This window comes from Paractinoplanes atraurantiacus, assembly GCF_900215205.1.
In the GTDB taxonomy this organism is placed as follows: domain Bacteria; phylum Actinomycetota; class Actinomycetes; order Mycobacteriales; family Micromonosporaceae; genus Actinoplanes; species Actinoplanes atraurantiacus.
On sequence record NZ_OBDY01000018.1, the window covers coordinates 113790 to 168647 of the forward strand.

Sequence of the window (54858 nt, forward strand, 5' to 3'; positions counted from 1 at the left end):
GCGCACTTCGTGACGATCGGCTGGTCCGGGGGCGGGCCGCACGCGCTGGCCTGCGCGGCCCGGCTGCCCGGGCGGTGCCTGGGCGCGGCCCTCATCGCGGGCGTGGCGCCCTACCAGGCGCCGGGGCTCGACTGGATGGCCGGCATGGGCGAGGAGAACATCGCCGAGTTCGGTGCGGCCGCTCAGGGCGTACCGGAACTCGATCGGCTTCTGACCCAGATGGCCGAAGGCCTGGCCCGGGTGACCGGGGCCGACGTGGCCGAGGCGTTCGGCGACCTGCTGTCCGGTGTGGACAAGGGAGCGCTGACCGGCGAGTTCGCCGACTATCTGGCCGAGTCGTCGCGCTATTCGGTGTCGGCCGGCATCGCCGGCTGGCGCGAGGACGACCTGGCGTTCCTGTCCGACTGGGGCTTCCGCGTCGAGGACATCAAGGTGCCGGTGGCCGTCTGGCAGGGCGGCGAGGACCGCATGGTGCCGCCCGCGCACGGGCAGTGGCTGGCCACCCACGTGCCCGGGGCCGAGGCCCACCTGCTGCCCGGTGAGGGACATCTGTCGCTGCTGGCCGGCATCGACGCCGTGGTGGAGAGCCTGCTCGCGCACAGCAACTCCTGACCACCGTCATTCGTCGACGCGTTCGGCGACCCGGCCGCCGTAGAGATAGCGGCCGCCGTCGAGGAACGTGAGCATCGAGTACTTGCCGTCGACCGGCCGCGCGGTGATGAAAGTGGTCCCGCTGAGGAAGACGTACTTCTCGGTGGCCGGATTCTCGTCGAACTGCGCGGCGAACCCGAGCGGTGTGGACGTCACGTCGAAGCCGTCACCCGTGGCCACCACGTCGTAGGTGGCGAGCGGAAAACGGTAGCGCCCCGCGAAGGGCGCCGGACCGGGCTGTCCCGGCCCGGACGGCGCCGGCCGGGCCGGGACGGTCACGCCGGTGAGCTCGTGGACGATCCGGTCGAGCAGCTCGTCGAAGACGGGGCGGTAGACGGCGCTGTTGGTGCTGAGCGCGACGACGAGATCATGATCGGGCACGACCCGCCACTGGGTGGCCTGCCCCATGGTGTCGCCGTCGTGGCCGATCGCGGTCGTGCCGTCCCAGTCGTAGAGGACCGGCCCGAGCCCGCGCCGCCGGGCGCCCCGCTCCGGGACGCCGGGCAGGTCGAGCTGCGGCGTGGTCATCGCCGCGAACTTCCCGTCGAGGAACAGCCGCCCGAACCGGACCAGCTCGCGCGGCGCCGCGCAGGGCGAGGCGCCGGCCGGCCCGATCGACCGGGGCAGCTGCCACGGCCGGATCAGCTCGCCCTTCCAGTGGCCGGCCGAAGCCCGGAAGAGGATCGCCTCCTCGGCCAGCAGCGCGACATGGCGCATGCCCGAGGGCTCGAGGAGACGCTCCCGCAGCACGGACTCCCAGGTCGAGCCGCGCAGCCGGGCGACGAGTGCCCCGAGCACGCTGTAGCCGGCGTTGGAGTACGAGTACAGGGTGCCCGGCGCGGCGAACTGACCGGCGTGACCGCCGAGATGGGCCAGATAGCGGCCGACGGCGTCGTCGCCGCGGCCGGTGTCCTCGAACAGGTCACCGTCGAAGCCGCCGGTGTGCAGCAGCAGCTGCCGCACGGTGACCGTCTCGGTGGCCTCGGGGTCGACGAGCGCGAACTCGGGAAGGTAGCGCCGCACGGGCTGGTCGAGATCGACGAGGCCCTCGTCGACCAGCTGCATGACGAGCACGGCCGTCCACACCTTGGTGACCGAGCCGATCTGGAAGACGGTGTCCGTCGTGGTGGCCACTCCGGTCTCCACATTGACCACTCCGGCCGCCGCCTCGGCCAGCTCACCCCGATGACCGACGGCCACCGCGAGGCCGGGAACTTGATGCCGCTCGGCGACCTCGCCGATCCATTCGTCCAGCTCCGATGACCTCACCACAGGGCTTGCTGTCCTTCCGCTTCGTCGACGACCCGCTCGGGAAGCTCCCACAGCCGAAGGACGCCGTCCCGCCCGTTCGTCATCCACCGCCCACGCCCGTCGGTGGCGGCGATCGAGTTGCGGAGCGTCCCGTAATCGACGTCGGCCTGCCGGCTCAGGCTCCGGGTGGTGAGTAGGTGATGTCCTTCATGGTTGTGCGCCACGAGAACGAAGTCGTCGCTCACCAGCGCGGCCTCCAGTTCTTCCCCGGCGTGACAGGCGACGGTCACCGCTCCGGTGGTCACGTCGCGGAGGGCGATCTCCCTTATGTCGTGCGGCAGCGAGAGATAGCGGTCGCCCCCGGAGGAGAAGCCGTTGAGGAACTCGCCGGGCAGATCACGTCCCACTATCCGCCCGTCGACGAGCTCGGCCAGGTGGCTCAGCGGCGTGTCCTGGCCCATGGCCACGGACAGGCCCAGCCGCTTGCCGTCGGGATGGGGCCAGAAACCGGCCGCGCCCACCGAGGAGGCGAGCCGTTCGCGGGCGATCACCTCACCGGTCACCGCGTCGTGGGCCACCAATTCGTCGCCGGTCGGCAGATAGACCCAGAGAACCCCGTGGCGGTCGAGGTGGCAGTTCGGCTCACAGGGCGCCGCCGCCACGGGAACGTCGACGTGGGCCGGATCGCCCAGGCCGGGGTCGAGGACCGTCACCGACCTCTGCTCGCGGTGGGTGACCAGCCAGCCGGTGCCGGAGATGAAGGTCACGCGCCGAGAAGGCGGGACGGCGACCGTGGCGACGGCGAGAGGGCGCACCGCGGCACAGTAGCGCGGGCGCCCTCCGGCGTGGGAGCCGTCAGACTTCGACGGGGGAGAGCTCGGGCAGGACCTCCGGCTCGTGCTTCTCCTCGGTGGTCGCGGGGCGGGCCGTGGGGACCAGCAGGGCGACCAGGAAGGCGGCCGTGGCCACGGCGGCGAGGATCAGGAACGACGTGGTGTAGCCGGACTCGGCCGGGAGGCCGGCCGGGCCGGGGTGGCTGGTGACGATGGAGCTGACCACCGCGGTGCCGATGGAGGCACCGATGGTGCGGATGTTGGTGTTCATGCCGCTGGCGGCGCCGGTCTGGTGGCGGGGGACGGCCTGGACGATCAGGTTGATCATCGAGGAGTAGACGAGGCCGAGGGCCACGCCGAAGACGGCGCCGGCGATCGACAGGCTCCAGCGGTCGCCGTGCTCCAGGGCGAAGGACAGGGCGGCCAGCGCGCCCAGGGCCGAGCCGATCAACAGCTGGACCTTGCCGCTGAGCCAGCGGGTCAGGGGGCCGCTGAGCGAACCGAAGACGGCCATCATGACCAGCATCGGCAGCATGATCAGGCCGGCTTCGGTGACCGAGGCGCCGAAGCCGTAGCCGGAGGCCTTCGGCACCTGGACGAGCTGGGGCAGGAAGGCGAAGACGCCGAACATGGCCGCGCCGAACAGCAGGGCGACCAGGTTGGTGGTCCAGACCGCGGGCAGGCGCATCATCCGCATGTCGATCAGCGGGTTGGCCGAGCGGACCTCGGCCAGCAGCCAGGCCGCGAACAGCACCACCGCGGCGGCGAACAGGCCCAGGGTCTTTCCGGAGGTCCAGCCCCAGCTGGTGGCCTTGCTCAGCGGGAGCAGCAGGGCGACGAGCCAGGCCGAGAGCAGGGCCGCGCCGACCCAGTTGACCTTGCCGGGGGTGCGTACCGGTGACGGTGGCACGAAGCGCCAGGCGGCGACGCCGACCACGGTGACGACGGCCATCGGGATCCAGAACAGCCAGCGCCAGTCGAGGGCGCCGACGATCGGGCCGGCCAGGACGATGCCGAGGCCGCTGCCGGTGGCGATCACGGCGGCCAGGACGCCGACGGCCGAGGAGACGCGCTCGGCCGGGAACTCGTCGCGGATGATGCCGAACGAGACGGGGAAGACGGCGCCGCCGAGGCCCTGCAGGACGCGGGCGACGATCAGGACCGTGATGTTCGGGGCGATCGCGGCGACCAGGCAGCCGACGGCGATCGCGGCCAGCGCGACCAGCAGCGTGCGGTCCTTGCCGAGCATGTCGGCGATGCGGCCCATCAGGGGAGTGGCGACCGACGCGGACAGCAGCCAGGCGGTGAGCACCCAGGTGACCGTGCCGGCGGACGTGTGCAGGTCCTGCTGGATCGTCGGCAGAACCGGCGTCACCAGCGACTGCATGAGCGAGAAGGCCGCCGCGGCGGCGGCCAGCACCGCGAAGGTCGTTCGCGGCTTGCTCTGATAAAGTCGAGGCATGCCTCCAGATTAGTGGAGGGTTGCCTCCGGTTTGCAACCGCCGGACGGTGTGAGGAGGGTCTCGATGACTGACGTGCCTGTCGCGGTGCGCCGGCCGCAGCGTGCCGACGCGCGGCGCAACTTCGACGCGCTGCTCGCCGCCGCGCGTGGCGCGTTCGCCGAGAACGGCACCGACGCGTCCCTGGAAGACATCGCCCGCCGGGCCGGGGTGGGCATCGGCACGCTCTACCGCAACTTCCCGGCACGGCAGGATCTGTTCGAGGCGGTCTACGTCGACGAGATCGACCAGCTGCGCCAGGTGGCCGAGAAGGTCGCGGCGCTGCCGCCATGGCAGGCGCTGAGCGCCTGGCTGGAGCAATTCGTCCGGTACGCGGTGACGAAGCGCGCGGTCATCGAGGCGCTCAACCGCGAGTCGGAGATGTTCCGCTCCTGCCGCGCCACGATGTACGAGGCCGGGGAGCCGCTGTTCACCCGCGCCCAGGAGGCCGGCGAGGTCCGCGCCGACGCCAGCTTCGACGACGTCCTGCGCATGATCTCCGGCCTGACCGGCGGCGCCTTCGTCGACGACGCCCAGCGCGACCGGGTGTTCGGCTTCGCGCTGAGCGGCATCCGAGCCTAGAGGCTTGTCTAAAGGCGCACGGCTTCGCCGCTGCGGGCGCTGCGCCGGGCCGCGTCGAGGACGGTCATCGTCCGTACGGCGTCCTCGGGGTCGACCGGAACCTGACCCTCGCCCCGGACCGCGGCCGCGAAGGCCGGGTAGAACGTGTCCCAGCGACCACGCTCGGTCGGCACCGCGGTGCCCTCGTCGCCGCGGAAGATCTTGCCCTGGAGCGGCTCGACGCCCCACTGGTCGCCCAGCTCGGCCGGGGATCGGCCGCCCTTGAGCAGCTCCTCCTGGATGTCGATGCTGCCGTCGAAGCCGGTGATGAAGGCGCCGGTGGTGCCGACGACCCGGAAGCGCGGGCCCGGCGCGGGCTGGCGCCAGCTGCCCCACAGGTGCGACTCGACGCCGCCGACGTGGTGCAGCGCCATGAACATGTCGTCGTCGAGCTCACCGGAGCCGCGCATCTCGGCGTACACCCGAACCGCCGGACCATGCAGCAGCAGGGCCTGATCGACAAGGTGGGACCCGAAGTCCATGAGGGTGCCGCCGCCGGCCGCGCCGACCTTGCGCTCCGGCTGCCAGCGCTCGAAACGCGACTCGAAACGCCGGATCTGACCGAGCTGCCCGTCCGCGATGAGCCGCCGCAGCGTCAGCAGATCGGAATCCCAGCGCCGGTTCTGGTAGACGCTGAGCTTGACGCCTTTCGCGGCGGCGGCCGCGACGACCTCACGGGCGGCGCCGGCGTCGACCGCGAACGGCTTGTCCACGACCACGCTGAGCCCATGCGAGATCGCCTCGAGCGCGAGCGGGGCGTGGGTGCCGACCGGCGTCGAGATGGTGACCGCCTCGGCCCCCGCCGCCGCGATGGCCGCGATCGAGTCGAAAGCCGCCGCCTCGGGGTGCTGCTTGACCAGCTCGGCCCGGCGCTCCTCGTTGGTGGTGACCACGCCGAGGAACTCGATGTTCGCCGCCGACGCGATCAGAGGGGCGTGAAAGATCCGCCCACCCGAGCCGTACCCGACAAGCCCGAACCGCACCGCGTCACTCATGCCGGAAAGCCTGCCACATCCTCTGCCGCCCCCGATCCGCGGTCCGCCCGGCCAGCTGGTAATCGTCGCATCGGCGGGGGTGGGCATGGGACGCTTGCGGCAGCATCCGCCGAGAGGTGAGGCGATCCCGATGAGCGTGGCCGTGCTGGACCATCCCGAGCCGTGGAGCGAGGACGAATACTTCGCGCTCGGCGAGACCGCGAACCGGGTCGAGCTCATCGATGGGAGCCTGTGGGTGAGCCCCGCGCCGAGCAAGCGCCATCAGCGCATCTCATTCCTGCTCGCGGCGGGCCTCAATGCCGCGGCCGAACGCGCCGGCCTCCTGGCCCTGCAGTACGTCAATCTGCGACTCGCCAGTGGGCGCATTCTTCAGCCGGATTTCGTCGTGGCCGACACGGACGACGTGGGGAACACCGTCGAGGCCGCCGAGGAGCCGTTCCCCTTCGAGCTGGAGATGGCTTCCTTGCTGGATCGCCGCCGGCGCGGGTAGATCACGCGGCGACCGCGTGGGTCGCGGGTGAGTAGGTTTCGATGCGGTTCTTGCCCAAGATCTTGGCGGCGTACATGGCCAGGCCGGCTCGGCGGGTCAGGCCCTTGACCGTTATTCCTGGTTCGCTCAGGGCCACGCCGATGCTGGCGCCCACCGTCACCGTGGCCGCGGTCAGGGGCACCGGGGTCGCGAGCAGGGTGCAGAGGCCGGCGGCGATCTCGGTGGCCTTGGTGGCGTCGGTCACGACAGTGGAGGCCAGGGCCGGCGCGAGGGCGCCGATCGGGTCCTTGAGGCCGGAACCGGGGGGTCCTCGCCGCGGAAGCATCGACCGGCGCTGCGACGACATGCGTACGTTGCGTGATCCTTCCTGTCGGATGAGTGACCGGGACCCGGCTCCGAAGCCTTTCATGCGTCAACATTTGCCGCATGAAGCAGATGGAGCGCACCCCCTGGGCCGACCTCGACGGCCAGCCTCGCGAGCTGACCGCGATGCTGCTGGCCGCGCTCGAGGCGATGGGCCGCCACCCGGAGATCCGGCGGGTCCGTCGTACGGCCCAGGAGGCGCTGCGCCCCGAGGCGGGCTGGCGGATGCTCGACGCCGGCTGCGGCGCCGGTGACGTGGCCCGCCGGCTGGCCGGCGAGACCGGCGGCGAGGTCATCGCCCTGGACGCGTCGGCCGCGACCATCGCGGCCGCCGTCGAGCGCCACGACGGCGGCGACGTGCGCTACACCGTCGGTGACCTCGCCTCGATCGACCTGCCCGCCGACAGCGTCGACGGGGTCTGGTGCGAGCGGGTGCTCCAGCACGTCGACGACGCCGACGTGGCCATCGCCGAGCTGATCCGGGTGACCCGGCCCGGCGGGCGGCTCTGCCTGATCGACACCGACTGGACCTCGCTGGCCTTCGACGGGGTGCCGCCGGCGCTGGCCCGCACGGTCATCGACGACATGCACGGCCGGCTCACGCCGCGCCGGGCCGACATGGGCCGCACGCTGCGGCGCCGTCTGGTCGGCAAGGGTTTGCGCGACGTCGGCGCGACCCCGGTGACGTGCCTGTTCCCCGATCCGGAGTCGGCCGCGGTGGTGCTGCCGATGCTCAACCCCGGTGTGCCCGAGGATGCCTGGATGACGGCTGCGGGCGTACGGGAGAAGTGGTTCTCGCATGTCGAAGCAGCCGGCGCCCGGGGTGATTTCCTCGCGGTGCTGACGATCTGGGTGGTAACCGGAACCGTCTAGGAGGCGTGGCGCCAGAACTGTTTCTTCTTGACGTCGCGCACCACGATGCCGAGCCGCCCCAGCTCCTCGCGCAGGTCGCGCAGCTCGTCCTCGTCGCCCGACTTCAGGGCCTTCTGCCGCTCGGCCAGGATCGCGTTGGCCGCGGGCGAGATGTCCGGCAGATCAGGCACCCAGCGGCGGTAAGCGGCCAGATAGGGGTCCTCGTCCGCCCACGGCACGCCGTGCTCGGTGAAGGCGGCTCGTACGCGCCGTGACATCACGAGGGTGGGCTCGCGGGCCAGCTCCTGGCCGGTACGCCCGAGCAGCACGAGCCTGTCGCGGTCGGGGAAGACCACCGCGATGTCGGCCCGCGGCACGGCCCGCCGATGACCGGGCCGGGTCAGCACCACCTCGGCCGTCGACACCTGCACCTTCAGTGACTCGGCATCGATCAGCGCGGCCAGGACCAGACCCAGGACAACACCCAAGGCCGGGGTGACGTACGTCGTCACGACCTCCGGCAATTCCTCGATCAACCCGAACGGCCCGGGGAGCCACTCGACGCCGCTGAGCAGGTTGAGCAGCGCGGCCAGGCCGTAGCCGAGCGCGGGCGCCACGATCCACACCAGGGTGCGGAGCCACCACGGGGTGGGCACAGTCGTCGTCACGCCACTGAGTCTCCGGTGAGAACAGGCCGGCGGATACCGACCGAGGGCGACGCGACGTAGACCAAAGTCGACTGCCGGCGGCCGCGCGCCGCCGGTAGCGTCGGTGACGTGATGCGCCGCTGGCTCGTGGAGCTGACCCTGGCCGCCGTCGCGGTCGCGCTCGGCGTCTTCTTCACCGTCAACTCGCTCGGCGAGGGCGACGGCTGGCCGGTGCGGGCCGAGGCCGTGGCCGGCGCGATCGCGGTGGCCGGCCTGATCCTGTTCCGCCGCAGCCGCCCGGCCGCGCTGACGCTCGCCCTGATCCCGTTCGGCATCTTCTTCGCCATGCCGATGGGTGCCCTGCCGATCGCCCTGTTCAGCGTCGCCCTGCACCGCCGCGGTCCGATCGCGATCGCCCTGGCCGCGCTGCACGCCGTGGCGCTCGCCGTCGTCTACGGGTTCGCACTCGGCCTCACCCGCGTCTTCTACGAGAGCGTCACCTTCATCGTGCTGCTCAACGTCAGCCTGGTCGCGATCGGCATGCTGATCAGGTCGCACCGGCAGCTGGTGGCCTCGTGGGCCGAGCGGGCCCGGCAGGCCGAGGAGGGTCAGCGGCTGCGCGTCGAGCAGGCCCGACTGGCCGAGCGCGAGCGCATCGCCCGCGAGATGCACGACGTCCTGGCCCATCGCATCTCTCTTCTCGCGGTTCATGCCGGAGCTTTGGAGGTACGCCGGGACGCCTCACCCGAGGAGCAGAAGGCGGCCGGGACGATCCGCCAGTCGGCCCACGACGCCCTGGAGGACCTGCGCACCGTGATCGGCATGCTGCGCACGCCGGGCGAGGACCGGCCGCAGCCGACCCTGGGCGACGTGCCGGCGCTGGTCGAGCAGTCCCGCGAGGCCGGGGCCGAGGTCGGCCTGATCTTCGACGGCGCCGACGGGGTGCCCGAGCAGGTGGGCCGCAGCGCCTACCGGATCGTGCAGGAGGCCCTGACCAACGCCCGCAAGCACGCGCCCGGCGCGCCCATCGAGGTCACGATCAGCCGGACCGCCGATCCGGGGCTCACCGTGGAGGTGGGCAACGCGCTCGCCGCGGGCGGCAGCCGCCTGCCCGGCGCCGGGGCCGGGCTCACCGGTCTGCGGGAGCGGGTGCACCTGATCGGCGGCCGGCTCGAGCACGGGCCGACCCCGGGCGGTGAGTTCCAGCTGAAGGCCTGGCTACCGTGGCCGACGTGATCCGTGTGCTGCTGGTCGACGACGACGCCCTCGTGCGGGCCGGGCTGACCATGATGCTGGCCGCCTTCGACGACATCGAGGTGGTGGGCGAGGCGGTCGACGGCACCGAGGTGGCGGCCTCGGTCAACACGCACAAGCCGGACGTCGTGCTGATGGACATCCGCATGCCGGGCATGGACGGCCTGACCGCCACCGAGTCGCTGCGGCAGCGGCGCGACGCCCCCGAGGTGATCGTGCTGACCACCTTCGACACCGACGATCACGTGCTCCGGGCCCTGCGCGCCGGTGCCGGGGGCTTCCTGCTCAAACACACCCCACCGCTGCACATCGCCGAGGCCGTACGCAAAGTGGCCGCCGGCGAGCCGATGATGTCGCCCGAGGTGCTGCGGAAGATGATCGGCCTGGTCGCGGGCGCGCCGGCCGACCCGCGGCGGGCCCGGGCGCGGGCCGCCCTGCAGCGCCTGAGCCCGGGCGAGAGCGACGTGGCCCGCCTGGTCGCCGAGGGCCGCACCAATCAGGAGATCGCCACGGAGCTCCTGATGAGCACGGCCACCGTCAAGGCGTACGTCTCACGCATCTTCACGAAGTTGTCGTGCACGAACCGGGTGCAGATCGCCCTGGTAGTGCACGACGCGGCGGATCAGTAACCGGTCGGCACCATGCGGGAGAGCAGCTGCTCGACCGGGACGCTGGCGAAGCCGATGCGGACGTCGCTCGCGCCGTACGGCAGCCAGAAGTTGCCGTCGTGGACCAGGCCGCCGCACGAGTAGACGACGTTCGGCACGTAGCCCTCGCGCTCGATCTCGTCCGGGTCGAGCAGGCCCTCGGGCAGGTCGGCGATGACCCGGGCCGGATTTTCCAGGTCGAGCAGCATGGCCCCGATCGCGTAGCGGCGCATCGGGCCGACGCCGTGGGTCAGCACCAGCCAGCCCTCGCTCGTCTCGATCGGCGAGCCGCAGTTGCCGACCTGGATCAGGTCCCAGCCGCGGTGCGGCACCAACAGCGGCTCGGCCGCCTGCCAGCGGTGCTGGTCGTCGCGCACGCTCAGGCCCAGCGTCTCGCCGTCCGAGCGGCACAGCGCCATCTTGCGGCCGCCGATGTAGCGCGGGAACAGGGCCATGCCCTTGTTGCGGGCGGCCGGGCCGTGCAGCCGGGTCACCTCGAAGTGCCGCAGGTCGCGGGAGAAGATCACCCGGCCCGAGATGTGCCGTCCGTCGTACGCGGTGTAGGTGCCCTGGTAGACGTGCCGGCCGTCCGGGTCGAGGACGCGCACGAAGCGGGCGTCCTCCATGCCGTTGCTCTCGGCCGGTGTGGCCGGCCACAGCACCCGCTGGTGCAGGGGCACGGCCGGCGGGAACTGCACCGCGTACTCGTCGGTGACGATGTGCCGGATCCGGTCGATCGTCTCCTGCGAGGTCGGCCGGGCCAGCAGCTCGCCCGGCACGTGGCCGATGACGTCCTCGAAGTCCTGGTCGGTGTAGCGCTCGGGCAGCGAGCAGACCACGTACGCGGCCGCCTCGTGGTCGATGCCGGCGTCGATGAGCGCGGCCTCGAGCTGGTTCTTCCAGTGCTGCGCGCCGACCCGCTGGCCGATCATCAGGGGACCGTCGCGGTCCTCCATCCGGATGCGGTCGCCGGGGCCGAGCACGGCCGAGCAGAAGCCGATCGAGGAGATGTGCCCCTCGCCGATCTGCCGCAGGCTGATCGCGACCCGCAGCTCGCCGGCGTCGAGCCCGGTCTGGTCGGGGTGCGGCACCATCGACGGGTTGCACAGCGCCGCCGCCTCGACCGCGAACTCGTGGCTGAAGTAGGCGCCGATCAGCGTCCGGGCCGTGGGGGAGAGGTCGAGCCCGTTCGGCACGCGGTGCTGGACCAGCTCGTAGTGGTGCTGGAAGACGCCGAGCAGGTCGTGGTGCCGGCCGGCGAAGCGGGTCAGCACGTCGTCGAGCAGGCGGGCGATCTCGGTCTCGTCGAGCTGAAGGATGCGCTCGATGAGGCTCTGGGTGCGGTTCTTCACGCCCTGGGCGTCCTCGCCGGGCACGAACAGCTTGATCACCACGCGCCGGCCGTCCGGCTCCATGACGATGTCGTGGCGCGTGATCAGCGATTGGGCATTCATGACTGCGGTCATGCTAGGCCGCCTGACGGTCGGGTCGCGCTCCTGCTCACCAGATTGCGGGCATGCTGCAGCGTGGAGACGAGCGCGAGGGTTGATTCGGCTCCTTGGTTCACATTAGGACCTTCTACCGTCAATCCGTCATAACATCCGCCGGTTAGGGGGTCGTACATGACGGTTTGTGAGTCGTTGTCCCCGAGAAACCAGGCCACCGCCCGGAAGAGCTGCTCGTCCCAGCGGTCGTCGCCGGTGACCGCGGCCGCCGTGGCGCAGGCGTCGGCGGTGGCCGCGGCCTCGATCGGCTGCTGGTCGAAGCGGTGCTTGGGCACCCCCGGCCGCCACCCGCCGACCGGCACCGTTGACAGGTGGCCGTCGTTGTCCTGCTGCCGGCAGAGCCAGGCCAGCATCTTCAGGCCGGCCCGCAGCAGCGGCTCGTCGCCGAGCAGGTCGCCGGCCGCGATCAGCACCTCGGGCAGGGCCGGGTTGGCGTAGGTCAGCTCGGGCTCGGGCCACAGCCAGTCCGGATCCGCGGAGGGCAGGCCGATCACTGTGGCCGCGTCGGCCAGCAGCTGGGCCGCCTCGGTGTCGCGGGGGTCGGCCCGCAGCACCTCGGCCGCGCCCAGGGCCGCGTACGCCATGGCCCGCGACCAGGGTGAGCGCTGCCGCAGGCCCAGCCGGAAGGAGGTCATCGCCTCCCGGCGGATCCACGGCACGGTCGAGCGCGCGGCCGCGGTGCCCAGGCCCCACATCGCCCGGCCCCACCAGTCGCCGGTCGACGGCTCGTCGGTCCAGCGGCGGTCGTACGACATGCGGTTGCGGAACGCGCCGTCCGTGCCCTGCGCGTGCGTCAGGAAGGCCAGGTAGCGCTCGGCCAGGCCGACCAGCTGGGCGGTCGGCCGGGGTTCCCGGCTGATCAGCAGGAGCCCCCGGGAGACGTCGTCGACGCAGTAGCCGTGCTCACGCCGCACGATCGCGTGGCGGGCGTGCTCGAGCAGGCCGGTGTCGTCGGAGAGGCGGGCGACGTGACTCCAGTCGGGCGGTGGCGCGTCGGCGAGCTGAATCGGCGGCGGTACCAGCCGGAGCCCGATCGTCATGCCGGAACCGGCGTGGCGAGGGCGGGCAGCAGACGGCCGGCCAGGGCCTGATATCGGGCCGCGACCGCGGGCCAGCGCAGGGTCGGTCCGCCGGCCAGGCCGGTGAGCCGGCCCGGCATGCGGGGCTCGGCCAGCGCGCGCCGGATCGCCACCGCCATCGCCTCCGGGTCCTGGTGGGGCACGAGCAGGCCCGGCCCGTCGGCGAGCAGCTCCACCGCGTGCGGGAACTCGGTCGCCACGACCGGGATCTCGGCGCCGACCGCCTCGATCAGCACGCCCGAGGTGACCTGCTCGGTCGAGTCGTACGGCAGGACCACGACATCGGCCGAGCGGATCAGCCGGGTCAGCTCGGCCTCCTCGAGATAGGCGTCGGCCCACACGATCTGGCCGGCCACGCCGAGCGAGGCGGCGAGCTCCTTGAGCGAGTCGCGGTAGACGTCGCCGAACTGCTCCAGCACCTTGGGGTGGGTGCGCCCGGCCACGGTGTAGACCGGTTTCGGCTCGAGGTCGCCCAGCTGGGCCAGGGCGCGGATGGCCCACTCGATGCCCTTGCCCGGCCCGAGCAGGCCCCAGGTCAGCAGGTGCGGGCGGTCGTGGTCCGCGCGCGGGGTGCCGGCCCGGCTGCCGGCGCCGTGCGGGATCACCGAGATCTTGCGCGGGTCGACGTCGTAGCCGCCGGACAGCCGCTGCCGCGCGGTGTCGGTCATGGTGACCAGCGCGTCGGCCGAGGCGCCGATCCTCTCCAGCACCCGGCGCTGCAACGGGTCGGGGTTGCTCAGCACGGTGTGCAGCACGACGATCGACGGGATCCGCAGGGCGTGCAGTAGCGGCAGCACCTCGTCCCCGGCGTCGCCGGGGTAGATCCCGTACTCGTGCTGGAGGATCGCCACGTCGAAGCGGTTGAGCGCGTTCGCGGCGGCCTGCCAGCCGCCCGGGGTGTCCGTGTGCCAGGTGTGCACGACGCGGGGCGCGGCGCGGTCGAGCTCGATGCCGCCGCTGACGCTGTCGCCGGCCAGCAGCCGGACCACGCCGGAGGCGCCACCGGCGTTCAGATGCGTTCCCAGTGCGGCATTGAAGGTCGCCAAACCGCATTGGGTGGGCGGGTACGTGCTCAGAAAGCCAAACTTCGCGGACATTGGTCGGCCTTTCGGAAATACACCCCTTAGTGCGCAATTCGCATTCTGACGTTAACCTTTAGAGCTGACGATTTTGCGGTAAATGGTCAGATAGTCCTCGACCATCCGGTCGGCCGAGAACCGCTCCCGCGCCCGTTTCGCGCAGGCGGCGCGGTCCAGGCGGCCGATTTGCCCGATTGCCGCGACCGCTTCGTCCACGTTGCTGACCAGGTGTCCGGTCACTCCCTCATCGATGACCTCGGGCATCGACCCTTTGCGGTACGCGATGACGGGCGTCCCGCACGCCATCGACTCGACCACCGAGAGCCCGAACGGCTCGGCGAAGCGAATCGGATGAAGAAGCGCCAGCCCGGACCCGAGGATCGTGCCCCGCTCGTCCGGACCGACCGAGCCCAGATAGACGACCCGGTCCCCGTCGATCCGCGGTTCCACCCGCTCTGCGAAAAAGCGCCGGTCCTGCACGATCCCGCACATGATCAGCCGCCGGCCCGCCCGCTCGGCGATGTCGATGGCCAGATCGGTGCCCTTGTCCGGGTGGATGCGCCCGAACAGGATCAGGTCCTCGCCGCCCGGCGTGTGCCCGGGCAGACCGTCCAGGTCGATGCCGTGGTGCACGGTGGCCAGATAGTCGAGGTCGGGGGAGCGGTCGCTGTCCGAGATCGAGACGAAGTGCGACCGGGCCCGGCGGTACGCCGGGAGGATGTTCGCGCCGGAGAAGCCGTGGATCGTGGTCACCATCGGGGCCGCGCAGTGCTGCGAGAAGGCCAGCGGCAGCCAGTCCAGGTGGTTGTGCACCAGGTCGAACTCGCCCGAGCGGGCCAGCGCGTGCCCCACGTGCAGCGCCTCCCAGACGCGGCCGTCGATCTCGTCGTTCTCCTCGTAGCCGGTCGGCGCGACGCCGTCGAGGGTGGCCTTGGTGATCGAGTCGAGGCTGGCGAACAGCGTGACGTCGACCCCGCGGGCCACCAGCCCCTCGGTGATCAGACTGGTGATCAGCTCCCACGGCCCGTAGTGCAGCGGCGGCGTACGCCAGGCGATCGGCCCCAGCACGGCGACCTTCACGACAAACGCCACTTTTTAGTAGTTAACACGTGGATAGTATGCCCAGCGGTTTGCGGCCGCGTTCTCGTGTTAGACAACACGCATGACGGATCTCTGGTGGAAGAGCGCGGTCGTTTACCAGATCTACCCGCGCAGCTTCGCCGACGCCGACGGCGACGGCATGGGTGACCTGCGCGGCATCATCGAACACCTGGACCACTTGGCCGGTCTCGGCGTCGACGTGCTCTGGCTCTCGCCGATCTATCCGTCCCCGCAGGACGACAACGGCTACGACATCAGCGACTACCAGAACATCGAGCCGATCTTCGGCACCCTGGAGATCTTCGACGAGCTGCTGGCCGGCGCACACGCCCGCGGCATGAAGCTGATCATGGACTTGGTGGTGAACCACAGCTCCGACGAGCACCCGTGGTTCGCCGACTCCCGCTCGTCGGCGTCCAGCGACAAACGCGACTGGTACTGGTGGCGGCCCGCCCGCGAGGGCATGGAGCCCGGCACGCCCGGCGCCGAGCCGACCAACTGGGGATCGGCGTTCGGCGGCTCGGCCTGGGAGTACGACGAGAAGACCGGCGAGTACTACCTGCACCTGTTCTCGAAGAAGCAGCCCGACCTCAACTGGGAGAACGACGAGGTCCGGTCGGCCGTCTACGAGATGATGAACTGGTGGCTCGACCGGGGCGTCGACGGCTTCCGGATGGACGTCATCAACATGATCTCCAAGGACACGTCGCTTCCCGACGGCCGTCTCACGGCCGGATCGTCGTACGGGGACGGCTCACCGGCGTACATCAATGGGCCCCGCATTCATGAATTCCTCCAGGAGATGCACGCGAAGGTCTTCGCGGGCCGCGACGCCATGCTGACCGTCGGCGAGATGCCCGGCGTGACGGTCGACGAGGCCAAGCTGTTCACCGACCCGGCCCGCGGCGAGGTCGACATGGTCTTCCAGTTCGACCACGTGTGGGCCGACCGCGGCGACGACCCGTGGCTGCTCGTCCCGCTGCAGCTGACAAAGCTCAAGGCCATCTTCAACCGCTGGCAGACGGGCCTGGCCGAGGTGGGCTGGAACAGCCTTTACTGGAACAACCACGACCAGCCGCGCGCGGTCTCCCGGTACGGCGACGACAGCCCGCAACATCGCGTCGCGTCGGCCAAGATGATCGGCACGGTGCTGCACCTGCACCGCGGAACGCCCTACATCTACCAGGGCGAAGAGCTGGGAATGACCAACTTCCCGTTCCGTACGATCGCCGACTTCCGCGACATCGAGGCGCTCGGCCACTACGCGCAGGCGGTCGACCGGGAGGGCCGGACCCCGGAAGAGGTGCTGACCGTCTTGAGGGCGAGGGGCCGCGACAACGCCCGAACCCCCATGCAGTGGGACGCCTCGGCGAACGCCGGCTTCACGACAGGCACACCATGGCTGGCCGCGAACCCGAACTACCCGGAGATCAACGCAGCCGCCCAGCACGACGACCCGGACTCGGTCTACCACTACTACCGTCAGCTGATCGAGCTGCGCCACAACGAGCCCGCAGTGGTGGAGGGCGACTTCACGATGCTGCTGCCGAACGACGAGCAGTTGTACGCCTTCACCCGCCGCCTGAACGCCACCGAGCTCCTGGTGATCGGCAACTTCTCCGGCCACGAGGTGACCGCCGAGATCGACGGCTGGTCCGACGCCGAACTGCTCCTGTCCAACCTGCCGGCCCCGTCCGGCCTCACCCTGGCTCCATGGCAGGCAGTGGTCTACCGCCGAACGGTGTAGGACCGACGTGCGGGTCGGCGGCGCTGACGGCCGCCGACCTGGGGTGGGGTCAGCCGGTGATGGTGTCCCAGGAGTAGGCGAGCAGGGCGAAAGCGGCGCCCAGCAAAGCCAAGCTCACCCCGCGGGTGGTGATGGGGAGGGCGGCCAGCACGAGCAGGATGACCGCGATGAGATAGAAGACGCCCTGGATGGACATGAATGCTCCTCGATCCGTGGGGATGGCGGCGCCGAGATACCCCGCGGCCGAGGAGCGCTAAACCAAGGTCAAATTCAGTTCTGCCGTACGGATCGTCGTGTCGGTCGCGATCATGCGGGTGGCCGGGCCGGGCGGCTCTCCTGTGCCGTAGTTGCGCAGGTAGCGCGGATGCGCTCCACCCGCCACCAGCAGGCGCAGGCGATGTCCCGGGCGGAAGACGTGTGCCGCCGGGCCCATGTCGATCAGCGTGGGCCCGGAGGCGGGGATGCGGGTCAGGCCGTCGCAGATGTTGAGGGAGCGGCCGGACGGGTCGACGTCGCAGAGGCGGACGAACAGGTCGCCGCTCGGGGCCGTGGTCGTCGCGTCCACCGAGGCCGACACCGGGCCCATCACCGTCAGCGCCTCCTCCAGCGGGGCGCCGGTGAAGAGCAGAACGTCGGCGCGTTTCTCCAGGTCCGCGTTGTCGACCTGGCCCTGCGTGGGTGACTGGAGCGGGCCCCCGATCGACGGGGTCGGGTCGGCCGGGTCGTAGTGGAAGGTCGCGGGCTCGGTGACCATCGGGACCGCTGACGGGAATGTGCCCGGTGGCGGCCAGGAGGGAAGGTCGCGCCATTCGCCGGTGCCGCCCACGTGAACCCGTACGGCATAAGGGGATTGCTCGCCGCGTAGCCGGCGCAGAGCCTGCGGGAAGATCTCCGACCAGCCTTTCTCCAGGCTGGACGTGTGGGTCCACGGGCCGATCAGCAGGTCGACGTCGCGGCCGGCGGCGCGCAGGCGGGCGTACTGGTCGAGGGTCTGGTCGATCGAGAGGTCCCACCAGCCGGTGCAGAGGCTGACCGGCACCTCCATGGCGCCGGCCACCTCGGTCATGTCGGCGTCGCGCCAGAACTCGGGCTCGGGATGCGCGAGCCACTCCTCGAACGCCGGCCGGCGGCCCCCGAGCACCCGCGGATAGGCGTCGAGCAGTGGCAGGTCGTGGGTGGCCTGGCGCAGCCGGAATTTCAGGCGCAGCGCCGCCCGCAGCAGGCCGCCGCTGGTCAGGGCCGACGACTGGAACAGGGCCAGCCCGCCGACGAGCGCGCGTTCCAGACCGAACGCCCCGCCTCGCCAGAAGAAGTCGTGCGGGTCGTTGTGCCCGACCTGCTGGACCGCGCCCCGCCACTCCGGCGGTGGATCAAGGGCCAGGGCCGATTGGGTGTACGCCATGTAGCTGGCCCCGAGCGTGTAGAGCTCACCGGTGAACCAGTCCTGCTTGCGGAGCCATTCGACGGTGGCGCGCCCGTCTTCGGTCTCGTGACCCCAGGCGTGGAACGTGCCGCCCGAGCCGCCGGCGCCGCGGGTGCTCTGCAACAGCACGTGGAAGCCCTGCTCGGCGAAGAGCACACCGTAGAGGTAGTTCCAGGGGAAACCGCTTCGCACGTACGGGGCGCGGATCATCACGGTCGGGCAGGGCTCGCCGGTGACGGGTGCGTAGTGGTCGGTCAGCATCGGGCTCCGGTCGGCGGCGGGTACGGCCAGGTCCATCTCGCGGCGAACGTCGTAGCGGGCGGGCGGCCCGTTGCGGGTCCGCCGTCGCAGCAGTCGGAGGAACAGTGGCAGTCTTTCCATCGGGCGATCCTCATTTCCGTACGTTGTACTAGAAATAATAGGAGGCATCGATGGCTCGCGGAAGACCGCCGTCGCACACGCGTGACCAGGTGGTGGACGCGGCGGTCGCTCTGGCCGACGCGGAAGGGCTGGCCGCGGTCACCATGCGACGGGTCGCCACGGAGATCGGGGCGGGGGCGATGTCGCTCTACACGTACGTCCCCACCCGGGATTTCCTCATCGACCTGATGGTGGATCGCGTCGGCGGCACGGCCACGCGCGTGGAGCTGACGGGGGATTGGCGGGCCGATCTGCTGGCCATCGCCGGATCGCAGCGGGCGCTGATGTTGGCACATCCGTGGCTGCCGTCGGCCCTGCCGAACCGCAGCCTCACGGGCCGCAACACCCTCGAATATCTGGAGCAGGGGCTGGCGGCGCTCGCCCCGACCGGTCTCGACGGGGCCACCCGGATGGAGCTGATCGCTCTCGTGACCGGCTTCGTGGCGTCCTTCGTGACGTCCGAGTTGTCGGCTCAGGCCCCGGCCGAGGATCAGGTGGCGGCCATCGGCGAGGCGGTGGCGAGCGGCGACTTCCCGCATCTGGCGGCGGCGCTGGCCGCACCGGCCGGACCACGGGAGACGACCTTCGAGCGGATCGCCGACTGGATGATCACGGGCCTGGTCACCCAGGCCCGTGATCACGCGAACTAGCTCTTGATACAGATGTCGAACGGCTGACCGGACGGGTCGAGCAGCACCCGCCAGCGGTCCGGTTGCGGCTGCTCGGCCGGCTTGGTGGCGCCCAGCGCGAGCGCCTGCTCCTCGGCCTTGTCCAGGTCCTCGACGTAGAAGTCGAGGTGGTAGCGCTTGGGCGCGCTCTCCTGGGGCCAGCCCGGTCCGGAGTAGCCCGGCACCTGGCCGAAGCCGATGCTGGACGAGCCGTCGCCGATCATCGCGTACTCGTCCTGGCTGTGCAGCACCTTCCAGCCCAGCACCTCGGAGTAGAACCTGGCCTGCCCGGCCGGGTCGGCCGCGTCCAGGTTGATCATTGCCAACGTCGCGAATCCACTCATGGCACCGATCCTTCCCCCAGAGGCTGACACCTTCTGTCAGTTATCACTTGAGGTAGACCAGCCCGTCGATCGCGACCCCCGGACGTCCGGCGGTGCCCTCGACCTCGACCCGTACGGTGTGCTCGTCGCTGCCGCCGAACCAGCGCGACCAGACGGCCTGCCGGTTCAGCGGCCCGGTGGCCTTGAGGTCGACCGTGCTCTGCGCCTGCCCGTCCACGAAGATCCGCACCTTGCCGGCCTTCGGCCCCCGGCTGAACGCGAGCGCGACCGAGCTGCCGCTGAAGGTCCAGGTGGCGCTGCTCCCGGCCGTCGAGGCACCGAGCGCGGTGCCGCCGAGATAGGCGGAGTTGTTCAGGAGACGCCAGGTTCCGGTCCGCTGCGACGCGGCCTCGGAGAGGACCACAGGTGTACGGGTGACCGACGCGTTCACGGTGTTGCGGGCCCGGTCGCCGGCCACGATCGCGTAGGTGGCCGGCGCGCCGGCCCGGACCGCGAAGTTCCGGCTGGTCGTGGTGGTGAACAGGTTGGTCCGTGCCGGCTTCGTGAGCCCGACGTAGATCAGGCCGCCCGGGTCGGTGGCCTTCCAGTCGAGGCGTACGGGCACGGTGGCCCCGATGGCGCCGGGCCGCAGCACGAGATCGGGTTCCTTGTCGAAGACGGGCGCGACAGCGTCGGAGTAGACCGTGGTGGTGATCCCGGCGACCCGGCCCGACAGGTGCAGCGCCCGGATCGAGACGGCGTGCTTGCCGGGCGAGACGGTCAGCGAGGTGGTGCGGTGCGTGCCGGGCACGGCCGCGGCCAGCACCCCGTCCACGTAGACCTCGAAGCGGTTGATCAGTGCGCTCGCGGTGCGCGTGTCCCAGCGAGGGGTGATCGTGCCCTTGGTGAACCACATTCCCCCGTACGGCCAAGTGCCTTGCATGCTCAGCAGCCGGAACCCGGCCGGCGCGCCACCGGCGATGGCCCGAATGGCGGGAAGCTGCCGGTAGAGGCTGTCGCCCGGGCAGTCGGTGCGGCCGGCGTCGCGGTGCCCGGAGATCCGCCACATCTCGACCCGCGCACCCTTCGGGTAGCGGTTGCTGCCGCCGGAGGTGAGCACGACCCGCCCGCTGGGCAGGTTCCCGGCCGCGCCGAGCTTGTAGGCGGCGACGGTGGCGATGGCCCGCCGGACGGTGGCCGAGACCCCCGACCCGCCGTACGTCCCGATGGCGGCAATGGCACTGGCATCAGTGTTGAAGCCCATGGTGTGCGCGCCGAGCACGGGCATCTGAACGCCGCCGCCACGCCCTTCGTAGATCGTCCCGCACTTGTCGACGAGGAAGTTGTACCCGATGTCGTCCCACCCACGGCTGCGAACGTGATAGGCCTGAATCCCCCGAATGATCGCCGCCGACTGCGAACACGAGTAGCTGTTCCCGGTAGCCGTGTGGTGCACGAAGAATTCCTGGATGGCCCCCGTGTACTCGGGCGCGCCACGCACGATCCCTTCGTTGGCCCCCCATTGAGCCCGCGTAACAAGCCGAGGCACAGGCCGCACAGGAACCGCCACCGCCGCCCGACCCACCCCCTTCCGCGACGCCACACGGAGCCCTGCTTCCGCGCGCTCTGTTTCCGCGCGTCCCGCTTCCGCGCGTCCCGCTTCCGCGCGTCCCGCTTCCGCGCGTCCCGCTTCCGCGCGTCCCGCTTCCGCGCTTCCCGCTTCCGCGCTTCCCGCTTCCGCGCTTCCCGCTTCCGCGCTTCCCGCTTCCGCGCGTCCCGCTTCCGCGCGTCCCGCTTCCGCGCTTCCCGCTTCCGCGCTTCCCGCGCCCGCGCTTCCTGCGCCCGCGCGTTCACCTTCCCGGCCCGCGCTTCCCAGACCCGCGTCAACCCCCTCCCTTCTGCCCGACTTTTCGGATTTGTCGGGCGAGAGAAGTGAGTCGGTGCGCGTAGAGAGAGTGGGTGCCGTGGAGAGTCCCGGTGCTGTGGTGAGCTCGGGTGCTGTGGTGAGCTCGGGTGCTGTGGTGAGCTCGGGTGCTGTGGTGAGCTCGGGTGCTGTGGTGAGCTCGGGTGGCGCGGTCAGCGCGGGTGATGCCGCCCGTGTGGTGAATGCGGGCGTCGAGGCGCGCGGGGTGTCCGGGTTTACCAGGTCCACCCGGAGGCCGGCGGGTAGCGGGCTGCGGGCGCCGACCACTCGGGCCTCGATGCCGTTCGACGGGCCGACCCACAGGGGGTCGGTCGAGCCTCGGTGGTCGGCGGGGGAGACGCTGTCGGCCTCCAGGGTCTGCCAGTCCGACCAGCGGCCTGAGGAGATCTCCCGGGTTCGCACCCGCAGCGTGCCGCTCAGGGTGGCGGCCGGGTCGGACCAGGTCACGCCCAGCAGGCTGAACGGGCTGGTCTGTGGGCGTGCCACGGCGGAGCCGCTCAAGGCGACGGTCTGCAACTGTGGTGGCGCCGCGGGTGCGGCGGCTGTGGTTCGCGGGATCAGTGTGCCCGCGGCTATCGTGAGCAGCGCTGTCGCCGCTCGGGTCTTCGTCCGATTCCGGTGCACATGTCCCCCTGTGGTGCTGGTTCATCGGCCATGTGACACCTTGCCGGTCGATGCCGCGCTCGTCCGGAAAAGTCGGTCAAATCCCCCGGGATCTGGGGCCAAATGTCCGAACGGCCGGTGCATCACACCCTCTTTACAACCGGGGTTTCCCTGCCGATGAACATGGACATGACCAACGTCCGCGGCCTCGGCCCGTCCGCAGTGCGCCTGCACCTGGCGCTCGGCGCCGTGCTGCTCGCGATCCTGGCGTTCGGGCCCGTCTGGGCCCAGACACCGGCCTTCGTGCTGATCATGGTTTGCGGCGTCGTCGCCCTGCACGTCGGGCCGGACCGGCTCCTTCCGGCCGACCAGCGGAAGCCGTGGCGGCACATCCGCTACGCCGCGTACCTCTTCGTCATCGCCAGCGTCATCCGCGCCGCCGTGCCGAGCACGATGACCACCCCGCCGACCACCATGGCGCTGATCCCGAACGCGTTCGTCGTGCCCGCGTACCTCTTCCTCGGCTCCGCCTTCAGCGGCATGCTGCGCCGCCGGCGCGCGGCCGACGACGACCCGGCCCGCATCGACGCCCTGCTCGTCGGCCTGGCCGGCGCGTTCCTGACCTGGACCTTCGTCATCGCCCCGGCCGTCGACGGCTCCGGCACCACTGTCATCCGGGTGGTCGACGCCTTCTTCCCGATCATCGACGTGGTGCTGCTCGTCCTGGTCGCCCAGCTCATGCTGGCCGGCGGCGCCCGCCAGCCCGCGCTGTGGTTGCTCGTGGTCGCCTCGGCCGACATGTTCGTGGCCGACCTGCTCTTCACGCTGCGCGACGCCGAGATGATCTCGATGCCGCAGCATGTCGTGGACGTGCTCTTCGCCGCCATGTTCGTGGCCATTCCCGCCGCGGCGCTGCACCCGTCCATGCGTACGCTCACCCAGCCCCAGAAGATCGTCATCCGTGATCTGGGCCGCGTGCGGCTGGCCGTGATCGCCACCGTCATGGTCGTGCCGACCGTCGTCGCCACCCTGATGCCGCTCGGCAGCGTCGCCAACAACCTGGTCCGGGCGCTGCTGTGCGCGCTGGTCGTGCTGGCCGTGCTCGTGCGGGTGGTCCGCTCCAACAACTCGCGGGTGCGGGCCGAGCGGGCCAACCGCCGCCGCGCCACCCACGACGCCCTCACCGACCTGCCCAACCGGGAGCTGCTGTCGGACACCGTGGCCTCGTGGGCCGACCGCGTGGCCGACGAGGGGCAGGAGATCAGCCTGCTCTTCATCGACCTCGACCGCTTCAAGATGATCAACGATCACTGGGGGCACGGTGTCGGCGACGAGCTGCTCTGCGAGGTCGCCGGCCGGCTCAGCGCCCAGGTCCGTACGCAGGACATCGTGGCCCGCATCGGCGGCGACGAGTTCGTCGTCGCCCTGGCCAGCCCGTCCCACCTGCGGCTGGCCGACTCGCTGGCCGAGCGCCTGCTGGTCGAGCTGGCCCGCCCGTTCAAGCTGTCGGTGGGCGAGGTGGTCATCTCGGCCTCGATCGGCGTGGCCAAGTCGCACGGCGGCGCGCACGCCCTGGAGCTGATCCGCGACGCCGACACCGCCATGTACAAGGCCAAGGGCTCCGGCCGCAACGCCGTCGCCCTGTTCGACACGTCCCTGCGTGAGCAGGTGCGCGACCGGGTCAAGCTCGAGCAGTCGCTGCGCGGCGCCGGCGAGCGCGGCGAGCTGGCCGTGCACTTCCAGCCCATCGTCGACGTGCGGTCCGGTGACATCGACGGCTTCGAGGCGCTGATGCGCTGGAACTCGGCCGAGCACGGCTTCGTACGCCCCGACGAGTTCATCCCGATCGCCGAGGAGACCGGCATGATCGTCGAGATGGGCGAGTGGCTGCTGCGCGAGTCGGTGCGCCAGTTGCTGGAATGGCAGGCCATGCGCCGCCCCGGCGACTGCCAGCTGCACGTCTCGGTCAACGTGGCGGTCCGCCAGCTGCGCGACGGCTCCCTGGTCAACATCGTCGACGAGCTGCTGCGCGAGACCGGCCTGGCCCCGTCCAGCCTCTGGCTCGAGATCACCGAGTCGGGCGTCATGGAGGACATCGAGACCGCGCTGCTCACCCTGAACGCCCTGCACTCGCTGGGTGTGGTGCTGTGCATCGACGACTTCGGCACGGGCTACTCGTCACTGAGCTACCTGCACCGCCTGCCGGTCGGCGTCGTGAAGATCGACCGAGCCTTCATCAGCCGCATCGGCGTCTCCCAGGACGACGGCGACGAGCCCATCGTCCGCGCCGTCCTGGCCATGACCCACGCCATGGGCCACCGCGTCGTCGCCGAGGGCGTCGAGACCCAGGCCCAACGGGACTGGCTGTACGGCCAGGGCTGCGACCTGATCCAGGGCTGGTTCTACGGCAAGGCCGACCGCCCCGAGAACCTGACCCACTGGATCCGCCCGCAGCCCCAGGAGGCGGCCTACCTCTCGTAGGAGGCCGGTACGTTCCGCGCCCCCGCCGGCTTGGAAGGGGTCACCTCGATGCCGAAGTCGCGGAACGTGACGGTGTCGGTCAGCGTCCCGTTCTTGGTCTTGAGCTCGGTGCGGATCGAGGTGATCCGGCCCTGCCCGTCGGTCGTGGCGGTGAAGTCGACGAAGCCGCGGCCCGTACCGACCAGAACCGGCGCTCCCAGCGGCAGGTAGGCGATCTCGCCGCGACGGAATTCGATGAACCCGTTGCCCTGGAACGCGTGCGGTGAGGTGCGCCGCACGGTGGTGAGGGTGGTCGCGAAACGGCCGAGCCCGATGGGATCCGCCGCGTCGATGTGGCGGTACTCGTTGTTCGCCGGCATTGCGGTGAGGTCGGCGTGCGTCCACACCCCGGACGAGCCGGTCGTGGTGAACTGGTGTTCGTCCATCAGAACGAGCTTGGCGGTCTCCGCGTCCGGGCCGCCGGAGATGACGGTGGTCCGTGACAGCCGGTGGGCCTTCGGGTCGTGCACGCCCGAGGCCCGAAACTTCTGCTTGTCCCAGTAGTCGCCGGCCACCGCGAATTTGTACGTGGTCGTCCCGAGCCGGTTCATCGCCGCCGTTAAGTCCTGCCGCGCCTCGGGCAGCGTCGGCAGTCCGCTGGCGGTGATCGCCGAGGCCGAGGGGCTCGGCGCCACCGGGGCCTGGGTCTTCGGAGCGGGCTTCGAGCAGCCGGCGAGGAGGGTTCCCGTCAGCGCGGCGACGAGCAGGACGGTCCGGCGCGTTCTCATCGTTCCTCCGTGATCGCCCCTCACCGCGGTCGATCATGAGGGTTCGCGCCGACACCATAGACCCACCTGGATCGGGCCGCGTGCTCAGGAGGCCTTTGCCGCATAGTGGGCCAAAACGCCTCCACCTTGGCGGGCTTTCAGATCACGGACGAAGTCAATCGCGGTTTCCTGTACGACTGTGGTCCCGGCCCACTCGAGATCCGGTTCCTTGGCCGTGAAGACGTACTTGGGAACGCCCGACACCGGCCAGTAGGGCGCCCACTCGTCGTAGGTCCGCCGGCCGAGCAGCACGGTGTCCTGCGAGGCGATGACCTCGGCCAAGTTGTCGTCCACGACCTGGTCGAAGTCGCGGAGGAACCGGCCGGGGCGCTCGGCCACGCCGTCGAGGGACAGCAGCGAGCACAGGGCCACCTTGCGCGTCGGTCACAGGATGACGTTCAGCAGGAGGGTCAGCAGGACTGAGGCCAGGATCGAGAAGAGGATCATGCCTAGGCAGCCGAGTGGGCCGCCCAGGACGCGGACCTCCGTGTTTCCGATGCGCATGGGGCAGGGGTACCCCGCGCATCCTCAGCGATGCACGTCGTCTCCGGTCAGCGCGGCCAGCTCGGCCCGGGTGGGCGCGCCCTCGCAGTCGCCGGGGACCGTGACGGCGAAGGCGCCGGCGGCGATGGCCGTGGCCAGGCGGGCGGCCGGGGTCGCGCCGGTCAGGCGGTCGGCCAGGTAGCCCGCGACGAAGGCGTCGCCGGCGCCGACCGGGTCGACGACGGTCACCGGCAGGACGGGGAGCTCGTGCCGCTCGCCGTCGATCTGGGCGCGGCAACCGCGGGCGCCGTCCTTGACGATCACCTCGGACGGTCCCAGCTTGGCCAGGGCGCCCAGCAGGTCGTCGGCGTCGACGAACAGCGCGGCCTCCTCGGGCGAGGCGAAGACCACGTCGGCCCGGGAGACCAGGTCGCGCAGGACCGGGGCGGCGTCGAAGCGGTTCCACAGCTTGGAGCGGTAGTTGACGTCGACCGACACCGGCACGCCGGCCGCGTTGGCCGTCTCGATCGACTGGAAGACGGCGGCGCGGGCCGTCTCGCCCAGCGCCGGCGTGATGCCGGTGACGTGCACGACGCCGGCCGAGGTCAGCTCGGCCGGTGGCACGTCGGCCGGGGAGAGGCGCGAGCCGGCGCTGCCGGCCCGGTGGTAGTCGACCTGGGCGAACTGGGCCGACCGCTTGTGGCGCACCATCAGGCCGGTGAACGACTCGTCGGTGATGGCGAGGGTGCGTACACCCGCCGCCGTCAAACGCTCGGCGATCAGCGCGCCCGTCGCGTCCGGCCCGACCCGGCCCAGCCAGGTGGCCTCGCCGCCGAGGCGGGCGACGCCCACCGCGACGTTGCTCTCCGCGCCGCCGATGCCGAAGGAGAAACCTTTGGCGTACGTCAAGGGGCCGATGCCGTCGGCGGCGACCAGCCCCATGGTTTCACCGAACGTGAAAAGCGTCATGAGCGGGCGAACGCCACCGCGCTGACCGCGTGGCGCGCGCGGGCGGCCAGGGCGTGCATGTTGCCGCCGGACGCGGCGTCGCCGATCAGCGGGGAGCCGATGCCGACGGCCTTGGCCCCGGCGAACAGCCAGTCGGCGATGTCCTCGATCTTGATGCCGCCGGTGGGCATGACCGGGATCTGCGGCAGTGGCCCGCGGACGTCCCGCAGGAAGGACGGGCCCAGGCCGGCGGCGGGGAAGAGCTTCACGAGCTCCGCGCCGGCGCGCCAGGCCGCGTACATCTCCGTGGGTGTGCTCGTGCCCGGATAGAACGGCACCTCGGAGGCGGCCACGAGCTCGGCGTCGACGACCGGCGAGACGAGGAACTCGGCACCGGCGCCGACCGCGGCCTTGGCGTCGTCGGCGGTCAGGACCGTGCCGGCGCCGATCGCCACCGACGACGGCAGCTGGCGGCGGAGCCCGGCGATGGCCTCGATGGCGCCGCGGGAGGTCAGCGTGACCTCCATGGCGGTGATGCCCGAGTCGACCAGCACCTCGGCGACGGCGGAGAAGTAGTCGGCGGAGGGCGCACGCAGAATCGCGACGATCCCGCTGCGGATGACGGCGGCGGTGGTTTCGCTTCTCTCGCTCACGCCTGTAGATCCTGCCGGACATCGGCGGAACCCTCTAGGGGCCGAGCTTGTGGTTGCCGTCGCAGCAGCGATCGCCCGCGCCCGTTGAGCGGCGTCGACTCGGACGGCGGAGTGGCCTCTATCCGCAGCTCCTCGCGGATCGCCGCCTCGAACTGCTGCATCACGAGGGGCACCTGGGTCAGCAATTCGCGAAAATGAATCTGCGGTTGTACGCCGGGGACGGCGGCCGGGTTCATCTCGCCGTGCAGCTGCTGGAGTAGGACGTGGACGGCCAGGGCGGCGCTGCGCACCGGCCCGGAGGCGAGCAGCCGCACCTGCATGAGCGCCGGGCCGACCTCGTCGACGTAGGCCAGCGGTGAGGCCGGCTTGGTCCCGGCGTCGTAGGCGGTGCGCAGGCTGTACGTGTCGCGCTCGAAGACGGCGAGCAGGGCCACGTACGCCGCCTTGCGCTCCTCGTACCACCGGCGGGTGCGCCGGCGGCGACTGCGCAGGTGGTCGTTACGTGCGGTCACGAGCTGGACGGTGGCGGCTCCGGCCAGGGCGAACACGGCGGCGATGAGGGGCAGCCCCCACCACGGGATCTCAGACACGCGCTAACGGTATCGACGCCGCGCCCGGCGGGCTCGGCGCGGCCGGGGATCGTGACCGCCCGGCGACCATTTACCACCTATCCGGCCATCCGGGACAGCGCAGCGTCGATGGCCCGTGACGCTTCGTCGTACACGGTCGTGGTGCGCTGCTTCCTCGCCGCGGCCGCGCGGAGGGGCCCGAGCCGCTCGGCGGCGGCCGCCCGGGCCCGGTCGAGCCGGGCCGCCTCGGCCGGGTAGACGCCGGTGCCCGGCAGGGCGGCGTCGACCAGGAGCGCGGTCTCGTCCTCGCCGACCCGCACGAGCAGGACGACCAGGTTGCGCAGCGCCGCCGCCTGCAGGGTGTCGTTGCCGACGGCCCGCCACAGGCCGAGCACTTCGCGAAAGGAGGCGAGTGCCTGGGCCGGGTCGCCGTGCCGGCTGCGGATGGCCACCGCGGCGGTCTCGGCCGCGCCCCGGAAGAGCCGGTCGTCCACGGTGGCGGCCAGCGCGGCCGCCTCGTCGAGCAGCTTCAGGGCGCGGGCGGGGTCGGTGTCGCCCAGCGCCTCGCCGAGGCCGTAGAGGGCTTCGGCCCGGGCGCCCGGGTTGCCGGTGGCCGTGGCCAGGGTGACCGCCTCGTTCGCCAGATCGGCCGCCTGTGCCGTGTGCCCGGACCAGGCGGCCACGAGGGCCTCGCCGACCAGGCCGGACACCCGGTGGACCGGCTCGCCGTCCATGGCCCGGTAGTGTTCGCGGGCCGCCGCCGGGTCGCACAGGACCAGGGCCACGTCGCCGAGCACCTCGTGGGCCGGCGCTCCCAGTGGCTCCTCCCGGAGTGCCAACTCGCGTGCTTCGGGCAAATCGCCTCGGCCCCAGGCGTGGGTGGCGGCCGCGGCGAGCGCGTCGGAATTTCCGGTGGTGTCCCGGCCCCAGGCCAGCACCTCGTATTGCTGGCACCGGTAGCCGTAGCGGTACATGGCGGCGGCCAGCTCTCGTCTCTCCGGGCCGCCCCGGGCGGCCACGAGGCGCAGATCGGGCAGAAGCTCGTCGATCGCGGCGACCGCCGCCGCCTGATCGGGCCCGCGCAGCTGCCGGTCGAGTTTCTGCGCCGCCGCCACCGTCTCGGCCGCGTGCCGCCGTTCGGTGGACCGCCGGTCGTCGTCGCCGAGCCCTTCCGCGGCAAATGTCCGAACAGTCTCCAGGAGCCGGAACCGGCCGGCCCCGTGCCGCACCACGAGCGACCGGTCGACCAGCGCCGCGATGACGGCCGCCGCCCGCGGCACGTCGACGACCGCCTCGGCCTGGGCCACGGTGAAGGCGCCCGCGAAGACCGACAATCGCCGCATCACGATCCGCCCGGCCTCGTCCAGCAGCCCGAACGACCACTCCACGACCGCACGAAGCGTCCGGTGCCGCGCGTCGGCTGTACGCCGGCCCCGTACGAGAAGATCGAGCCGGTCGTCCAGCCGGGCTCGCAGCTCCGGCACCCCGAGCGCCGCCGCCTGCACCGCCGCCAGCTCGATCGCCAGCGGCAGCCGGTCCAGCCGCCGCACGATCTCCTCCACGTCCCCGTTCGCCGTCTTTCCGCCCGACCGTTCGACGAACAACCGGGCCGCCGCCCTCTCGTTCAGCGGCGCCAGTTCCAGGACCCGCTCCCCGTCCACGCGGAGCCGTTCCTGGCTGGTCACGACCACCCGCGTGTCCCGCATCGCCTCGACCACCACCGCCGCCGATTCCACGACGTGCTCGCAGTTGTCCAGCACCACCACGGAATGCTCGCGGGCCGCCGTCGCGATGACGGCGACCGGATCGTCGGCCGCCCCGATCCGCGCCCCCACACCCACCGCCACGGCCTCGAGGAAGTCCCCTTCAGACACATCGGCGGCATCGATCCACGCCACCCGGGTCGCGGCCCGCACGGTCTCCGCGACCAGCCGCGTCTTGCCCACACCACCAGGCCCGGCGACCGTCACCAGGCCCGGCGCCCGCAACATCTCGGCGAGCTCTTTCTGCTCCGCGTCACGGCCGAGAAAAGACGAGAACCGCAGAGGTACGCGCCGGGCCGAGCCCTCGACCGGCCGGGCGACCGGGGCGTCCGGCCGTGGCCCGCGCGCGGCGTCCGGATCGAGCTCGCCCCGCAGAATCGCCACCTGCAGCTGCCGCACCGACTCGGCCGGGTCGAGCCCGAGCCGATCCACCACGGCATCCGCGTGCCGCCGCAGTGCTTCGACCGCCTCCCCGCGCCGCCCGTCCCGGGCCAGCGCCTCGGCCAGCACCAGAGCGCCCCGCTCCCAGCACGGCTCGGCCGCGGCCTCCTCCGCCAGGCGCTCGACCGCATCCACGGCGCGCCCATAGCCGGCTGTTCCGTTGCGCTCAGGTGCGCGGTCCGGCGCGGTCCGGCCGCCGCTGTCCGCCGGCGCGCTCGCCATCTCCCGGGGCGCCCGCGCCGGTCCCCACGAGCGCGCGACCATCCGCGCCAAAGCCTCGCGCCGCAGCGACACCAGCCGCTCCGCAACCCCGCGAAAGGGCTCGCCCTCGAATTCGGGCAGCGGCGTGCCCCGCCAGAGCTCCAGCGCGGCCCCGAGCGTCGCGTCATCACGGACGAGGTCTTCGAAGACCAGCACATCCACGGCCCGGCGGGGCACCGCCAGCCGATAGCCGGCCGGATCGAGGCAGATCAGCCCGGCCCCGCCGAGGGCCGACCGCAGCCGCGTCACGTGGGACTGCAGGCTGTTGCGAGCCGACGGCGGCGGCCCGTCCGGCCACAGAGCGTCGACCACCGTGGACACCCCGACCGGCCGTCCCGCGTGCAGGGCGAGCAGGGCCAGCACCGTGCGCCGGCTGGCGGCGGTCACGGCGACCGGCCCGTCCGGCCCGCTCACCTCGAACGGACCCAGCATCCGGACGAACACCCGCCGACCGTACGACCACCGCCGTCATGATCGGTTCCCCCGATCGTCCGGCCCGCCTGACAGAATCCCGTCAGCTCAATCGATAGAAGCACCAGAAATCGTTCTCGATGTCCAGCACGCGCGGGTCCTCGTAGCCGGCCTCGCGAGCCCACCCCAGCAGCGTCGGCGCGCGCAGGATCGTGCCGTTGGCCAGCACCGGGTTCTCGGCCCGGGTGGCCGGCAGGCAGTGCAGCACGCTGAACGCGTACTGCAGCCTCTCCATCTCGCCGGCCGGCGCCGTGAACTCGTCGGCCACCCGTTCGTCGCCGATGAAGACGCTGCCGCCCGGAGCCAGCGACGCGCGGGCCCGCCTCAGCACACCGACCGGGTCGCCCATGTCGTGCAGGGCCTCGAAGATGGTCACCAGGTCGTACGAGCCCGCCGCCTCGGCCGCGTCACCGAGCGTGAAGCTCACCCGGTCGGCCACGCCCGCCTTCGCCGCCGCCGACCGGGCCTCCACGACCGACGCCTCGTCCAGGTCCACGCCCCGCACCGACACCGCCGGGTAGGCCAGGGCCAGCGCGATCGACGAATGCCCGGCCCCGCAGCCCAGATCGAGCACTCGGGCGCCCGGCGCCGACCGCAGGCGGGTCTCGATCGACGGGACCGCCGGCAGCCATGCTGTCGTCAGCAGGTGGTCGAACATGGGGCGGTTGAAGGCGGCGATCCCGTGCCGAATGTGGCGCCCGTAATCGGCGTACGGAATCCCCTCTCCGGTCTTGAACGCCTCGGTGACCCGCGGGGTGAGCAGGGCGAGCCCGAGCGCGAACTCGCCGGCCGTGCCCAGATAGTCCGGGCCGCCCTCGTCGAGCAGGACCGCGTCGAGGCCGGGGGCGAGGGCGTACGCGTCGCCCTCGACCGTCAGCAGACCGGCCGCGGACTGCTGTTCGAGCCATTCGCGGGCGTACCGTTCGTCGATGCCGGTCGCCTTGGCCAGCTCCGCCGGCGACAGCGGCCGTTCCCGGATCGCCGCGTACAGGCCCAGCTCCCGGCCCAGTTCGACGGTGAACAGCTCGGCCGCGCCGATCAGGGCGTTGAGAAATCTCTCGCTGAAAGTCATGCGTCACACCGTCACGGATGTGACGTGCGGGGCGCTTGACTTCAACGTGCCTTCAGCTTGCAGAGTCGTCTCATGAGAGCAGCCGTCTTTGATCAGTTCGGTCCGCCGTCGGTTCTCCGCATCGCCGAGCGGCCCGATCCGGTGCCGGGCCCGGGGCAGGTCCGGGTGCGTGTGCGCGCGGCCGGGGTGCAGCCGTTCGACGTCGCGGTCCGCCTCGGGCAGATGCCCTGGGCCAAGGTCGAGTTCCCGCAGACCATCGGGCAGGAGTACGCCGGGGAGATCGATCAGGCGGGGGAGGGCTTCGCGGCGGGGGACGCCGTGCTCGGTTCCACGATGCTCAACGGCGCCGCCGACTACGTGGTCGTGCCCGCCGCCGACGTCGTGCGCAAGCCGGCCGACCTCGACTTCGCCACCGCGGCCGCCCTGGTCGCGGCCTCGCAGACGGCCTACGGCTCCCTGCTGGAGCTGGGCGTCGGTGCCGACGACGTGCTGCTCGTGCACGGCGCCTCGGGCAGTGTCGGCACCATCGCCACCCAGCTCGCCCGCCTGGCCGGCGCCACCGTCATCGGCACCGCGAGCCCGGCCAACCACGACCGCCTGCGCGAGATCGGAGCCATTCCCGTTTCGTACGGGCCGGGCCTGGTCGGCGCCGTACGCGCCCTCGGACGGCAACCGACCGTCGCCCTCGACACCGCCGGCGGGGAGGCGCTCGCCCAGTCGGCTGAGCTGGGCATTCCGCTCGATCGCATCGGGACCATCGCCGACGACAAGGCGGCGGCCGAGGTGGGCGCCCGCGTGGTCCGGGCCGGCCGCGACCCGAAGCGCCTGGCCGAGGTGATCGGCCTGGCGGCCCGGGGTCAAATTCGCATTGGTGTACGCACGTTCGCGCTCGCCGATATCGCGGAGGCGCACGCCGCGGTCGAGTCCCGGCACAGCGGCGGGAAGGTGGTTCTGCTTCTCTAAAGGAGATCGTGCCGGTCGATGAAGCGGCCCGAGCCGTGCCCGGGGCCTTCGGTGGCCAGGGCGACGACCGCGTCCGTACCCTCGGTCACCGTCTGTGGCCCGGAATGGCCGTTGAAGTCGGTGGCCGTGTAGCCCGGATCGGCGGCGTTGACCCGTACGCCGGGAAGGCCTTTGGCGTATTGGTTGGTCAGCATCGTCAGGGCCGCCTTGGACGAGGTGTACGCGGGCGCGATGACGTGCGACTCGGGCCGGGCGGGGTCGTTGGTGAGCTCGAGGGAGCCCATGCCGCTGCTGACGTTGATGATGACCGGGTCGGCCGAGCGGCGCAGCAGCGGCAGGAAGGCGGTGGTGGCCCGGACCACGCCGGCCACGTTGACGTTCAGCACGTCGAGCACCTCGGCGCCGGTGAGCACACTGGGATCGCCGAGCGGCCCGTGCACGCCCGCGTTGTTGATGAGCACGTCGACCACGCCTTCGTGCTGTTCGACGTCCTTGGCCGCGGCGGCCACCGAGGCGTCGTCGGTGATGTACATATCAGCCTTTAGTCCGGTTAAGGGCGGCGGTGGGGTGGTTGGACGGGGAACCGGGCGCCCAGGGCTTGGGCGGCCGCGGCGCCGAGCGCCGGGTTGCGGGCGCCGACGACGACGGTTTGGCCGAGGGCGATGAGGCGGCGGGCGGTCTCGTAGCCGAGGCCCTTGTTGGCCCCGGTGATGAAGGTGATCGTCATGCCGTCGATGGAACGCCCGATCGGGGAGCGCTTCCAGAGAAAGCCAGTACCACCTTCGCGGCCGCCGGGCGCGGAACAATGGTCGTCATGACAGCGCTCGGCACGACGATCCGGAGCTGGCGGGAACGGTTGTCGCCGGCCGCCGTCGGCCTGCCCGCCCGACACGGGCGCCGGGCCGCCGGGTTGCGCCGGGAGGAGCTGGCCGAGCTCGCGGGCGTCTCGGTCGACTACGTGGTGCGGCTCGAGCAGAGCCGGGCCACCACGCCGTCGGCCCAGGTCACGGCCGCGCTGGCCCGGGCCCTTCAGCTCACCCCGGCCGAGCGCGACCACCTGTTCCGGCTGGCCCACCTCACGCCGCCCGCGCACGATCAGATCGCCGACCACATCCCGCCCGGCGTGCAGCGGGTAGTGGCCCGGCTCGGCGACGCGGCGGCCGCCGTCTTCGCGGCCGACTGGCAGCTGCTGTGGTGGAACCGGGGCTGGGCCGGCCTGCTCGGCGACCCGTCGGCGTCGCCGCCGGGGCTGCGCAACTTCGCCCGCGACAGTTTCCCGGTCGGCGACGGCGTCCCGCACCTGTCCCGATGGCCGGTAACGACCGAGGATCCCGAGGGCACGAAGGCGGCCATCGTCTCCGACCTGCGGCGAGCCACCGGCCGGTTCCCGCACGATCGGCGGCTGGCCGCCCTGGTGCGCGAGCTACGCGAGGGCAACGCGCGGTTCGCCGAGCTGTGGGCGGCCGGCGCGGTCGGCGCCCACCGGGAGGACCGCAAGGTGGTCGAGCATCCGTCGGCCGGGCCGATCACGGTCGACTGCGACACCCTGACCGACGGCGACGCCGAGCTGAAGATCGTGATCCTGACCGCGACGCCGGGCAGCGACAACGAGACGAGGCTGCGGCTGGCCGCGATCAGCCCCGTGCCCGCACGAACAGGCTGAGCCCGTCCAGCATGCGGGCCAGGCCGAACTCGAAGACCAGGTCGAGGCCGAAGTCGAAGCCGTCCTCGGTGAGCTGCTGGAAGTGGCTCATCCCGTTGGTGTCCATCAGCTCGGTCAGGGTGGACTCCTGGGTCTGGAGCCATTGCTCATTGGTGAGGCCGGTCTCGCGGATCGCCTCGGCCTCGGGTTCGAGCGCGCTGGCCACGCCCCGGACGAAGGTGAAGAGCACGATCTGCGCGTACATGCGCTCCTCGAGGTCGAGCTCGGTGTCGTCGAAGGCGGCGAGCACCCACTCGCTGAGCCGGATCCCGTTCGGCGCGATCTGCGGCCGGGTGATCGACATCGACGAGCCGAGCCAGGGATGGCGCTGGAAGACCGCCCACTCCTGACGGGCCGCGAGCTCGATCGCCGGCCGCCAGCCGCCCGGATGCCGCCGGGGCAGCCGGATCTCGCCCAGCGCCTTGTCGATCATCGCGACGATCAGCTCGTCGCGGCTGGGCACATACCGGTAGAGCGACATGGTGGCCGCCCCCAGCTCGGCCGCGAGCCGGCGCATGGTCAGCTCGGCCAGCCCGAGCCGGTCGGCGACCTCGACCGCGGTGGCGACGATCCGTTCCCGGGTGAGCTCGTGCTCCTTGCGGGGCGCCGGGCCCGCGACCACCGTGCCGACGCCGGCCCGGGCCACGGTCAGGCCTTCCTCGCGCAGGGCCGCGTGTGCTCTGGTCGCGGTGGCGATCGCGACGCCCCACTCCTGGGTGATGGCCCGCGCCGACGGCACCCGGTCACCCGGCCGCAGCTCGCCCGACTCGATCCGGCGGCGCACGTCCTCGACGATCCTCCGGTACGGATGCACTAGTACACCTCCGGTGTCGGCCCACCGCCGTACTAGTACACGTTGCCCGCGCGGTCGGCGTCTTCCTACGCTCTGACTAGTACACCAACGTACACCGTACGCAGAAGGAGCGGGGACATGCGCGTACTCATCTCCGGCGCCGGCATCGCCGGCCCGGCCCTGGCGTTCTGGCTGCACCGGGCCGGCGCCGACGTCACGATCGTCGAGAAGGCGCCCGGCCCGCGCCCCGGCGGCCAGGCGGTCGACATCCGCGGCGTCGCCCGCGGCGTGGTCTCGGACATGGGCCTCATGCCGGCGATCCGGGCGAGCCGGGTCGACGAGCGCGGCATCGCCCTGGTCGACGACCGCGGGCGCCGGCTGGCCGAGATGCCGGCCGACATGTTCGGCGGCGAAGGCATCGTCGCCGAGATCGAGATCTCCCGCGGCGACCTGTCCCGCATCCTCGTCGAGGCGACGGCGACCATGGCCGACTACCGCTTCGGCGACTGGATCACCGAGCTGACCCTCGACGGCCGGGCGACGTTCCGGAGCGGAAGCAGCGCCCAGTACGACGTGGTGGTCGGCGCCGACGGCGTCCACTCCGGGGTGCGCGCCCTGACGTTCGGCCCCGAGCCGGACTTCGTGCGCCCGCTCGGCAGCTACGGCGCCCTGTTCACCGTGCCGGCCCCGGACGACCTCGACCACTGGGCCCACATGTACAACGCCCCCGGCGGCCGGGTCGCGATGGTCCGCCCGACGAGGGAGGGCCAGGCCATGGCCGCCCTGAACTTCCTGTCGAAGACCCGCCACGGCCGGCTGAGCCGCGACGAGCAGCAGGACCTCATCGCCCGCAACCTCGCCGGCGCCGGCTGGAAGGTGCCGTCGCTGCTGGCCGCGATGCCCGCCGCCGGCGACTTCTACTTCGACTCGGTCGACCAGGTGCACGTCGGCCGCTGGTCCCGCGGCCGCGTCGTCCTGCTCGGCGACGCCGGATATTGCGGCTCCCCGCTGGCCGGCATGGGCACCAGCATGAGCATCGTCGGCGCCTACGTGCTGGCCGGAGAGCTCGCCGCGCACGGGGACCCGGCCACCGCCTTCGCGTCGTACCAGACGGAAATGGCGTCCTACGTGGCGTCCGGCATGCAGTTGCCGCCCGGTGGTCTCAACGGCTTCGCCCCGAGGAGCCGCCTCATGATCCGGGCCCGGGCCGCCTCGATGCGCTCGATGTCCCGCTGGCCCATGCGCCAACTGCTGGCCAAACAGTTCGGCAAGGCCGACGCCATCACCCTGAAGGACTACGCCTTCGCCCCGGGCCGAGCCCTCAAACCGTGAAAGCCGACGTCAGGAGCGCTGGGCGGCCTCGCGCTCGAGGCGCTTGCGCTCGCGCTGCTCGCGGGTGTAGCGCTTGCGGTTCTCGAGGTCGCGCTTCCACTGCTCGCGCGCCCCCTCGTCGCAGCCCTGGACGGCGTTGCGGGTCTGTGCGGGGCCGATGAGGGAGCGGAACCACCAGTCGTCGAACGTGTCGTGGAACCACTGCTTCACCCGGCCGAGGCCTTCAGCGTTCTGCGCCATGCCCGTCACACCCTCCTTCGTTGCCACACCAACTATTTGTACCCCAACTATCGGCCCTCCGGCCAGCCACCTGAGACGCGTACCTCCAAGAAAGCTCTTTCGATCTCGTTGCCGGTGAGAGCGAGCGCCTCCTGATAGGCGGCCGCCGCCTCGGCCTCGCGGCCCAGACGGCGCAGGAAGTCGGCCCGCGTGGCGCTCAGATACGGATATGTCGCCAGGGACGGTTCGGACAACAGCGGCTCGGTCGCGGCCAGGCCGGCGGCCGGGCCGTCGCGGAAGCCGACGGCGACGGCCCGGTTGAGCGCGATCACCGGTGAGCCCGGGCAGAGCCGGAGCAGGACGTCGTACAGGCCGGCGATCTCGGTCCAGTCGGTCGCCTCCCAGGCCGGAGCCTCGGCGTGCACGGCGGCGATGGCCGCCTCGACCGCGTACCGGGTCGGCGGATGGCGGCGCAGGGCGTCGGTCAGCAGCGCCGTCCCCTCGGCGATCTGGCGGTGGTTCCAGAGCGTGCGGTCCTGCTCGGCCAGCAGCAGCAGCCGGCCGTCGGCGGCGACCCGGGCCGCCCGCCGCGCGTCCGTGATCAGCAGCAGGGCCAGCAGGGCGCCGGCCGGCGCCGTCCGGGGCATCAGCAGGTGCAGCGTGCGCGCGAGGTCGATCGCGCCGGTCACCAGGTCGTGGCGGATCAGCGCCGGGCCGGCGGGCGCGGTGTGCCCGGTCGTGAAGAGCAGGTGGATGACGTCGAGGACCGGGCCCAGGCGCTCGGCCAGCTGGTCGTCGGCCGGGACCCGGTACGGGATGCGGGCCGTGGCGATCTTCTTCTTGGCCCGGGTGAGACGGGCCGCCATGGTCGCCTCGGGCACCAGGAAGGCGCGGGCGATCTCGGCCGTCGACAGCCCGCAGACCAGGCGGGCGGTGAGGGCGACCCGGGTCAGCCAGGCTCCCGTCTTCTCCGGAATGCCGGTGGAGCGCCACGTGATCAGGGCTTGGGCGTACGCCTCCTGAGTGCACTCCTCGGCCAGGTCCAGGTCCCGGGTCACCCGCACGGTGGTGGCCAGGACCTGGGCCCAGTCGCGGCGGTGCGCCTCGGCGAGGGCGGCACCGATGTCGGTCATCCGTGCTCGACCACCGGGCGGATCTCCACCGCGCTGTGCGCGTCGCGCACCTCGGGCAGCAGCGCGGCCAGGGCGAGGGCCTCGTCCAGGTCGGCCGCCTCGAGCAGGTAGAAGCCGCCGAGAATCTCCTTGGTCTCCGCGTACGGCCCGTCGGTGGTCACGCCCGGCGCGCGCAGCGTGGTCGCCGAGCCCCCGTTCTCCAGTTGCTCCCCGCCGACGACCCGGCGGCCGGCCGCGGCCCGGAACCTCTCATGGGCTCCGTCGTGCTCCTTCCACTGCTCAGGGGTCATCGCGTCCCACTGCGCCGGGTCGCCGTAGATGAGCAGCGTGTACTTCGCCATGTCGGATCCTTTCGCTTGTCCTCACCGCCCCGACGAACGGGGTTCCCGCGAAATCGACATCTTCACGAGACCGCCGCGTCCACGGTCAGGGTTCCGGCGTCCGCGTCCAGCTCAGCCATGGTCCCCAGGGGCAGATCTTCAAGACTCAGACCACCGATCAGGGGTACGCCCAGAGCACCGCACCGATCGTGAAGGACGTCCAGCACTCCCGGCCCACAGTCGGTGTACCGGCCGACGGCCACGCCGCGCAGCCCGTCGAGCCGCCCCGCGTTGCGCAGCATGGTCAGCTGCCGGTCGATGTGCCCGGCCCGCAGCCCGTCGCCCTCGAGCAGCAGGATCGCGCCGCTCATGCTCGGCAGCATCCACCCGGCGGCCGCCGCCACCTGGTCCTGGTCGCCGCCCAGGAGCACACCCCGCGCCCGCCCGCCGGTGGTCAGCTCCCCGGTCGGCGCCTTCGGATCGGACACGAGGGTGACCGGCTCGACGCTGAACGCGCCCGCCGGATCGCCGCGCAGCCCGGCCAGCCCGGCCCGCTCCCACAGCGCGAGGTGCACGATGGCGCCGTCCCCGCCCGCGATGAGCAGCTTCGGATAGGCGGCCGCGGTGTTGAAGTCGAGGCGCGCCACGATCCGGTGCTCCTGCCGCCCGCCGCGCGCGGCCACGAGCGCCCGCACCCCGGGGTCGCGCAGTGCCCGGTTGCAATCCTCGGCCCGCTGCGTCTCGCTCCCCTGGAACGTGTACGCACCCACTGTCACCCGCAGGCCCAGGCCCTCCAGCCGTTCCCGCGCCGCCTCGGCGTCCTCCCGGACCGCCGGCCCTCCGGGCGCGACGAGGCGCACCTCGTCCCCGGCCCGCAGCCGCGGCGGCCGGACCACATCGACCTCGTTGTATGCAAGCGCCACGAGGGCATTATCGCGCCCGGCGTAACCCGGCGGGCTGGGCCGAGTGACCGGATCATTCCGGGGTCGGGCGTGAACGTGCCTTACGGCCGGGTAGGGCGCGGGCGAATCATCGGGGTATGACAAACGCGCTTCTGGTTATCGACGTGCAGGAATCGTTCCGGCAGCGGCCGCTGTGGGCGACGCTGAACAATCCGGCCCTGATCGGCAATGTGCGGCGGCTGGTCGAGGCGGCCCGGGCGGCCGGCGACAAGGTCGTGTGGGTGCTGCACGCCGAGCCGGGCAGCGGCGGGCTCTTCGATCCGGAGAACGGGCACGTGCGGGTGGTGGAGGAGCTGGAGCCGGCCAAGGACGAGGCTGTCGTGACCAAGACGTCGCACAACGCCTTCACCACGACCAACCTCCAGCAGTTGCTGACCGCGGCCGGTGTGACCTCGGTGACCGTGACCGGGCTGCGCACCGAGCAGTGCGTGGAGACGACGGCCCGGGTGGCGTCCGACTTCGGATACGAGGTCACCTATCTCACCGACGCCACCGGCACCTTCCCGATCCCGCACTGGACGGCCCCGGCCGATCAGAGCGTCGAGGAGCTGCTGGCCGACCCGCGTACGCTGGCGGCGGCGGACGTCGTCGCCCGCACCGAGTACGCGCTCGCCGGGCGGTTCGCCACCGTCCGTACGGTCGCCGAATATCTGGGGGAGTGACCGGATCGTGCAGCGCGTCGTCTTCGTACTGACGCCGCAGTTGCATCTTCTCGATCTCGCGGGCCCGGCGCAGGTCTTCAAGACGGCGCCGGGCTATTCGTTGCACTACGTGGCCTCTTCGGCGTCGGTTCCGACCTGGCAGGGCGTCTCACTCGAGGCCGCCGTCGAGTGGCCGGCCCTCGCCCCGGACGACCTGGTGCTGGTGCCCGGCTGGCGCGACGGCTTCGACCCGCCGGACCCCGCCCTGCTGGCCCGCGTGGCCGCCCACCACGAGGCCGGCGGCACGGTCGCCAGCGTCTGCTCGGGGGCGTCCGCGCTGGGCCTGGCCGGCCTGCTCGACGGCCGCCGCTGCACCACCCACCACGACCTGCAGGAGACGCTGGCCCGCCGGCATCCGCGGGCCACGGTGATCCGCGACGTGCTCTACGTCAGCGACGGCCGCGTGGTCACCTCGGCCGGCATCGCCAGCGGCATCGACCTGGCCCTGCACCTGGTCGCCCAGCGGCACGGCCCGGCCGTGGCGGCCCGGGTGGCCCGCGAGATGGTCGTCTACGCCCGGCGCAACGGCGACGAGCAGCAGGCGTCGGCCATGCTGCGCCACCGCGGCCACCTCAGCGACATCGTGCACCGCGTGCAGGACCGCATCGACGCGTCGTTCACCTCGCCCCTGCCATTGACCGCCCTGGCCGCCGCCGCCGGCGTGAGCGAGCGGACCCTGACCCGCCTCTTCGAGGCCGCGACCGGCCAGACCCCGCTGCGCTACCAGCAGCAGTTGCGGGTCGAGCGGGCCGAATATCTGATCGGCCACGGCACCACGGTCGAGGCCGCGGCCCGTGCCGTGGGCTTCGGCGACGCCCGCATGCTGCGCCGGTTACGCGCCCGCGCCGCCTAGCAGCCCGTCGATGATGACCCGCAGCTTCCACTCGGCCCGGGCGTCGCTGTCGCCGGTGGTGGTCAGCGAGCCCCGCAGCGCGTGCAGGGTCGGGAACTCGGCCGGTGGCAGAGCCTCGATGACCGAGTCCAGCTCCCTCTCGGCCTTCAGGATCATGGCCTGCTCGGTGGCCTCCTGACGGCGCTGGTCGCGCAGCCAGCCCGCCCGTTCCAGGGCCGACGAGATGACGTGCTGATCGAGCAGGTCGGCCGCCCACGCACAGTGCGCGTCGTCGATGCCGCCCTCGCGCAGCAGCCGCAACATCTCCTCGGTGAGACGAAGAGCATTAGTTCCCGTCTGTACGCCGGTGAGGGCGACCATCGCGAGGTCATCATGCCCGGCGAGCACGCCGACGGCCCGGCCGACCAGTGACTCCAGCCGCGCCCGCCAGTCGCCGTCGGCCGGGCCGGGCAGCTCGACCTCGGCCAGGGCCAGGTCGTACACCTGCGCCATCAGCTCGTCGCGGTCGGACACATAGACATACAGCGAGGCCGGGCCCGTATCCAGAGCCTGCGCGACGCGGCGCATGGTCACGGCGGCGAAGCCGATCTCGTCGACGAGCGCCAGCGCCGCTGTGACGACGGCGGCCCGGCTCAGGGGCGCCTTGGCGGGACGGGTGCGCGGGTTGTCCCGTGTAGTGCTCACGGCCACAGCCTACTTGACGAACGCTGTTCGTTACGATCATTGTTCGTAACGAACATTGTTCGTGATCGGGGCGATCGGTTTCACCCTGGCCTCGGTGGCCTGCGCGGCCGCGATGTCGCCGTCGATGCTCGTGGCGGCGCGGGTCGCTCAGGGCGCCCTCGGCGCGCTGATGATCCCGCAGGGCTTCGGCATCCTGAGCGCCGTCTTCACCGAGGCACGGGAGCGAGGGCGGGCGTTCTCGCTCTTCGGCCCGGTCGGCGGCCTGGCCGGGATCGGCGGCCCGATCCTGGCCGGCCTGCTGATCGCCTGGAACGTGCACGACCTCGACTGGCGGCTCATCTTTCTGATCAACGTGCCGTTGGGCGTCTTCGCCGTGCTCGGTGCGCTGGCCTGGATGCCGGCCGACACCGGCGACCGGTCGGCCCGGCTCGACCCGATCGGGGCGGCGCTGGTCGCGGCCGGCTCGGCGGCGGTGGTTCTGCCCCTGATCCAGGGCCGGGAGGCGGGCTGGCCGTGGTGGTCGTTCGCCACGCTCGCGGCCGGGCTGGTGGCCCTCGCCGGGGCCGGCGTCTTCTCGCCCATCGTGGCTCCGGCCCTGCTGCGCAAGCGATCCTTCGTGGCCGGGCTGGCCGTCGCGGTGGTCTTCTTCGCCGGGCTCGGCGGCCTGATGCTCGGCCTGTCCCTGCACCTTCAGCTGAGCCTGCACTACGCGCCGCTGAAGGCCGGGCTCGCGCTGGCCCCGGTGGCCGCCGGCATCGCGGTCAGCTCGCTGCTCGCGCCCGCCCTGTCCCACCGGCTCGGCCGCCGGCTGCTGCACCTGGGACTCGGCGTCGAACTGCTCGGCGTCGTCGCGCTGGCCGTCGTCGTCGCGACCGGCGCCCCGTTCCCGGCCTTGGCCGCGGCCGGTCTGGGCGCCGGGCTCGGTCTCGGGTTGCTGTTCGGCCCGCTCATCCAGCGGATCCTGGCCGTCGCCGCACCCGGCGAGGTCGGCAGCGCCTCCGGCGCCCTCAACGCCGCCCAGCAGATCGCGACCGCCCTCGGCGTGGCCGTGCTGGGCACTCTCTACTTCGCCTCCGGGCTGGTCGCCACGGCGCTCGCCGTCGCCGCGTCCTGCCTGCTCTGCGCCGCCCTGGTGCTCCTGCTACCCGAGAAGGAACTGTCATGAACGTTGTCGTACTGGGCGCGGCCGGGCGCACCGGCCGCCTGATCGTCGACGAGGCCCTGCGCGCCGGGCACCAGGTCACCGCGGCCGCCCGGACACCGCGGGACTTCCCCGCCGGGGTCCGGGCCGTCCGGGCCGACGTTCGCGACCCGGACAGCCTGCGCCCGGTCATCGACGGGCAGGACGCGGTGGTCAGCGCGGTCGGGCCGGCCGGGCGCAAGGCCCTGGGCCTCTACTCCGACGGGGCCCGGGCCACGGTGGCCGCGATGCGGGAGACCGGCGTGGGCCGCTACCTAAGCATCACCTCAGTCGGCGTACGGCATGACGACCCGAACTTCGCGTGGTGGTACCGGGGCCTGGTCCGGCCGTTGGGGCAGGACCTCTACGCCGACATGAAGCGGATGGAGGACATAATCCGGGCCGCCGACCTGGACTGGACGTTCGTGCGCCCCACCTATCTGCGGGACCGCGAGCCCACCGGCACCTACCGCGTCACCGACGGCACCACCCCGCCCGGCGGCTGGAAGATCACTCGCGGCGACCTGGCCCGCTTCATCGTCGAGGAGCTGGAAGCACGCCGCTACTTCCGGGCCGCACCGAGCCTCGCCGAATGACGTTCCGTGCGGACCGGGTCACCCCGGACCAGGTCGTCGTGGATCTGCCGGCGGGCCGGGCTCGCACGGCTGGGCGATCACGTACCAGTTCTTGCGGCCGGTCGACCGGTACGGGCTGGTCGCCTGCCAGCACAGCGTCCCGGTCCAGGAGGCGGCGAAGCCGGCATCGCCGGTCAGCCTCACCACCGCCGACCTCAGCGTTCCCGGGCGGTCTCCGGGCACTGTCGGGAGGCGCTCGCACCGCACACCGTTGCGCTTCGCGTCGGCCTCCAGCCGAAGCAGCAGCTGGGCGACGGCCCACGAGCACTCGAGCGGCCCCCGCCCGGCCGACAGCATCAGATGCACGGTCATGAGCGGGCCGCCGTCTTGTAGGTGACCAGCGGGACGGTCACGGCCGCCGGGGTGGCCAGGTCGTGGGCGGTCAGGTCGCCGATGACCTGTTCGATGCGCTTGTACGCGGTCGGTGCCTCCTCGAACAGCAGCTGACGGTCGCCGCAGACCACGATCGAGCCGACCCGCGTGCGGCGCAGCTCCTCGACTGTGTGCTTGGCCTTGCCTCGGCGCAGGGCGTCGGAGCGGGACATCTTGCGCCCCGCGCCGTGCGCCACCGAGTAGTTGGCCTCCGGCCCGGCGTGGGCCGCCACCAGATATGACGGTGTGCCGCGGGTGCCGGCCACCAGCACGTCCCGTCCGTCGCCGCGGGCCGCGCCCTTGCGATGCAGATAGACGCCGTCGCGCACCTCGACCGAGTTGTGGCACTCGTCGACGATCGGCTCCTCCGGGGTGGCGCCCAGGGCGAGCGCGACCCGCGCCGCCATCAGGCGCCGGTTGAGCGAGCCCCACCGTACGGCGTCGTCGTGGGCCGCCAGGTAGGCCGCCGGATCCTCGGCCGGCCCGGCGCCGCGCACCTCGGTGTGAGCGCGCAGGATCCGCTCGCCGAGGCCACGGGAGCCACTGTGGACGATGAGCACCAGGTCGCCGCGCTCCAGGCCCGGACGGGGCAGGGGCACGGTGTCGACGCGGGCCAGTTCGACGAAGTGGTTGCCGCGGCCGACCGTGCCGAGGTGCTCGGTGTGGCCGGCCGGGATGCTCGGTTCGACGTACGACCAAGCGGGGTCCTCTGTCTTCAAAGAGACGTCGAGGTCGGGGAACTTGCGGGCCAGCTTCTCGGGCACGGGGCGCTTGAGCCGGATCGGGAAGACGGCGATGCCGCAGCCGATGTCGGACCCGACCAGGAACGGGTAGAGAACCGTGGAGAGCATGGCGGCGCCGATCGGTGCGCCCTTGCCGGGGTGCAGATCGGGCATGCCGGCCACGTGGAGCATGCCGTCGAGGGCGGCCACCTGGTGGCACTGGTCGACGGCGGCGGACTCGATCCAGCTGGACGGAGACGCGAAGACAGAAACGGTCGCTGACAAAACAGACGCTCTTTCGAAAGAGAGAAGAGGTGAAGAGGTGAAGAGGAAGGCGTCGATGCTTTGTCAGTACGTCATGGCGATTACTGTCGCTGGGAACGGGCCATCTGCCAACTGATTTATTAGGCTTCAGGGATGACGGCCGGGTTGGTGCTCGCGGCGGGTGCGGGACGGCGGTACGGCATGCCCAAGGCGCTCGTTCGACACGCCGGCCGGTTGCTGGTGGAGCGGGCGGTCGACACCCTGCGCGAGGCGGGATCGTCGCCGATCGTCGTCGTGCTGGGCGCCGCGCACGACCAGGTGCCCGAGCTACCCGGGGATGTTGTGATCAACCCCGACTGGGCGACGGGGATGGCGTCCTCGTTGAAGGCCGGCCTGCGCGCGCTCGAGGCGACCGGGGCCGAGGCGGCCGTGGTGCTGCTCGTCGACATGCCGGGCGTGTCGGCCGAAGCGGTCCGCCGGGTCAGCGCTTCGGCGAGCGCGGATGCGCTCGTGATGGGTGGGTATGGAGAACGGCGTGGACATCCGGTGCTGCTCGGCCGGAACCACTGGGCCGGTGTGGCCGCGACGGCCGAAGGAGACTCCGGAGCGCGGAACTATCTGCGCGCGCATGCCGGGCTCGTCCGGGTGGTCGCCGTGGGTGACGTGTCCGATGATCTCGACCTCGACGTTCCGGAGTTGGATACCCATGCGTGACGTGTTGGACCCCCTGCTCCGCTGGTGGGAGGCGGGCGAGCCGGTCGGCCTGGCCACCGTGACCGCCACCTGGTCGAGCGCACCCCGCCAGCCGGGCGCGGCCATGGCCGTCGCCCCGGACGGCACGGTCGCCGGCAGCGTGTCCGGCGGCTGTGTGGAGGGCGCGGTCTACGAGATCTGCCGCGAGGTGGCCGAGACCGGCGAGGCCCGCACGGTCCGGTACGGGGTGAGCGACGACGACGCGTTCGAGGTCGGCCTGACCTGCGGCGGCACCATCGAGCTGCTCATCGAGCGGGTCGACCGCTCGTCGTCCTGGCTGCCGTCTTTAGTGGAAAAAGTCGCTCTGAACAGTCCTGTCGCCCTGCTCACGCGCCTGGACGGCACTGAGGCCCGACATCTGCTGATCACTCCGGAAGGCAGGACCGGTACGCTCGGCGGCGAGCGGATCGACGACGCCGCCACCGACGACGGGCGCGGGCTGCTGGCCGCCGGCCGCACCGGGATGCTGCATTACGGCCCCAGCGGCGAGCGCCGCGGCGAGGGCCTGTCGGTGCTGGTCGGCTCGTTCGCGCCGCCGGCCCGGATGCTGGTCTTCGGCGCCACCGACCACGCGGCGGCGACCGCCCGCATCGGGTCGTTCCTCGGCTACCACGTGACGGTCTGCGACGCCCGTCCCGTCTTCGCCACCAAGAGGCGCTTCCCGTCGGCCGACGAGGTGGTCGTCGACTGGCCCCACCGCTACCTGGCCGCCGAGGCTTCGGCCGGGCGCATCGACGAGCGCACCGTCCTGTGTGTCCTGACCCACGACCCCAAGTTCGACGTGCCGGTGCTGGAGGTCGCGCTGCGGCTGCCGGTGGCGTACGTGGGCGCGATGGGCTCCCGGCGCACCCACGACGACCGGCTCAAACGCCTCGAGGAGACCGGCCTGACCGGCGACGAGGTGGCCCGCCTGGCGTCACCGGTCGGGCTCGACCTGGGCGCGCGCACGCCGGAGGAGACAGCGGTCAGCATCGCGGCCGAGATCGTCGCCCTGCGCTGGGGCGGTTCGGGCGCCCGCCTGACCACGACCGCCGGCCGCATTCACGGTCTCAGCCCAGAAAACCCCTGACCGCGGCCAGCCCCAGCGCCGTCCGCGGGTGATAGGCGGTGCGCCACAGGCCGCCGTGCGCCGCCTCGATCGCCTCGTCGCGCCACGCCTGTTCCGCGGCCGGGCGCGGATTGCGCAGCTGGTGCACCATCAGCACGGCCATCAGCCGGTTCGCGGTCTCCGGTTCGAAGACCTCGACATCGAAGCGGTGCGCCCCGGCGTAGGCCGCGGCCAGGACGCGGTTGGAGACGACCGATTTCGTCCGGGCCGGAGGCGCCACCGAGAAGCTGACCGCGCCGTCCCGCCGGGCCAGGGTGGCCCGCCAGCGCTGGATCCGCTTGGCCAGCGCGTAGTTGGGTCCCTGCTGCGGAACCAGGCTGTCGTTGATGCCCGGGTCGGCGCCGCCCGGGTAATTCGGCTGCAGCAGCCGCCCACCGGAGAGCGCGCCGGTCACCCGGGCCAGTCGTGACCGCTCGCGGAAGCGTTCGGCCGACTGGGCGACGGCCGCCGGCGGCACCGCGAAGACATCCGTCGGCGTGGCGAGGAAGGCCAGAGCAACATCGTTTCGGACCTTCTTGAGGTACGCCGCGAGCGCGTCCACAGCCACAGAGAGTCTGGTGTACGCGGCGCCGGGCGCATAGACGTAGTTGCCCAGCGTCAGGCGCCCCCGCGGCCGGTCGGCCAGCCAGTGCGCGAGCCCGCCGACGTCCTCCAGCAGGTCGACGCCCCGCGGCATGACGAGCCGCCCGGCCGACCGGGCGGCCAGCGCCGAGATCCGCTCCTCGACGCGGGGCAGGTCGACCCCGATGACGGTGGCGCCCCAGTCGAGCACCGCCGGGAGCGGCCCCATCTCGGCGCCCGCGCCCAGCACGACCAGCTGCTGGTCGCTGAGGTCGAGCCAGTCCGGGTTGTCCCGCACGGCCCGCACCGCCGTGGCGCACGACTCCTCGATGACGCCCGCCGCGACCCACTTGTCGAGCTGGCGATCCAGGCCGGCACCTTTCAGCGTTTCGCCCCGGTAAGGGAGGCTGACCTCGCGGGACGGCTTCTCGCTGCCCTCGACCGTCACCGTCTCCAGCGGCTGTCCCGGCTCGTCGATCGGCACCGGCATCCGCTCGTGGACGGAGGCCAGCCCCGCCGAGGCGATGGTGTAGCCGTCGTACTCCATCCCCGCCTTGATCAACTGCACGAAATGCCGCAGATAGCCGCGCCGCCAATCCGACTCGGCGGCCGCCGCATCCGCGGCTTCCGGGGAGACGGCGCGCAGGGCGTCCGCGACCACCGAACGCCCGAAGGCCGAGCTGCTGGGACGGCCGGCCGCGTCGGCGGGAAACGTGATCACGGGCGACATCCTCTCCTACCCCGGTAGGAGGCCGCCTCCGACCCGTGGCCACCATCCGGGCCCGCGGCAGGAAGAGACGCCGGCCGAACGACGCGACGCTGCGAAGCATGACAACCACCGCGCTCCGCGCCGGCCCGCGGCGCTGGCACCGGCCGCTGCTAACCCTCACCGCCGCGATGGCCGTGCTGGCCCTCGTCACCGCCGCCGGCCTCGCCGTCGACGACCGAACCCTGCTCGGCGCGAACGTCTGGCTCAAGCCGTTCAAGTTCGCCGTCAGCTTCGCGGTGTACGGCTTCACGCTGGCCTGGATCCTGTCGGTGCTCCCGCGCCGCAGCCGCCCGGCCGAGTGGGCGTCCACCGTGATCGTCGCCGTCTCGGTGATCGAGGTCGCGATCATCACCTTCCAGGCCGCCCGGGGCCACCGCAGCCACTACAACGACACGACACCCTTCGACAGCCTCCTCTGGTCGATCATGGGCTCGTCCATCATGGTCCTGTTCGTGGCCCACCTGGTCGTCGCCACGGTGGCCCTGCGACAGCGCCTGCCCGACCGGGTCGCCGCCTACGGCATCCGCCTCGGCCTGGCCCTGGCCCTGCTGGGCTTCCTGGCCGCCGTACCCATGGTGATGCCCATGGACACCGGCCTGGCGGGCATCAGCGGCGCCCACGCCGTAGGCGTCCCCGACGGCGGCCCCGGGCTGCCCCTGACCGGCTGGAGCACCACCGGCGGCGACCTGCGCATCGGCCACTTCATCGGCATGCACGGCCTCCAGGCGTTGCCGCTGCTGGCTTTCCTGCTCACCCGCTCCCGCCTCGCGACGCCCACGCAGACCCGCTTGCTGCTGACGGCCGCCTTCGCCTACGCCGCCGTGGTCGTGATCGTCACTTGGCAGGCGCTGCGCGGCCAGCCCTTGCTGGAGCCCGACTTCGCCACCCTGACCGCCGCCGGCGCCGTCGCAGCCACCACGCTGATCGCCGTCACGCTCATCGTGAAAAGCGCCCCGAAACATGGGCCCGCCCTCCCAGGGGGAGCCCCCGCGAGAAATTCTGCCGGAGATCGCGGTTAGCCGCCACGAGCCCTGTGGACAACCTCGGATTGTGGATAACCGGGCGGCCTAGGCTGGCGGGTATGGGCTGGGTGGAGCGTCTCTTCGATCGCCGCGACATGTGGCTTCGGCTTGTGCTGCTCGATCTCAGCGGGCTCGGCTACCTCTATTTCAGCGAGCCCGCCAAGCCGTCCCTGCCGCAGCTCATCCTCGCGCTCTGCGCCTTCGTCGCGATCCTCGCCCTGATCCGGTGGCCGCTGGTCAGCTTTCTCGTGCAGACCGGGCTGCTCGTTCTGGCTCTGCTGCTCCTCGACGACCCGACGATCAACGTGGTCGGGTCGAGCTGGATGCTGGCCGAGCTGGTGGCGTGGGCGGCGCGCCCGGTCTTCTACTGGTGCGGCACGGTGCTGCTGCTCGCGATTCATCTCACGCTGGGGGCCGGGCGCCTCGTCGAGTTGCTGCTGCCGGTCGGGCTGCCGCTCCTGCTCGGGCTGGTCGTGCGCACCAGCCACGAGCTGGGCGAGCAGCAGCGCCGCCGGGAGGTCGAGGAGGTGCGCCGCCGCGAGTCGGAGGCGCGGGCCGACCGGGCCGACGAGCGCAGCGCCATTGCCCGCGAGCTGCACGACGTCGTGGCGCACCACGTCGCCTCGATGGTGTTGCGGGCCGGCGTCGCCCGTCATGTCGTGCCCGGCCTCGACCCTCGGATCTCCGCGGTCCTCGACGACGTCCACGGCACGGGCACGACCGCGCTGGCCGATCTCCGTCGTCTGGTCGCGGTTCTGAGAGACCCTTCCGCCGTACGGGGTGACGCCGCCTTCACCGCGATCGAGCCGGGCTCGCTGCCGGCCGCGCTCGGTGCGGCCGTCGACCGCGCGCGCCTGACCGGGCTGACCGTGGAGGCCGACATCGACGAGGCAGTAGGGGGCCTGGATGCCGTACGGGCCATGGCCGTTCTCCGCCTGACCCAGGAGGCATTGACCAATGTGGCCAAACACGCCGGCCCGGCCGCCGTGGCCCGCCTGCGGGTGACCGTCGAGGAGGAAACCGTGTCCTGGGAAGTCACCGACGAGGGCGGCACCCCGCCGGCTTCCGTCCCGCCCGGCGGCGGCCACGGCCTGACCGGCATGCGCGAGCGCGTCGCCGTCCTCGGCGGCGAGCTGACCGCCGGCCCGTCCGGCCCCGGCTGGCGGGTGTCGGCCGTGCTGCCCGCCCACGCGGAGGCGACCGCGTGATCCGGGTGCTTCTGGTGGATGACCAGCAGCTCATTCGGGCCGGGCTTCGGATGTTGTGTGAGGCCGAGGGTGATCTCGACGTCGTGGGGGAGGCGGGGGACGGGCGGGAGGCGATCACGCTGGCCGAGCGGCTCGCGCCCGATGTCGTGGTGATGGACCTGCGGATGCCTGGTGTGGACGGGATCAGCGCCACCAGCCGGATCCTGGCCGGGCGGCCGGCCACGCGGGTGCTGGTGCTGACCACCTTCGGCGATGACGACCATCTCTATCCGGCGCTGACCGCGGGGGCGGCCGGCTTTCTGCTCAAGGACGCGCCGCCGGCCGAGTTGCTGGACGGGATCAGGCGGGTGGCGGCCGGGGACAGCCCGTTCAGCCAAGACGTTCTGCAGCGCCTGGTGCGCCGGGCGGTCGGGGCGAGCGCCGAGCGGCGCCGGCCGGTCGAGGGGCTGACCGGGCGGGAGCGGGACGTGCTGCGGCTGGTCGGTGAGGGCCTGTCCAACGCGGAGATCGCCGAGCGGCTGCACATCGGCGTGACCACCGTGAAGACCCACATCACGGCGCTCATGACCAAGACGAACAGTCCCAACCGCGTACGGCTGGCCCTGACCGCGCACCAGGCCTAGAGACAGCGACGCCGAAGATCCGTGGCGGCGGATCTTCGGCGGCGCTGTCAAGCTATACGATCACTGCAAGGTCAGCCCTGGCGGCCGTTCCAGCGGGGGTTCTTCTTGTTGATGACCACCTGACGGCCGCGGCGACGGGTGACGACGCTGCCCGGCTTGTTCTTGAGCGAACGCAGCGAGTTGCGGACCTTCATGGGAGCTCCCTCTTTCCGCGCCGGCTTGCGGTTCGCCTGACGCGATGAGAGTAACGCTGCTGGTGGGCCGCCTATTTCCGTCCCGGCAAGAATTCGGACCGGTCGGTCCGCTGGCGGCGGCGGTGGCGGTGCCGACGGTCGTACGCAAGCATGGGTTGCGGTCTTGGAGTGATCATCCGCGGCCCATCAAGTGGCGCGGCGGCCCGGCCGATTCGGCGGGCATGCGCAAGCGAACCTTCGGGACCCTGGTCACCGCCGCCGTCGTCGCCGTCTCCGGCACGGCCGTCCCCGCCCTGGCCTCCGCTCCCGAAGGCCCGGTCATCGGTGCCGGCGCGCCCGGCGCCATCCCCGGCCGCTACATCGTCACGCTCGACGAGAACGCCCCCAAGGGCGACGTCGCGGCGATGGCCGCCGGCAGCGACGGCGTCTTCGTGGCCGAGATGAGCGCGCGGCAGGCCCGCCGGCTCGCGGCCGACCCCGAGGTCCGCTCCATCGAGCAGGACCGCCTGCTGCACCTCGAGGGCACGCAGCGCAACCCGGGCTGGGGACTCGACCGCATCGACCAGCGGCCGGCCAAGCTCTCCAAGTCGTTCACGCCGACCGACGACGGCAGCGCCGTGCACGCGTACGTCATCGACACCGGCATCCGGATCACCCACGCCGAGTTCGCGGGCGGCCGGGCCACCTACGGCTACGACGCGGTCGACGGCGACGCCTTCGCCGCCGACTGCAACGGGCACGGCACCCACGTGGCCGGCACCATCGGCGGCACCCACTTCGGCGTGGCCAAGAGGGTGCGCCTGGTCGCCGTCCGGGTGCTCGACTGCGAGGGCGAGGGTTCGCTGTCGCAGGTCATCGCCGGCGTCAACTGGGTCACGGACCACGCCGTGAAGCCGGCCGTGGCCAACATGAGCATGGGCGGCGCGTTCAGCCCGGCGCTCGAGTCCAGCATCCAGAAGTCCATCAACTCAGGCGTGACGTACGTCGTCGCCGCCGGCAACGAGGACGCCGACGCGACGAACACGAGCCCGGCCGGGCTGCCGGCCGCGATCACCGTGGGCGCCACTGACAGCAAGGACCGCCGGGCGGGCTTCTCCAACTTCGGCGCCTCGCTCGACCTGTTCGCGCCCGGCGTGGGCATCCGCTCGGCGTACGCGTGGAGCAACTCCGCGTCCGCGGTCATGGACGGCACCTCGATGGCCTCGCCGCACGTCGCGGGCGCGGCCGCCCTGGCGCTCGACGCCAACCCCGGGATGAGCCCGGCCCAGGTCCGCAACTACCTGGTCACGTACTCGACCAAGAGCAGGGTCAAGGACGCTCACGGCTCGCCCAACCGCCTGCTCTTCGTGCCGAAGCCGCCGGCCCGGCCGGCCATCAAGTCGACCGCGATCGTCGTCGCCGCCAACCGTGCCGCCAAGATCACGCTGTCCGCCACCCGCAAGGGCTCCTGGAGCATCACGGCCGGTCGCCTGCCGGTGGGCCTCAAGCTCTCCGCCGCCGGCGTGATCACCGGCACGCCGACGGGTCCGGGCACGGCGAAGGTCACGGTCAAATTCACCGATTTCGTCCCGTACGCCGTCACGCGCACCCTGGCCGTGACGATCCGCAACACCGTGCCGGTCATCAACCCGGTCGTGATGCCCCAGGGTGTCGTGGGCGCCGGCTTCGAGGCCGCGCTGAGCGTCGCCGACGGCCGCGCCGGATCGTGGTCGGTCACCGCGGGCGCGCTGCCCGAGGGGCTGACGCTGCTCGCGAACGGTGTCATCGAGGGTGTGCCGACGGCCGCGGGCGCCGGAACCTTCACGGCGGCCTTCGCGGACGGCTGGGGCAACAAGGTGATCCGCACCTGCACGATCGAGGTCGCCTGACGGCTCAGGCCGGCCCGTCCCGCTCGACGACCGGGGGCACGGCATCGACGAGCGGGACGGGAGACCAGGTGCGGTGTGGTGCCGGTCCGGCGTGGGCGGGGCGGATGCCTTCGGCCGAACCGATAACGAGGTTACGGACTTTGGCTCTCAGGAAGCTAGGACAGAGCTGGGAGAAAACTGAAAATCTTTCACGCGGCAGAGCTGGCGGCAGAGCTGGCGGCAGAGTCGGCGGCAGAGCTGGCGGCAGAGCTGGCGGCAGAGTCGGCGGCGGGGCCGGCGCCGAAGCCGGCCGCGTACTTCTCGGCGATCGCGGCCGTCTCCGGCAGGTCGGACTCGACCACCGGCAGGCCGGCCGCGACGTCCGCGCCGAGCTCGGTGAGCAGCTGGCGCAGCAGCGCCTCGGCCGCCGCGGCCTGCGGGGCGACGCCGGCGGTGACGACCGGGACGGCCCGCTTGCCGGCCAGGGCCTGCGCGGGCAGGTTGTCCAGCAGCACCTTGAGGACGCCGGTGTAGCTGCCCTTGTAGGTCGGGGTGGCGATGACCAGCACCTCGGCCGCCTTGACAGCCTCGAGGGCGGCGGCGGTCGCCTCGTCCCCGGGCGTCAGCAGGCCCGCGCCGAGCGCTCCGACCTCGATCACGGCCGGCTCCTCGCCGGCCGCGACCCGTCCGGCGAGGGCGGCGCCCACCGCGTTCGCGAGCACTGAGGTGCGGGAGCCCGCGCGCGGGTTACCGGACACGACGACGATGCGACTCATGACTCTCCTGGTGTGAGTGGTGGTTGACGAAAGCGGGCGGCGGGCCGCGATGGCTCTCCCCGCGTGGGTGGCGGAAGCGGGCGGCGGGCCGCGATGGCTCTCCCCGCGTGGGTGGCGGCGTGGCGCGGCGGGCTGCCGGGCGTTGCGGGCGTTGCGGGCGTTGCGGGCGTCGGGCGTTGCGGGCGTGACGCTACTCAGGCTGCGCGGCCGAGCTGGGTGTAGCGGCCGTCGTGGTAGACGAGGGGGGCCGCGGTGTGGTCCTCGTGGTGCCAGCCGTGCTCGGGGGTGGCCAGCACGATCGTGTGGTCGCCGGCCTCGACGCGCTGCTCGACGCGGCAGACGATGCGGGCCAGCACGCCGTCGAGCAGCGGCACCCCGTCCGGGCCGGGCTCCCAGGAGCCGTGCGTGGCGAAGCGGTCGATGTTCTTGGTCGAGAAGGTGCGGGCCACGTGCTCCTGCTCCTGGGTCAGCACGTGCACGGCGACCACGCCCGAGGCGGCGACCGTGGGCCAGGCCGAGGCGGTGTGCGCGAGGCAGAACGAGACCAGCGGCGGGTCGAGGGAGACGGAGGTGAACGAGGTGGCGGTGAATCCGGCGGGGGCCTGACCGGGTGCGCCGGGAGCGGTGATGACCACGACGGCAGCGGCGTGGCGGCGCAGCAGGGCCCGGAAGAGATCGGCGTCCACGAGCGTACTGACGGTCACGGGAGTCTCCTAAGAACGTCGCGTCCACAGTTTGAGATAGGGGACGCGCATGACCCCACCGTGCGTCCCGGCTCCCATGGATGTCAATGCTCTTCCCATATCCTAGTAAACCTAGGGGGTATGGTTGACATGGCGGTATTGCGGCCCGCAAAGTTGGTCCATGCCCGCTCCCACGATTCCTGTCGTACGGCAGTGGCATCGTGGTGGCGTGTCGACGACGAACAGCTCGCATTGGGGCGCCTTCCGGGTCGCCCCGGACGGCTCGGTCACGCCTCGCCCCGGTGACCCCGATCCGTCGCCCCTGCTCGGCAACATCCAGGGTGCCCAGCGTCACCGGTCCCGGGTGGCGCACCCCGCGGTGCGCCGCCGCTCGGCCGGGCGCGGCTACGACTCGTACGAGCAAGTCTCCTGGGACCTTGCTCTCGACCTGGTCGCCGAGGCCCTCCAGGGCACGCGGGAGCGGCACGGCGACAACGCGATCTTCGCGGGGTCGTACGGATGGGGGAGCGCCGGCCGTTTCCACCATGCCCAGTCC

At 71.9% G+C, this 54858-nt stretch carries 57 protein-coding genes and 2 pseudogenes (2 of these 59 running past the window's edge); 23 read left to right on the forward strand and 36 right to left on the reverse strand.

The window, feature by feature from the left end; all coding sequences use genetic code 11:
• Positions 1-612: the 3' portion of an alpha/beta fold hydrolase gene (locus CRP55_RS32275; protein WP_097325055.1), read on the forward strand. 261 nt of this gene lie to the left of the window's left edge; 612 of the gene's 873 nt are visible here — the last part of the coding sequence; the start codon falls outside the window, past its left edge; the stop codon is at positions 610-612.
• Between the two features lie 6 nt (positions 613-618).
• Here the strand turns inward: CRP55_RS32275 and CRP55_RS32280 are convergent, their stop codons facing one another.
• Genes CRP55_RS32280 through CRP55_RS32290 form a run of 3 tightly spaced genes read right to left on the reverse strand, consistent with a single transcriptional unit; the run spans position 619 to position 4197 of the window.
• Positions 619-1923, reverse strand: a complete 1305-nt coding sequence (locus CRP55_RS32280; protein ID WP_218854753.1) for a serine hydrolase domain-containing protein — start codon at positions 1921-1923, stop codon at positions 619-621.
• Positions 1917-2717, reverse strand: a complete 801-nt coding sequence (locus tag CRP55_RS32285; protein WP_143235052.1) for a hypothetical protein — start codon at positions 2715-2717, stop codon at positions 1917-1919. The genes CRP55_RS32280 and CRP55_RS32285 overlap by 7 nt, the downstream gene beginning before the upstream one ends.
• Positions 2718-2757: 40 nt before the next feature.
• Positions 2758-4197: an MFS transporter gene (locus CRP55_RS32290; RefSeq protein ID WP_097325059.1), complete on the reverse strand. Its 1440-nt coding sequence runs from the start codon at positions 4195-4197 to the stop codon at positions 2758-2760.
• A 64-nt stretch (positions 4198-4261) separates the two neighbouring features.
• Between CRP55_RS32290 and CRP55_RS32295 the strand changes: the two genes are divergently transcribed.
• The gene (locus CRP55_RS32295) at positions 4262-4816 is read left to right on the forward strand and encodes a TetR/AcrR family transcriptional regulator (protein WP_097325061.1); all 555 of its coding nucleotides are present in this window, start codon (positions 4262-4264) and stop codon (positions 4814-4816) included.
• An 8-nt stretch (positions 4817-4824) separates the two neighbouring features.
• Here the strand turns inward: CRP55_RS32295 and CRP55_RS32300 are convergent, their stop codons facing one another.
• Entirely contained in the window at positions 4825-5850 is a 1026-nt protein-coding gene (locus CRP55_RS32300) for a Gfo/Idh/MocA family protein (RefSeq protein WP_097325063.1), read from the reverse strand.
• Between CRP55_RS32300 and CRP55_RS32305 the strand changes: the two genes are divergently transcribed.
• Entirely contained in the window at positions 5849-6340 is a 492-nt protein-coding gene (locus CRP55_RS32305) for a Uma2 family endonuclease (protein ID WP_245923522.1), read from the forward strand. The genes CRP55_RS32300 and CRP55_RS32305 overlap by 2 nt on opposite strands.
• A gap of 1 nt (position 6341) precedes the next feature.
• Here the strand turns inward: CRP55_RS32305 and CRP55_RS32310 are convergent, their stop codons facing one another.
• Positions 6342-6686, reverse strand: coding sequence for a diguanylate cyclase domain-containing protein (locus CRP55_RS32310; protein ID WP_097325065.1), 345 nt, complete (start codon positions 6684-6686; stop codon positions 6342-6344).
• Positions 6687-6766: 80 nt separating this feature from the next.
• Here CRP55_RS32310 and CRP55_RS32315 point away from each other — a divergent pair, with 80 nt between their 5' ends.
• Positions 6767-7576, forward strand: a complete 810-nt coding sequence (locus tag CRP55_RS32315; RefSeq protein WP_097325067.1) for a methyltransferase domain-containing protein — start codon at positions 6767-6769, stop codon at positions 7574-7576.
• Here the strand turns inward: CRP55_RS32315 and CRP55_RS32320 are convergent.
• Positions 7573-8223 (reverse strand): YqeB family protein, encoded by a 651-nt coding sequence (locus CRP55_RS32320; protein ID WP_143235056.1) that lies wholly within the window; start codon positions 8221-8223, stop codon positions 7573-7575. The two genes, CRP55_RS32315 and CRP55_RS32320, sit on opposite strands and share 4 nt — an antisense overlap.
• Positions 8224-8334: 111 nt before the next feature.
• Here CRP55_RS32320 and CRP55_RS32325 point away from each other — a divergent pair, with 111 nt between their 5' ends.
• Both CRP55_RS32325 and CRP55_RS32330 read left to right on the forward strand, forming a co-directional pair.
• On the forward strand, positions 8335-9438 hold the full coding sequence (locus CRP55_RS32325; RefSeq protein WP_097325071.1) for a sensor histidine kinase: 1104 nt from the start codon (positions 8335-8337) through the stop codon (positions 9436-9438).
• Positions 9417-10085 (forward strand): response regulator transcription factor, encoded by a 669-nt coding sequence (locus CRP55_RS32330; RefSeq protein WP_342751596.1) that lies wholly within the window; start codon positions 9417-9419, stop codon positions 10083-10085. Before CRP55_RS32325 ends, CRP55_RS32330 begins: the two co-directional genes overlap by 22 nt.
• On the opposite strand, the gene CRP55_RS32335 is transcribed toward CRP55_RS32330, so the two are convergent.
• From CRP55_RS32335 to CRP55_RS32350, 4 genes are read right to left on the reverse strand one after another with little or no spacing between them, the layout of a single operon-like run.
• Entirely contained in the window at positions 10079-11557 is a 1479-nt protein-coding gene (locus tag CRP55_RS32335; RefSeq protein ID WP_245923523.1) for a glycoside hydrolase family 130 protein, read from the reverse strand. The genes CRP55_RS32330 and CRP55_RS32335 overlap by 7 nt on opposite strands.
• A gap of 8 nt (positions 11558-11565) precedes the next feature.
• Entirely contained in the window at positions 11566-12648 is a 1083-nt protein-coding gene (locus CRP55_RS32340; RefSeq protein WP_097325077.1) for a glycosyltransferase, read from the reverse strand.
• Complete coding sequence (locus CRP55_RS32345; protein ID WP_097325079.1) at positions 12645-13784, reverse strand: glycosyltransferase; 1140 nt, start codon at positions 13782-13784, stop codon at positions 12645-12647. The genes CRP55_RS32340 and CRP55_RS32345 overlap by 4 nt, the downstream gene beginning before the upstream one ends.
• Positions 13785-13835: 51 nt before the next feature.
• A complete protein-coding gene (locus CRP55_RS32350; RefSeq protein WP_097325081.1) occupies positions 13836-14846 on the reverse strand; it encodes a glycosyltransferase family 4 protein in 1011 nt (336 codons plus the stop codon).
• A gap of 82 nt (positions 14847-14928) precedes the next feature.
• On the opposite strand from CRP55_RS32350, the gene CRP55_RS32355 reads away from it, so the two are divergent.
• The gene (locus CRP55_RS32355) at positions 14929-16614 is read left to right on the forward strand and encodes a glycoside hydrolase family 13 protein (protein ID WP_097325083.1); all 1686 of its coding nucleotides are present in this window, start codon (positions 14929-14931) and stop codon (positions 16612-16614) included.
• Positions 16615-16663: 49 nt separating this feature from the next.
• Here the strand turns inward: CRP55_RS32355 and CRP55_RS53360 are convergent, their stop codons facing one another.
• Together CRP55_RS53360 and CRP55_RS32360 are read right to left on the reverse strand one after the other, a co-directional pair.
• Positions 16664-16810, reverse strand: coding sequence for a hypothetical protein (locus tag CRP55_RS53360; RefSeq protein ID WP_179855415.1), 147 nt, complete (start codon positions 16808-16810; stop codon positions 16664-16666).
• Between the two features lie 57 nt (positions 16811-16867).
• Positions 16868-18418 carry a CocE/NonD family hydrolase gene (locus CRP55_RS32360; RefSeq protein WP_097325085.1) on the reverse strand — a complete coding sequence of 517 codons (1551 nt, stop codon included), beginning with the start codon at positions 18416-18418 and terminating at the stop codon, positions 16868-16870.
• Between the two features lie 50 nt (positions 18419-18468).
• On the opposite strand from CRP55_RS32360, the gene CRP55_RS32365 reads away from it, so the two are divergent.
• Complete coding sequence (locus tag CRP55_RS32365; protein ID WP_097325087.1) at positions 18469-19107, forward strand: TetR/AcrR family transcriptional regulator; 639 nt, start codon at positions 18469-18471, stop codon at positions 19105-19107.
• Here the strand turns inward: CRP55_RS32365 and CRP55_RS32370 are convergent.
• The 3 genes and pseudogenes from CRP55_RS32370 to CRP55_RS56640 all read right to left on the reverse strand — a co-directional run.
• Positions 19104-19469, reverse strand: a complete 366-nt coding sequence (locus CRP55_RS32370; RefSeq protein WP_097325089.1) for a VOC family protein — start codon at positions 19467-19469, stop codon at positions 19104-19106. The two genes, CRP55_RS32365 and CRP55_RS32370, sit on opposite strands and share 4 nt — an antisense overlap.
• Before the next feature lie 43 nt (positions 19470-19512).
• Entirely contained in the window at positions 19513-20949 is a 1437-nt protein-coding gene (locus tag CRP55_RS32375; protein ID WP_245923524.1) for a peptidoglycan recognition protein family protein, read from the reverse strand.
• 690 nt (positions 20950-21639) lie between these two features.
• A pseudogene (locus tag CRP55_RS56640) lies at positions 21640-21996 on the reverse strand (N-acetylmuramoyl-L-alanine amidase); the annotation flags it as partial.
• A 168-nt stretch (positions 21997-22164) separates the two neighbouring features.
• On the opposite strand from CRP55_RS56640, the gene CRP55_RS32385 reads away from it, so the two are divergent.
• Positions 22165-24456, forward strand: coding sequence for a putative bifunctional diguanylate cyclase/phosphodiesterase (locus tag CRP55_RS32385; protein WP_245923525.1), 2292 nt, complete (start codon positions 22165-22167; stop codon positions 24454-24456).
• Here the strand turns inward: CRP55_RS32385 and CRP55_RS32390 are convergent.
• The 7 genes from CRP55_RS32390 to CRP55_RS32420 all read right to left on the reverse strand — a co-directional run bounded on the left by CRP55_RS32390 (position 24444) and on the right by CRP55_RS32420 (position 31923).
• Complete coding sequence (locus CRP55_RS32390) at positions 24444-25223, reverse strand: hypothetical protein (RefSeq protein ID WP_097325095.1); 780 nt, start codon at positions 25221-25223, stop codon at positions 24444-24446. The genes CRP55_RS32385 and CRP55_RS32390 overlap by 13 nt on opposite strands.
• 84 nt (positions 25224-25307) lie before the next feature.
• A complete protein-coding gene (locus tag CRP55_RS32395; RefSeq protein WP_097325097.1) occupies positions 25308-25634 on the reverse strand; it encodes a dihydrofolate reductase family protein in 327 nt (108 codons plus the stop codon).
• Between the two features lie 156 nt (positions 25635-25790).
• The gene (locus tag CRP55_RS32400) at positions 25791-26714 is read right to left on the reverse strand and encodes a sugar kinase (RefSeq protein WP_097325099.1); all 924 of its coding nucleotides are present in this window, start codon (positions 26712-26714) and stop codon (positions 25791-25793) included.
• Complete coding sequence (locus tag CRP55_RS32405; protein WP_097325101.1) at positions 26711-27346, reverse strand: bifunctional 4-hydroxy-2-oxoglutarate aldolase/2-dehydro-3-deoxy-phosphogluconate aldolase; 636 nt, start codon at positions 27344-27346, stop codon at positions 26711-26713. Before CRP55_RS32405 ends, CRP55_RS32400 begins: the two co-directional genes overlap by 4 nt.
• Positions 27343-27936: a hypothetical protein gene (locus tag CRP55_RS32410; RefSeq protein ID WP_097325103.1), complete on the reverse strand. Its 594-nt coding sequence runs from the start codon at positions 27934-27936 to the stop codon at positions 27343-27345. Before CRP55_RS32410 ends, CRP55_RS32405 begins: the two co-directional genes overlap by 4 nt.
• A 77-nt stretch (positions 27937-28013) precedes the next feature.
• Positions 28014-30824: an AfsR/SARP family transcriptional regulator gene (locus tag CRP55_RS32415; RefSeq protein ID WP_097325105.1), complete on the reverse strand. Its 2811-nt coding sequence runs from the start codon at positions 30822-30824 to the stop codon at positions 28014-28016.
• 70 nt (positions 30825-30894) lie between these two features.
• Positions 30895-31923 (reverse strand): class I SAM-dependent methyltransferase, encoded by a 1029-nt coding sequence (locus CRP55_RS32420; protein WP_097325108.1) that lies wholly within the window; start codon positions 31921-31923, stop codon positions 30895-30897.
• A gap of 72 nt (positions 31924-31995) precedes the next feature.
• Here CRP55_RS32420 and CRP55_RS32425 point away from each other — a divergent pair, with 72 nt between their 5' ends.
• Positions 31996-32886 carry an NADP-dependent oxidoreductase gene (locus tag CRP55_RS32425; RefSeq protein WP_097325110.1) on the forward strand — a complete coding sequence of 297 codons (891 nt, stop codon included), beginning with the start codon at positions 31996-31998 and terminating at the stop codon, positions 32884-32886.
• Here the strand turns inward: CRP55_RS32425 and CRP55_RS32430 are convergent.
• The gene (locus tag CRP55_RS32430) at positions 32883-33419 is read right to left on the reverse strand and encodes an SDR family NAD(P)-dependent oxidoreductase (protein WP_281260823.1); all 537 of its coding nucleotides are present in this window, start codon (positions 33417-33419) and stop codon (positions 32883-32885) included. The two genes, CRP55_RS32425 and CRP55_RS32430, sit on opposite strands and share 4 nt — an antisense overlap.
• Before the next feature lie 17 nt (positions 33420-33436).
• Entirely contained in the window at positions 33437-33613 is a 177-nt protein-coding gene (locus tag CRP55_RS55785; RefSeq protein ID WP_281260824.1) for an SDR family NAD(P)-dependent oxidoreductase, read from the reverse strand.
• Between the two features lie 87 nt (positions 33614-33700).
• Here CRP55_RS55785 and CRP55_RS32435 point away from each other — a divergent pair, with 87 nt between their 5' ends.
• Positions 33701-34549, forward strand: coding sequence for a helix-turn-helix transcriptional regulator (locus CRP55_RS32435; protein ID WP_245923526.1), 849 nt, complete (start codon positions 33701-33703; stop codon positions 34547-34549).
• Here CRP55_RS32435 and CRP55_RS32440 read toward each other — a convergent pair.
• Positions 34521-35402, reverse strand: coding sequence for a TetR/AcrR family transcriptional regulator C-terminal domain-containing protein (locus CRP55_RS32440; RefSeq protein ID WP_097325114.1), 882 nt, complete (start codon positions 35400-35402; stop codon positions 34521-34523). The genes CRP55_RS32435 and CRP55_RS32440 overlap by 29 nt on opposite strands.
• Before the next feature lie 117 nt (positions 35403-35519).
• Between CRP55_RS32440 and CRP55_RS32445 the strand changes: the two genes are divergently transcribed.
• Positions 35520-36713 (forward strand): FAD-dependent monooxygenase, encoded by a 1194-nt coding sequence (locus tag CRP55_RS32445; protein ID WP_097325115.1) that lies wholly within the window; start codon positions 35520-35522, stop codon positions 36711-36713.
• Between the two features lie 9 nt (positions 36714-36722).
• On the opposite strand, the gene CRP55_RS32450 is transcribed toward CRP55_RS32445, so the two are convergent.
• From CRP55_RS32450 to CRP55_RS32465, 4 genes are all read right to left on the reverse strand, one after another.
• Positions 36723-36953, reverse strand: a complete 231-nt coding sequence (locus tag CRP55_RS32450; protein ID WP_097325117.1) for a hypothetical protein — start codon at positions 36951-36953, stop codon at positions 36723-36725.
• A 47-nt stretch (positions 36954-37000) separates the two neighbouring features.
• Positions 37001-38065 carry an RNA polymerase sigma factor gene (locus tag CRP55_RS32455; RefSeq protein WP_097325119.1) on the reverse strand — a complete coding sequence of 355 codons (1065 nt, stop codon included), beginning with the start codon at positions 38063-38065 and terminating at the stop codon, positions 37001-37003.
• On the reverse strand, positions 38062-38406 hold the full coding sequence (locus CRP55_RS32460) for a YciI family protein (protein ID WP_097325121.1): 345 nt from the start codon (positions 38404-38406) through the stop codon (positions 38062-38064). Before CRP55_RS32460 ends, CRP55_RS32455 begins: the two co-directional genes overlap by 4 nt.
• Positions 38407-38468: 62 nt before the next feature.
• Entirely contained in the window at positions 38469-39308 is an 840-nt protein-coding gene (locus CRP55_RS32465) for a S66 peptidase family protein (protein ID WP_179855417.1), read from the reverse strand.
• A gap of 116 nt (positions 39309-39424) precedes the next feature.
• Between CRP55_RS32465 and CRP55_RS32470 the strand changes: the two genes are divergently transcribed.
• Together CRP55_RS32470 and CRP55_RS32475 are read left to right on the forward strand one after the other, a co-directional pair.
• Entirely contained in the window at positions 39425-40009 is a 585-nt protein-coding gene (locus CRP55_RS32470; RefSeq protein ID WP_097325126.1) for a cysteine hydrolase family protein, read from the forward strand.
• A 7-nt stretch (positions 40010-40016) separates the two neighbouring features.
• Positions 40017-40901 (forward strand): GlxA family transcriptional regulator, encoded by an 885-nt coding sequence (locus tag CRP55_RS32475; protein ID WP_097325127.1) that lies wholly within the window; start codon positions 40017-40019, stop codon positions 40899-40901.
• Here the strand turns inward: CRP55_RS32475 and CRP55_RS32480 are convergent.
• Entirely contained in the window at positions 40881-41585 is a 705-nt protein-coding gene (locus CRP55_RS32480) for a TetR/AcrR family transcriptional regulator C-terminal domain-containing protein (RefSeq protein WP_218854755.1), read from the reverse strand. The two genes, CRP55_RS32475 and CRP55_RS32480, sit on opposite strands and share 21 nt — an antisense overlap.
• A gap of 61 nt (positions 41586-41646) precedes the next feature.
• On the opposite strand from CRP55_RS32480, the gene CRP55_RS32485 reads away from it, so the two are divergent.
• A complete protein-coding gene (locus CRP55_RS32485; RefSeq protein WP_179855418.1) occupies positions 41647-42750 on the forward strand; it encodes an MFS transporter in 1104 nt (367 codons plus the stop codon).
• Positions 42747-43361, forward strand: a complete 615-nt coding sequence (locus CRP55_RS32490; RefSeq protein ID WP_097325131.1) for an NAD(P)-dependent oxidoreductase — start codon at positions 42747-42749, stop codon at positions 43359-43361. Before CRP55_RS32485 ends, CRP55_RS32490 begins: the two co-directional genes overlap by 4 nt.
• 39 nt (positions 43362-43400) lie before the next feature.
• On the opposite strand, the pseudogene CRP55_RS32495 reads toward CRP55_RS32490, so the two are convergent.
• Together CRP55_RS32495 and CRP55_RS32500 are read right to left on the reverse strand one after the other, a co-directional pair.
• Positions 43401-43712 (reverse strand): annotated as a pseudogene (locus tag CRP55_RS32495) (peptide chain release factor H); the annotation flags it as partial.
• On the reverse strand, positions 43709-44779 hold the full coding sequence (locus tag CRP55_RS32500; protein WP_179855419.1) for an RNA ligase RtcB family protein: 1071 nt from the start codon (positions 44777-44779) through the stop codon (positions 43709-43711). The pseudogene CRP55_RS32495 and the gene CRP55_RS32500, both read right to left, overlap by 4 nt.
• 132 nt (positions 44780-44911) lie before the next feature.
• Between CRP55_RS32500 and CRP55_RS32505 the strand changes: the two genes are divergently transcribed.
• Positions 44912-45472, forward strand: coding sequence for a nucleotidyltransferase family protein (locus CRP55_RS32505; protein WP_097325134.1), 561 nt, complete (start codon positions 44912-44914; stop codon positions 45470-45472).
• Positions 45465-46580, forward strand: a complete 1116-nt coding sequence (locus CRP55_RS32510; RefSeq protein WP_097325135.1) for an XdhC family protein — start codon at positions 45465-45467, stop codon at positions 46578-46580. Before CRP55_RS32505 ends, CRP55_RS32510 begins: the two co-directional genes overlap by 8 nt.
• Here the strand turns inward: CRP55_RS32510 and CRP55_RS32515 are convergent.
• Positions 46561-47910, reverse strand: coding sequence for a hypothetical protein (locus CRP55_RS32515; protein WP_097325137.1), 1350 nt, complete (start codon positions 47908-47910; stop codon positions 46561-46563). The genes CRP55_RS32510 and CRP55_RS32515 overlap by 20 nt on opposite strands.
• Positions 47911-48008: 98 nt before the next feature.
• Between CRP55_RS32515 and CRP55_RS32520 the strand changes: the two genes are divergently transcribed.
• The 3 genes from CRP55_RS32520 to CRP55_RS32530 all read left to right on the forward strand — a co-directional run bounded on the left by CRP55_RS32520 (position 48009) and on the right by CRP55_RS32530 (position 50802).
• On the forward strand, positions 48009-48968 hold the full coding sequence (locus CRP55_RS32520) for a hypothetical protein (RefSeq protein WP_097325139.1): 960 nt from the start codon (positions 48009-48011) through the stop codon (positions 48966-48968).
• 62 nt (positions 48969-49030) lie between these two features.
• On the forward strand, positions 49031-50179 hold the full coding sequence (locus tag CRP55_RS32525) for a sensor histidine kinase (protein ID WP_101536225.1): 1149 nt from the start codon (positions 49031-49033) through the stop codon (positions 50177-50179).
• Positions 50176-50802, forward strand: a complete 627-nt coding sequence (locus CRP55_RS32530) for a response regulator transcription factor (protein WP_097325140.1) — start codon at positions 50176-50178, stop codon at positions 50800-50802. The genes CRP55_RS32525 and CRP55_RS32530 overlap by 4 nt, the downstream gene beginning before the upstream one ends.
• Before the next feature lie 71 nt (positions 50803-50873).
• On the opposite strand, the gene CRP55_RS32535 is transcribed toward CRP55_RS32530, so the two are convergent.
• Entirely contained in the window at positions 50874-50996 is a 123-nt protein-coding gene (locus CRP55_RS32535; RefSeq protein WP_097325142.1) for a ribosomal protein bL36, read from the reverse strand.
• Positions 50997-51217: 221 nt separating this feature from the next.
• On the opposite strand from CRP55_RS32535, the gene CRP55_RS32540 reads away from it, so the two are divergent.
• On the forward strand, positions 51218-52864 hold the full coding sequence (locus tag CRP55_RS32540) for a S8 family serine peptidase (protein WP_097325144.1): 1647 nt from the start codon (positions 51218-51220) through the stop codon (positions 52862-52864).
• A gap of 188 nt (positions 52865-53052) precedes the next feature.
• Here the strand turns inward: CRP55_RS32540 and CRP55_RS32545 are convergent, their stop codons facing one another.
• The gene (locus CRP55_RS32545) at positions 53053-53619 is read right to left on the reverse strand and encodes an NADPH-dependent FMN reductase (protein WP_097325146.1); all 567 of its coding nucleotides are present in this window, start codon (positions 53617-53619) and stop codon (positions 53053-53055) included.
• A 194-nt stretch (positions 53620-53813) separates the two neighbouring features.
• Positions 53814-54323 (reverse strand): flavin reductase family protein, encoded by a 510-nt coding sequence (locus CRP55_RS32550; RefSeq protein WP_097325147.1) that lies wholly within the window; start codon positions 54321-54323, stop codon positions 53814-53816.
• A 160-nt stretch (positions 54324-54483) separates the two neighbouring features.
• Between CRP55_RS32550 and CRP55_RS32555 the strand changes: the two genes are divergently transcribed.
• On the forward strand, positions 54484-54858 hold the 5' end (the start) of the coding sequence (locus CRP55_RS32555) for a molybdopterin-dependent oxidoreductase (protein ID WP_097325149.1). It continues 1863 nt past the right edge of the window; the window shows 375 of its 2238 coding nt (coding positions 1-375); its start codon is at positions 54484-54486; its stop codon lies beyond the right edge, outside the window.

Bases quoted from the DNA above. Each gene is read 5' to 3' on its own strand.
- CRP55_RS32450 (WP_097325117.1), bottom strand. From the start codon at position 36,953: ATGGCGCAGAACGCTGAAGGCCTCGGCCGGGTGAAGCAGTGGTTCCAC.
- CRP55_RS32435 (WP_245923526.1), top strand. From the start codon at position 33,701: ATGACAGCGCTCGGCACGACGATCCGGAGCTGGCGGGAACGGTTGTCG.
- CRP55_RS32290 (WP_097325059.1), bottom strand. From the start codon at position 4,197: ATGCCTCGACTTTATCAGAGCAAGCCGCGAACGACCTTCGCGGTGCTG.
- CRP55_RS32445 (WP_097325115.1), top strand. From the start codon at position 35,520: ATGCGCGTACTCATCTCCGGCGCCGGCATCGCCGGCCCGGCCCTGGCG.
- CRP55_RS32365 (WP_097325087.1), top strand. From the start codon at position 18,469: ATGGCTCGCGGAAGACCGCCGTCGCACACGCGTGACCAGGTGGTGGAC.
- CRP55_RS32360 (WP_097325085.1), bottom strand. From the start codon at position 18,418: ATGGAAAGACTGCCACTGTTCCTCCGACTGCTGCGACGGCGGACCCGC.
- CRP55_RS55785 (WP_281260824.1), bottom strand. From the start codon at position 33,613: ATGACGATCACCTTCATCACCGGGGCCAACAAGGGCCTCGGCTACGAG.
- CRP55_RS32455 (WP_097325119.1), bottom strand. From the start codon at position 38,065: ATGACCGACATCGGTGCCGCCCTCGCCGAGGCGCACCGCCGCGACTGG.
- CRP55_RS32335 (WP_245923523.1), bottom strand. From the start codon at position 11,557: ATGAATGCCCAATCGCTGATCACGCGCCACGACATCGTCATGGAGCCG.
- CRP55_RS32295 (WP_097325061.1), top strand. From the start codon at position 4,262: ATGACTGACGTGCCTGTCGCGGTGCGCCGGCCGCAGCGTGCCGACGCG.
- CRP55_RS32305 (WP_245923522.1), top strand. From the start codon at position 5,849: ATGCCGGAAAGCCTGCCACATCCTCTGCCGCCCCCGATCCGCGGTCCG.
- CRP55_RS32340 (WP_097325077.1), bottom strand. From the start codon at position 12,648: ATGACGATCGGGCTCCGGCTGGTACCGCCGCCGATTCAGCTCGCCGAC.
- CRP55_RS32300 (WP_097325063.1), bottom strand. From the start codon at position 5,850: ATGAGTGACGCGGTGCGGTTCGGGCTTGTCGGGTACGGCTCGGGTGGG.
- CRP55_RS32400 (WP_097325099.1), bottom strand. From the start codon at position 26,714: ATGACGCTTTTCACGTTCGGTGAAACCATGGGGCTGGTCGCCGCCGAC.
- CRP55_RS32390 (WP_097325095.1), bottom strand. From the start codon at position 25,223: ATGAGAACGCGCCGGACCGTCCTGCTCGTCGCCGCGCTGACGGGAACC.
- CRP55_RS32515 (WP_097325137.1), bottom strand. From the start codon at position 47,910: ATGTCGCCCGTGATCACGTTTCCCGCCGACGCGGCCGGCCGTCCCAGC.
- CRP55_RS32510 (WP_097325135.1), top strand. From the start codon at position 45,465: ATGCGTGACGTGTTGGACCCCCTGCTCCGCTGGTGGGAGGCGGGCGAG.
- CRP55_RS32525 (WP_101536225.1), top strand. From the start codon at position 49,031: ATGGGCTGGGTGGAGCGTCTCTTCGATCGCCGCGACATGTGGCTTCGG.
- CRP55_RS32535 (WP_097325142.1), bottom strand. From the start codon at position 50,996: ATGAAGGTCCGCAACTCGCTGCGTTCGCTCAAGAACAAGCCGGGCAGC.
- CRP55_RS32520 (WP_097325139.1), top strand. From the start codon at position 48,009: ATGACAACCACCGCGCTCCGCGCCGGCCCGCGGCGCTGGCACCGGCCG.
- CRP55_RS32325 (WP_097325071.1), top strand. From the start codon at position 8,335: ATGCGCCGCTGGCTCGTGGAGCTGACCCTGGCCGCCGTCGCGGTCGCG.
- CRP55_RS32345 (WP_097325079.1), bottom strand. From the start codon at position 13,784: ATGTCCGCGAAGTTTGGCTTTCTGAGCACGTACCCGCCCACCCAATGC.
- CRP55_RS32385 (WP_245923525.1), top strand. From the start codon at position 22,165: ATGACCAACGTCCGCGGCCTCGGCCCGTCCGCAGTGCGCCTGCACCTG.
- CRP55_RS32545 (WP_097325146.1), bottom strand. From the start codon at position 53,619: ATGAGTCGCATCGTCGTCGTGTCCGGTAACCCGCGCGCGGGCTCCCGC.
- CRP55_RS32505 (WP_097325134.1), top strand. From the start codon at position 44,912: ATGACGGCCGGGTTGGTGCTCGCGGCGGGTGCGGGACGGCGGTACGGC.
- CRP55_RS32540 (WP_097325144.1), top strand. From the start codon at position 51,218: ATGCGCAAGCGAACCTTCGGGACCCTGGTCACCGCCGCCGTCGTCGCC.
- CRP55_RS32315 (WP_097325067.1), top strand. From the start codon at position 6,767: ATGAAGCAGATGGAGCGCACCCCCTGGGCCGACCTCGACGGCCAGCCT.
- CRP55_RS32470 (WP_097325126.1), top strand. From the start codon at position 39,425: ATGACAAACGCGCTTCTGGTTATCGACGTGCAGGAATCGTTCCGGCAG.
- CRP55_RS32490 (WP_097325131.1), top strand. From the start codon at position 42,747: ATGAACGTTGTCGTACTGGGCGCGGCCGGGCGCACCGGCCGCCTGATC.
- CRP55_RS32420 (WP_097325108.1), bottom strand. From the start codon at position 31,923: ATGACTTTCAGCGAGAGATTTCTCAACGCCCTGATCGGCGCGGCCGAG.
- CRP55_RS32425 (WP_097325110.1), top strand. From the start codon at position 31,996: ATGAGAGCAGCCGTCTTTGATCAGTTCGGTCCGCCGTCGGTTCTCCGC.
- CRP55_RS32460 (WP_097325121.1), bottom strand. From the start codon at position 38,406: ATGGCGAAGTACACGCTGCTCATCTACGGCGACCCGGCGCAGTGGGAC.
- CRP55_RS32355 (WP_097325083.1), top strand. From the start codon at position 14,929: ATGACGGATCTCTGGTGGAAGAGCGCGGTCGTTTACCAGATCTACCCG.
- CRP55_RS32370 (WP_097325089.1), bottom strand. From the start codon at position 19,469: ATGAGTGGATTCGCGACGTTGGCAATGATCAACCTGGACGCGGCCGAC.
- CRP55_RS53360 (WP_179855415.1), bottom strand. From the start codon at position 16,810: ATGTCCATCCAGGGCGTCTTCTATCTCATCGCGGTCATCCTGCTCGTG.
- CRP55_RS32310 (WP_097325065.1), bottom strand. From the start codon at position 6,686: ATGTCGTCGCAGCGCCGGTCGATGCTTCCGCGGCGAGGACCCCCCGGT.
- CRP55_RS32430 (WP_281260823.1), bottom strand. From the start codon at position 33,419: ATGTACATCACCGACGACGCCTCGGTGGCCGCCGCGGCCAAGGACGTC.